At 64.3% G+C, this 57671-nt stretch carries 41 protein-coding genes and 6 tRNA genes (1 of these 47 running past the window's edge); 34 read left to right on the forward strand and 13 right to left on the reverse strand.

Annotated features, from left to right (window positions below):
* Nucleotides 1-4508, reverse strand: a 4508-nt coding sequence (locus LNV23_RS20875; RefSeq protein WP_411910609.1) for a beta strand repeat-containing protein, incomplete at its 3' end; no start/stop codon positions are given.
* A 502-nt stretch (nt 4509-5010) separates the two neighbouring features.
* Nucleotides 5011-11592: an SPM autocatalytic domain-containing protein gene (locus LNV23_RS20880; protein WP_263564762.1), complete on the reverse strand. Its 6582-nt coding sequence runs from the start codon at nt 11590-11592 to the stop codon at nt 5011-5013.
* Between the two features lie 537 nt (nt 11593-12129).
* Here LNV23_RS20880 and LNV23_RS20885 point away from each other — a divergent pair.
* Nucleotides 12130-13086 carry a glycosyltransferase family 2 protein gene (locus tag LNV23_RS20885; protein WP_263564763.1) on the forward strand — a complete coding sequence of 319 codons (957 nt, stop codon included), beginning with the start codon at nt 12130-12132 and terminating at the stop codon, nt 13084-13086.
* A 15-nt stretch (nt 13087-13101) separates the two neighbouring features.
* Nucleotides 13102-13761 (forward strand): acyltransferase, encoded by a 660-nt coding sequence (locus LNV23_RS20890; protein WP_263564764.1) that lies wholly within the window; start codon nt 13102-13104, stop codon nt 13759-13761.
* A gap of 529 nt (nt 13762-14290) precedes the next feature.
* On the opposite strand, the gene LNV23_RS20895 is transcribed toward LNV23_RS20890, so the two are convergent.
* Nucleotides 14291-15253: a class I SAM-dependent methyltransferase gene (locus LNV23_RS20895; protein WP_263564765.1), complete on the reverse strand. Its 963-nt coding sequence runs from the start codon at nt 15251-15253 to the stop codon at nt 14291-14293.
* Between the two features lie 195 nt (nt 15254-15448).
* Nucleotides 15449-16153 (reverse strand): GntR family transcriptional regulator, encoded by a 705-nt coding sequence (locus tag LNV23_RS20900; RefSeq protein ID WP_263564766.1) that lies wholly within the window; start codon nt 16151-16153, stop codon nt 15449-15451.
* 95 nt (nt 16154-16248) lie between these two features.
* On the opposite strand from LNV23_RS20900, the gene scpA reads away from it, so the two are divergent.
* The 8 genes from scpA (at nt 16249) to LNV23_RS20940 (ending at nt 26315) form a co-directional block, all read left to right on the forward strand.
* Nucleotides 16249-18426, forward strand: coding sequence for a methylmalonyl-CoA mutase (gene scpA, locus LNV23_RS20905; protein WP_263564767.1), 2178 nt, complete (start codon nt 16249-16251; stop codon nt 18424-18426).
* Nucleotides 18427-18445: 19 nt separating this feature from the next.
* Nucleotides 18446-18985, forward strand: coding sequence for a GNAT family N-acetyltransferase (locus LNV23_RS20910; RefSeq protein ID WP_263564768.1), 540 nt, complete (start codon nt 18446-18448; stop codon nt 18983-18985).
* The gene (gene meaB / locus LNV23_RS20915) at nt 18982-20022 is read left to right on the forward strand and encodes a methylmalonyl Co-A mutase-associated GTPase MeaB (protein ID WP_263564769.1); all 1041 of its coding nucleotides are present in this window, start codon (nt 18982-18984) and stop codon (nt 20020-20022) included. The genes LNV23_RS20910 and meaB overlap by 4 nt, the downstream gene beginning before the upstream one ends.
* 78 nt (nt 20023-20100) lie before the next feature.
* Nucleotides 20101-21633 carry an acyl-CoA carboxylase subunit beta gene (locus LNV23_RS20920; RefSeq protein ID WP_263564770.1) on the forward strand — a complete coding sequence of 511 codons (1533 nt, stop codon included), beginning with the start codon at nt 20101-20103 and terminating at the stop codon, nt 21631-21633.
* A gap of 20 nt (nt 21634-21653) precedes the next feature.
* A complete protein-coding gene (locus LNV23_RS20925) occupies nt 21654-22130 on the forward strand; it encodes a hypothetical protein (protein WP_263564771.1) in 477 nt (158 codons plus the stop codon).
* 38 nt (nt 22131-22168) lie between these two features.
* Entirely contained in the window at nt 22169-24259 is a 2091-nt protein-coding gene (locus LNV23_RS20930) for an acetyl-CoA carboxylase biotin carboxylase subunit (RefSeq protein ID WP_263564772.1), read from the forward strand.
* Between the two features lie 181 nt (nt 24260-24440).
* Nucleotides 24441-24899 (forward strand): VOC family protein, encoded by a 459-nt coding sequence (locus tag LNV23_RS20935; RefSeq protein WP_263520080.1) that lies wholly within the window; start codon nt 24441-24443, stop codon nt 24897-24899.
* Nucleotides 24900-24920: 21 nt separating this feature from the next.
* On the forward strand, nt 24921-26315 hold the full coding sequence (locus LNV23_RS20940; RefSeq protein ID WP_263564773.1) for a 3-oxoacyl-ACP reductase: 1395 nt from the start codon (nt 24921-24923) through the stop codon (nt 26313-26315).
* 17 nt (nt 26316-26332) lie between these two features.
* On the opposite strand, the gene LNV23_RS20945 is transcribed toward LNV23_RS20940, so the two are convergent.
* The 6 genes from LNV23_RS20945 to LNV23_RS20970 all read right to left on the reverse strand — a co-directional run bounded on the left by LNV23_RS20945 (nt 26333) and on the right by LNV23_RS20970 (nt 32930).
* The gene (locus LNV23_RS20945) at nt 26333-26917 is read right to left on the reverse strand and encodes a PqiC family protein (protein ID WP_263564774.1); all 585 of its coding nucleotides are present in this window, start codon (nt 26915-26917) and stop codon (nt 26333-26335) included.
* A gap of 17 nt (nt 26918-26934) precedes the next feature.
* Nucleotides 26935-27945, reverse strand: a complete 1011-nt coding sequence (locus tag LNV23_RS20950; RefSeq protein WP_263520083.1) for an MlaD family protein — start codon at nt 27943-27945, stop codon at nt 26935-26937.
* On the reverse strand, nt 27942-28718 hold the full coding sequence (locus LNV23_RS20955; protein WP_263564775.1) for an ABC transporter ATP-binding protein: 777 nt from the start codon (nt 28716-28718) through the stop codon (nt 27942-27944). Before LNV23_RS20955 ends, LNV23_RS20950 begins: the two co-directional genes overlap by 4 nt.
* A complete protein-coding gene (locus tag LNV23_RS20960) occupies nt 28718-29851 on the reverse strand; it encodes an MlaE family ABC transporter permease (RefSeq protein ID WP_263564776.1) in 1134 nt (377 codons plus the stop codon). Before LNV23_RS20960 ends, LNV23_RS20955 begins: the two co-directional genes overlap by 1 nt.
* An 87-nt stretch (nt 29852-29938) precedes the next feature.
* Entirely contained in the window at nt 29939-30742 is an 804-nt protein-coding gene (locus tag LNV23_RS20965; protein WP_263564777.1) for a substrate-binding periplasmic protein, read from the reverse strand.
* 172 nt (nt 30743-30914) lie between these two features.
* The gene (locus LNV23_RS20970) at nt 30915-32930 is read right to left on the reverse strand and encodes a M13 family metallopeptidase (RefSeq protein WP_263564778.1); all 2016 of its coding nucleotides are present in this window, start codon (nt 32928-32930) and stop codon (nt 30915-30917) included.
* Between the two features lie 564 nt (nt 32931-33494).
* On the opposite strand from LNV23_RS20970, the gene LNV23_RS20975 reads away from it, so the two are divergent.
* From LNV23_RS20975 to LNV23_RS21085, 23 genes are all read left to right on the forward strand, one after another.
* Entirely contained in the window at nt 33495-34391 is an 897-nt protein-coding gene (locus LNV23_RS20975; RefSeq protein ID WP_263564779.1) for a LysR family transcriptional regulator, read from the forward strand.
* A 54-nt stretch (nt 34392-34445) separates the two neighbouring features.
* Complete coding sequence (gene leuC, locus LNV23_RS20980) at nt 34446-35858, forward strand: 3-isopropylmalate dehydratase large subunit (RefSeq protein WP_263564780.1); 1413 nt, start codon at nt 34446-34448, stop codon at nt 35856-35858.
* A gap of 33 nt (nt 35859-35891) precedes the next feature.
* Nucleotides 35892-36542 (forward strand): 3-isopropylmalate dehydratase small subunit, encoded by a 651-nt coding sequence (leuD, locus tag LNV23_RS20985; RefSeq protein ID WP_263564781.1) that lies wholly within the window; start codon nt 35892-35894, stop codon nt 36540-36542.
* 29 nt (nt 36543-36571) lie between these two features.
* A complete protein-coding gene (leuB, locus tag LNV23_RS20990; protein WP_263564782.1) occupies nt 36572-37663 on the forward strand; it encodes a 3-isopropylmalate dehydrogenase in 1092 nt (363 codons plus the stop codon).
* Between the two features lie 102 nt (nt 37664-37765).
* Nucleotides 37766-38896, forward strand: coding sequence for an aspartate-semialdehyde dehydrogenase (gene asd, locus LNV23_RS20995; protein ID WP_263564783.1), 1131 nt, complete (start codon nt 37766-37768; stop codon nt 38894-38896).
* Nucleotides 38897-39231: 335 nt separating this feature from the next.
* Nucleotides 39232-41859 carry a FimV/HubP family polar landmark protein gene (locus LNV23_RS21000; RefSeq protein ID WP_263564784.1) on the forward strand — a complete coding sequence of 876 codons (2628 nt, stop codon included), beginning with the start codon at nt 39232-39234 and terminating at the stop codon, nt 41857-41859.
* 70 nt (nt 41860-41929) lie between these two features.
* A complete protein-coding gene (gene truA, locus LNV23_RS21005) occupies nt 41930-42769 on the forward strand; it encodes a tRNA pseudouridine(38-40) synthase TruA (protein WP_263564857.1) in 840 nt (279 codons plus the stop codon).
* 39 nt (nt 42770-42808) lie between these two features.
* Nucleotides 42809-43456, forward strand: a complete 648-nt coding sequence (locus tag LNV23_RS21010; protein WP_263564785.1) for a phosphoribosylanthranilate isomerase — start codon at nt 42809-42811, stop codon at nt 43454-43456.
* An 18-nt stretch (nt 43457-43474) separates the two neighbouring features.
* Complete coding sequence (trpB, locus tag LNV23_RS21015; RefSeq protein ID WP_263564786.1) at nt 43475-44770, forward strand: tryptophan synthase subunit beta; 1296 nt, start codon at nt 43475-43477, stop codon at nt 44768-44770.
* On the forward strand, nt 44770-45567 hold the full coding sequence (trpA, locus tag LNV23_RS21020) for a tryptophan synthase subunit alpha (RefSeq protein WP_263564787.1): 798 nt from the start codon (nt 44770-44772) through the stop codon (nt 45565-45567). Before trpB ends, trpA begins: the two co-directional genes overlap by 1 nt.
* A 34-nt stretch (nt 45568-45601) precedes the next feature.
* On the forward strand, nt 45602-46474 hold the full coding sequence (accD, locus tag LNV23_RS21025) for an acetyl-CoA carboxylase, carboxyltransferase subunit beta (RefSeq protein WP_102766892.1): 873 nt from the start codon (nt 45602-45604) through the stop codon (nt 46472-46474).
* A gap of 118 nt (nt 46475-46592) precedes the next feature.
* Nucleotides 46593-47945 (forward strand): bifunctional tetrahydrofolate synthase/dihydrofolate synthase, encoded by a 1353-nt coding sequence (folC, locus tag LNV23_RS21030; protein WP_263564788.1) that lies wholly within the window; start codon nt 46593-46595, stop codon nt 47943-47945.
* 130 nt (nt 47946-48075) lie between these two features.
* The gene (locus tag LNV23_RS21035) at nt 48076-48924 is read left to right on the forward strand and encodes an SPOR domain-containing protein (RefSeq protein WP_263564789.1); all 849 of its coding nucleotides are present in this window, start codon (nt 48076-48078) and stop codon (nt 48922-48924) included.
* Between the two features lie 58 nt (nt 48925-48982).
* Nucleotides 48983-49471 (forward strand): CvpA family protein, encoded by a 489-nt coding sequence (locus LNV23_RS21040; protein WP_263564790.1) that lies wholly within the window; start codon nt 48983-48985, stop codon nt 49469-49471.
* A gap of 90 nt (nt 49472-49561) precedes the next feature.
* The gene (gene purF / locus LNV23_RS21045) at nt 49562-51076 is read left to right on the forward strand and encodes an amidophosphoribosyltransferase (protein WP_263564791.1); all 1515 of its coding nucleotides are present in this window, start codon (nt 49562-49564) and stop codon (nt 51074-51076) included.
* 23 nt (nt 51077-51099) lie between these two features.
* On the forward strand, nt 51100-52317 hold the full coding sequence (locus LNV23_RS21050; protein WP_263564792.1) for an O-succinylhomoserine sulfhydrylase: 1218 nt from the start codon (nt 51100-51102) through the stop codon (nt 52315-52317).
* Entirely contained in the window at nt 52314-53747 is a 1434-nt protein-coding gene (gltX, locus tag LNV23_RS21055; protein WP_263564793.1) for a glutamate--tRNA ligase, read from the forward strand. The genes LNV23_RS21050 and gltX overlap by 4 nt, the downstream gene beginning before the upstream one ends.
* Nucleotides 53748-53870: 123 nt before the next feature.
* Nucleotides 53871-53946 (forward strand) — tRNA-Ala (locus LNV23_RS21060).
* Between the two features lie 120 nt (nt 53947-54066).
* Nucleotides 54067-54142: transfer RNA gene (locus LNV23_RS21065), tRNA-Glu, on the forward strand.
* Between the two features lie 88 nt (nt 54143-54230).
* A tRNA-Asp gene (locus tag LNV23_RS21070) sits at nt 54231-54307 on the forward strand.
* Between the two features lie 156 nt (nt 54308-54463).
* Nucleotides 54464-54539 (forward strand) — tRNA-Ala (locus tag LNV23_RS21075).
* A 57-nt stretch (nt 54540-54596) separates the two neighbouring features.
* Nucleotides 54597-54672: transfer RNA gene (locus tag LNV23_RS21080), tRNA-Glu, on the forward strand.
* 88 nt (nt 54673-54760) lie between these two features.
* Nucleotides 54761-54837, forward strand: a tRNA-Asp gene (locus LNV23_RS21085).
* A gap of 394 nt (nt 54838-55231) precedes the next feature.
* On the opposite strand, the gene lexA is transcribed toward LNV23_RS21085, so the two are convergent.
* Nucleotides 55232-55996: a transcriptional repressor LexA gene (lexA, locus tag LNV23_RS21090; RefSeq protein WP_411910610.1), complete on the reverse strand. Its 765-nt coding sequence runs from the start codon at nt 55994-55996 to the stop codon at nt 55232-55234.
* A 116-nt stretch (nt 55997-56112) separates the two neighbouring features.
* Here lexA and LNV23_RS21095 point away from each other — a divergent pair, with 116 nt between their 5' ends.
* Nucleotides 56113-57063: an asparaginase gene (locus LNV23_RS21095; RefSeq protein WP_263564795.1), complete on the forward strand. Its 951-nt coding sequence runs from the start codon at nt 56113-56115 to the stop codon at nt 57061-57063.
* Nucleotides 57064-57084: 21 nt separating this feature from the next.
* Here LNV23_RS21095 and LNV23_RS21100 read toward each other — a convergent pair whose 3' ends face one another.
* Nucleotides 57085-57510: an organic hydroperoxide resistance protein gene (locus LNV23_RS21100; RefSeq protein ID WP_263564796.1), complete on the reverse strand. Its 426-nt coding sequence runs from the start codon at nt 57508-57510 to the stop codon at nt 57085-57087.
* 16 nt (nt 57511-57526) lie between these two features.
* On the reverse strand, nt 57527-57671 hold the end of the coding sequence (locus tag LNV23_RS21105) for a MarR family winged helix-turn-helix transcriptional regulator (protein WP_263564797.1). 362 nt of this gene lie beyond the right edge of the window; the window shows 145 of its 507 coding nt (coding positions 363-507); the start codon falls outside the window, past its right edge; the stop codon is at nt 57527-57529.

The following is a 57671-nucleotide window of genomic DNA, read 5'->3' on the forward strand; positions in this document are numbered from 1 at the left end:
GCCTTGACCTGGTCGGTCGTGAAGGCGGCGACTTGGCCAGAGCTGATGGCCTTGAACTGGTCCGACGTCAGGGCGTTGAGGTCTTCGGTGCTCCAGTTCTGGATCTGGGCGCTGGTGAGGGCATTGACCTGAGCGGTCGTCAGCGATGCGATCTGGTCGGAGGTCAGGGCCCCCAGTTGCTCGGAGTTCAGCGCACGCAGTGCGCCGGTGTTGATGGCTCGGAGGTCGTCTGTGGCCAGATTGGCGACTTGCTCACTGGTCAGGCCCGCCACCTGGGCGCTGTTCAAGGAAGCGGCTTGTGCCGTGGTCAAGGCGACGATTTGCTCTGTGGTCAGCACGCCGACCTGGGTCGAGCTCAGACCACGCAGACCGGCCGTGCCGATGGCAGAGAAGTCTTCCGTGGTCAGGGCCTTGACCTGGTCGGTCGTGAAGGCGCCGACCTGGCCGGAGCTGATGGCCCGGAATTGGGTGCTGGTCAGGGCATTGAGATCCTCGGTGCTGAGGCTTTGGATCTGCGCGCTGGTCAAGGCATTGACCTGGGCCGTGGTCAACTCGGCGAGCTGGTCGGAGGTCAGGGCGCCGAGCTGTTCGGAGTTCAGGGCACGCAAGGCACCGGTGTTGATGGCCTTGAGGTCATCGGTGGCCAGGACGGCCATCTGCTCGGTGCTCAGGCCGGTGACCTGAGCGCTGTTCAGTGAGGCTGTCTGGGCGGTGGTCAAGGCCACCACTTGTTCAGTGGTCAGCACGCCGACCTGGGCGGAATTCAAACCGCGCAGCCCACCCGTGCCAATGGCGGCAAAGTCTTCGGTGCTCAGGGCCTTGACCTGGTCGGTCGTGAAGGCGCCGACCTGGCCCGAGCTGATGGCCTTGAACTGCGTGCTGGTCAGGGCGTTGAGGTCCTCCGTGCTCCAGTTTTGGATCTGGGTGCTGGTCAGGGCATTGACCTGGGCGGTGCTCAATGAGGCGATCTGATCCGAAGTCAGTGCGCCCAATTGCTCGGAATTGAAGGCTCGCAGCGCCGCGGTGTTGATGGCCTTGAGGTCATCGGTCGCGAGGATGGCGACCTGCTCACTGGTCAGTCCGGCCACCTGGGCGCTGTTCAGCGAGGCGGCTTGTGCCGTGGTCATGGCGACAACCTGCTCGGTCGTCAGCACCCCCACCTGAGTCGAGCTCAGGCCGCGCAAGCCACCCGTGCCGATGGAGGAGAAGTCGTCTGTGGTCAGCGCCTTGACTTGGTCGGTGGTCAGGGCTGCCACCTGTCCCGAGCTGATGGCCTTGAATTGCTCCGAAGTCAGGGCGTTCAGGTCCTCGGTGCTCCAGCTCTGGATTTGAGCGCTGGTCAGGGCATTGACCTGAGCGGTGGTCAGCGAGGCAATCTGGTCCGAGGTCAAGGCACCGAGTTGCTCGGAGTTGAGCGCACGCAGTGCGCCCGTGTTGATGGCCCGGAGGTCATCGGTGGCCAGATTGGCAATTTGCTCGCTGGTCAGCCCCGCGACTTGGGCGCTGTTCAAGGAAGCGGCCTGTGCCGTGGTCAGTGCGACGACTTGCTCCGTGGTCAGCACGCCGACCTGGGTCGAGCTCAGGCCACGCAAGCCGCCCGTGCCGATGGCCGAGAAGTCCTCGGTGGTCAGTGCCTTGACTTGATCGGTCGTGAAGGCGCCGACCTGGCCGGAGCTGATGGCCCGGAACTGGGTGCTGGTCAAGGCATTCAAATCCTCGGTGCTGAGGGTCTGAATTTGGCTGCTGGTCAGCGCATTGACTTGGGCGGTGGTCAGTGAGGCGAACTGATCCGAGGTCAAGGCACCGAGTTGCTCGGAGCTCATTGCGCGCAAGGCCGCGGTATTGAGTGATTTGAGATCGTCAGTGGCCAGAATCGGAGCTTGGTCGCTCGTCAAGCCACCGACCTGGCTGCTGTTCAGGGCCGCCGCTTGGGCGGTGGTCAATGCGACCACTTGCTCCGTGGTGAGCACGCCCAGCTGGGTCGAGCTCAGGCCACGCAGGCCACCGGTGCCGATGGAGGAGAAATCATCCGTGGTCAGGGCCTTGATCTGGTCGGTGGTCATCGCTGCGACTTGGGTCGAGCTGATGGCCTTGAACTGATCCGAGGTCAGCGCGTTCAGGTCTTCGGTGCTGAGATTCTGAATCTGGGTGCTGGTCAGGGCGTTGACCTGAGCCGTGGTCAGTGCCGCGATCTGATCGGAGGTCAGGGAACCGAGCTGCTCCGAGTTCAAGGCGCGGAGGGCCCCGGTGTTGATGGCCTTCAGGTCATCGGTAGCCAAGATGGCGATCTGATCGCTGCTGAGTCCAGCCACCTGCGAACTGTTCAGCGAGGCGGTTTGGGCGGTGGTCAGGGCGACGATCTGCTCGGTCGTCAGCGCACCGATTTGAACCGAACTGAGGCCACGCAAGCCACCCGTGCCGATCGCTGCAAAGTCCTCGGTGGTCAGTGCCTTGACTTGGTCTGTGGTCAATGCCGCGACCTGGGCCGAACTCATGGCCCGGAACTGGGTGCTGGTCAGCGCGTTGAGGTCCTCGGTGCTCAGGTTTTGAATCTGAGTGCTGGTCAGCGCATTGACTTGTGCGGTCGTCAGGCTGGCGATCTGGTCAGAACTCAGAGCCCCCAGCTGTTCCGAATTCAGGGCGCGCAAGGCCCCGGTGTTCATCACCTTCAAGTCATCCGTGGCCAGATTGGCGATCTGCTCGCTGCTCAAACCGGCCACTTGCGCACTGTTCAGCGAAGCCGTCTGAGCGGTGGTGAGTGCAACCACCTGCTCGGTGGTCAGGACACCCACTTGGGTGGAGGTCAGGCCACGCAGGCCACCGGTGCCGATGGCGGCGAAGTCGTCGGTACCCAGGGCTTTGACCTGGTCGGTCGTGAAGGCCGCGACTTGGCCCGAGCTGATGGCCTTGAATTGGTCCGAGGTCAGGGCATTGAGGTCCTCGGTGCTGAGGTTCTGGATCTGGGTGCTGGTCAGGGCATTGACTTGCGCCGTGCTCAGGCTGGCCATCTGATCCGAGGTCAGCGCTCCGAGTTGCTCGGAGTTCAGGGCGCGCAGCGCGCCTGTATTGATGGCCTTGAGGTCATCGGTGGCGAGGATGGCCATCTGCTCGCTGGTCAAACCGGCGACTTGCGCACTGTTGAGCGAGGCGGCCTGCGCGGTCGTCAGCGCGACCACCTGTTCCGTGGTCAGGACCGCGACCTGGCTGGAGTTCATGCCGCGCATGCCCGCCGTGCCGATGGACGACAGGTCTTCTGTGCTCAGGGCCTTGATCTGGTCGGTCGTCATGGCCCCCACTTGGGCCGAGCTGATGGCCTTGAACTGGGTGCTGGTCAGGGCGTTGAGATCTTCGGTGCTGAGGTTCTGAATCTGCGTGCTGGTCAAGGCATTGACCTGCGCTGTCGTCAGGGTGGCGATCTGATCCGAGCTCAGCGCTCCGAGCTGCTCGGAACTCAGCGCGCGCAGGGCGCCCGAGTTGATGACCTTGAGGTCATCGGTGGCCATATTGGCGATTTGTTCACTCGTCAGGCCGGTCACTTGGCTGCTGTTCAGCGATGCGGCCTGGGCCGTGGTCAAGGCCACGATCTGTTCGGTGGTCAGGACGCCGACCTGGACGGAGTTCAGGCCACGCAAACCTCCGGTGCCGATGGAAGCGAAGTCATCGGTGGTCAGGGCTTTGACCTGATCCGTGGTCATGGCCGCAACCTGGCCCGAGCTGATGGCCTTGAACTGGTCCGAGCTCAGAGCGTTCAAGTCCTCGGTGCTGAGAGTCTGAATCTGGCTGCTGGTCAGTGCATTGACCTGGGCCGTGGTCAGGGTGGCGATCTGATCCGACGTCAGTGCACCCAATTGTTCCGAGTTCAAAGCGCGCAAGGCGCCCGTGTTGAGCGCCCGCAGGTCGTCGGTGGCCAGGACGGCGATCTGGTCGCTGCTCAGCCCGGTCACCTGTGCGGTGGTCAGTGAGGCGGTCTGCGCCGTGGTCAGGGCGACGATTTGCTCGGTCGTCAATACGCCGAGCTGGCTCGAAGCCAAGCCTCGCAGGCCGGCCGTACCGATGGCTGCGAAGTCTTCACTGTTCAGGGCTTTGACCTGATCGGTCGACAGCGCATTCATCTGGGCCGAGCTGATGGCCTTGAACTGCGCCGTTGTGAAGGCGTTCAGGTCTTCGGTGCTCAGATTGCGGATCTGCGAGCTGGTCAGGAAGTTGACCTGTGCCGTGGTCAGCGATCCCAGCTGGTCGGAAGTCAGGTTGCCCAGCTTGGCATCGTCCAGCGCGCGAATCGCCGCGCTGCTCAAGGCGCGCAGGTCCTCGGTCTGGATGAAGACCACCTGATCGCTGCTCAGCGAGCTCATGGCGAAAGTACCAAGCGAGGCGAACTGCTTGGTCGTCAGCGCCATGATCTGGTCGCTGCTGAAGGCCGCCCAGTCCTCGGACGTGAAGCGCGACAGAGTGCGGGTAGACAGGCCAGAGATCTGTTCTGTCGAGTAGCCGGGGATGAGTGTCGTCATGGTGAGCTCACTTGGTTTGTTCCAGGAGCAGCGAACCTTGAGAGTTCACTGCTGCTTTGTATTTCGCATCTCTCGAACGGCGACCGTTCTAACTGGCGGGGTGCCTGCCCCGCAGGGACTGCGAAGCGCTGGCGGGCTGAAGTGATCGCGCTTCCAAGTTGCGAGAACACAGGACTTTTCTGACTCGGTGGGAAGGGTGGCTATCGAAGCTCTTGGATCGCTCCGAATCCCTTCCGGCTTCTGTTGGATTTCGACGCCATGAGGACAAACTTGAGAAGGCAAGGCGGTCTCGCACAGGGCGATTCCGCCCGCCGGTCTTACAAACTGGCAGCAGCTTCATGCTTGTACCTCCCGCATCTGGGGGGGATGGAGTGGCTTCGCGTACAAAGCGTTACTAGTTGGCGGGCGCTCGTGTCCTGCCACTTCTTCGCTCAGGCCCAATCGCCGGCGCGGCCGGGGGATGGCGGTGTAAGGGGTGAAAGCGTCGGTCATGGGGTTCACCTCAAATCAGGCCCGTCAAGGCCATATCGTCGTCGTCGAGTTCGCGCTTCAAAGCCTGCAAATGCAGGCTCAGGCCACCTGATTTCGTGTGGGCCCCTGCGGGCAGCTGTGGCTCACTGGCGCTGCTGTCGCCCAAGAGGCGATCGCTCGGGCTGCTCAGCAAGTCGGCCAACTGGGGGAGTGCGCCGCTGGAGGCGGCAGCGCTGGCCGTATCGCTGGCCTTGGCAAACCAGACATCGGCCATATCGTGGCTGCGGCCATCGCTGCTTTCATAGCTGGACACCAGGCCGAGCAAATTGCCCTGGTCCACGACCGTGCCGTTCTGTGACTGCAGATTCAAGGCCGTGATGCCCAGTTCATCCAGGGTTTTGAGTTCGCCGGCGTCGCTGCGCCCGTCGCTGTTGCCGTCGATCCAGATGCGCAGGTCCTTGAAGGCGGCGTCCTGCTTGTCCAGGCGCTGGTCAAAATTCAAGTCCAGCTCGCGCATGGCAGTGAAGCCGTTGGCGGCACGGCTGCCGTCGGCCAGCAGGGTGCCGGAACCGAACAACTCGCGGCCGTTGTTGATCTGGCCGTCGCCATTGCGGTCCATGACCAGCAAGCCGTCCTGAGGCGCCGCCCACGCCCATTGCGCGCTCTTGCCGGTGCCAAAGAGGTCGAAATGAACGCCGTCGGCCGCAGCCACGGTGTGTACGCCGTCGCCGTTCAGATCCAACACGATAGGGGTGGCGGACTGCAAAGCGTCAAGCTGCTCGGCCGAAAAGCTGGCCAGTGCCGCATCGGAGAAGGACAGGATCTGCCCCATATTCAGCTGCGCAAGGTCCTCCGGGTCAAAGCCGATCACCTGGTCGGTGGTGAAGCTGTGGATCTGCTCGGTGGTCAGCCCGGCCATCTGAGCCGTGGTGAAGGCCTTGATGTCATCGCTATGGAAATGATCGAGCTGCTCGGTCGACAAGCTGCCAAGCTGGTTGGAGCTCAGGGCCGCGATCTGCTGAGTACCCAGAGCCTCGATGTCCTCGCTGCCCAAGGTCGCCAACTGATCGGTCGTCATGGCCCGAACAATGGCGGTGCTGAGCACCGAGATCTGTTCACTGCTCAGCGCTGCGAACTGGTCGGTGCTCCAGCCCATCAGGGCCTGGCTGCTCAGCGCGCGAATGTCTTCGCTCTGAATGGCCGCGATATCGGCTGCTTCTATGCCCTGCATCTGAACCGAACTCAGCACGGCGAACTGCGCACTGCTCAAGGCTGCGATCTGCTCGGAGCTGAAGGCCGCAAGGTCCTCCGATGCCAGGCCGCGCACCGCACTGCTGCCCAGCGCCGCGATCTCGTCGCTGGCAAAGGTCACCAGCTGCTGGGTGCCAAAGGCCGCCACCTGGCTGGAACTCAGGCCGCTGATTTGATCGCTGTCCAGGGCCTTGACGTCGTCGGTGGCCCAGCTCTGAATCTGGCTGGTCGTCAGCGAACTGACCTGCACACGGCTCAATGCGCCCACATGTTCGGTGTCCAAGGCATTGAGCTGCTGGCTGTTGAAGCCGCGCAGGGCGAAGATGCTCAGAGCTGCCACGTTCTCGGTGCTCAGATGGGCCACCATCTCGGTGCTGAAGCCCTGCAGCTGCACGGAGGTGAAGCCGCGGATCTGCTCGGTGCTGAAGGCGTTGAGTTCGTCGGTGCTGATGGTGGCCACCTGGGCCGAAGTCATGGCGGCAAACTGGCTGTTGGTCAGCACCTTCAATTGCTCCGAGGTCAAGGCCCGGAACTGTTCGGTGCTGAGCGCCTGGACGGCAGCGGTCGAGAGCTGGCGCAGGTCTTCGGTCTGCAAGCGTGCGAGCTGGTCGGTGCCTATGCCCTGAACCTGGGCCGAGGTCATGGCCGCCGACTGGTCGCTGCTCATGGCAATGATCTGGTCGCTGCCCAAAGAGCGGATCTGGGTCGAACTCAGGCCGCGCCAGGCGGCTGTGCTGATGGCTGCAAAGTCTTCCGTCGTCAGCGTGCGGATCTGCTCGGTGCTCAGCGCGGCGATCTGGGCCGAGCCCAGGGCATTGAACTGGCTGCTGCTCAAGGCATTGAGGTCATCGCTGCCCAGGCCCTGGATCTGGGCCGTGGTCAGTGAACTGACCTGGTTGCTGCTGAGCGCCTGAATCTGGTCCGAGCCCAGTGCCGCCAACTGGCTGCTGCTCAATGCGCGCAGGGCGCTGCTGTTGAGGGCGCGCAGGTCCTCGGTTTGCAGGAAAGCCAGTTGTTCGGTGCTCAGGCCCACGACCTGGCCGCTGTTCAGGGATGCGCTCTGCGTGGTGCTGAGGGCCTTGATCTGTTCGCTGCCCAGCTGGCTGATCTGCAGCGAACTCAGGCCGCGCAGACCGGCGGTGCCGATGGCTGCGAAGTCGTCGGTGGCGAGCAGTTTGAGCTGATCGCTGCTCAGCGTGGCGACTTGGCTGGAGGCCAGGGCCTGGTACTGTGTGGTCGTCAGCGCGCGCAAGTCTTCGCTGGTCAGGCCCATGAACTGGGTGCTGGTCAAGGCGTTGATCTGTGCGGTGCCGAGCTGGGCCAGCTGATCGGACGACAAGGCCGCGATCTGCTCCGTGCTGAGCGCGCGCAGGCCGGCGCTGGACAGGGACTGCAGGTCGTCGCTGCCCAGTTTGCTGATCTGCTCGGTGCTGAATCCGGGTGTCTGTGCGCTGCCCAGCGAGGCGATCTGGTCCGTGCTCAGGGCCAGGATCTGTTCGGTGCCCAGGGCGCCCAGCTGGCTGGAGCTCAAGCCGCGCAGACCGCCTGTGCCAATGGCGGCCAGGTCCTCGCTGTTCAGGCTGCGCAGCTGCTCGGTGCCCAGTGCCGCGATTTGGCTGGAGGCGATGGCGGCAAACTGCTCGCTGCTCAGAGCATTGAGGTCCTCGCTGTTCAGTCCGCGGATTTGCGTGCTGGTCAGGGCATTGATCTGGTTCGTGCTCAGGGCCGCCAGCTGCTCCGAGCGGAGCGCGGCGATCTGGTCCGTGCCCAGATTGCGCAGCGCATTGCTGCTCAGCGCGCGCAGATCGTCGGTGGCGAAGGCCGCGATCTGGTCGCTGCTGAAGCCCTTCATCTGGCTGCTGGTCAGGGTGGCGGCCTGGGCCGTGGTCAGGGCGCGGATTTCGTCCGTGCTGAGGCTGCCGAGCTGGTTGTGCGGTGAGGTCACCAGGGCCGCCACCTGGGCGGTGGTGAGCGCGCTGATCTGATCGCTGTTCAGCGCCGCAAACTGATCGCTGCTGAGCACGCGGATCGTGCCCGTGCTGAGTGCGCGCAGGTCATCGGTCTGCAGGCGGGAGATCTGCTCCGTGCTCAGGCCCAAGACTTGCACGCTGCTCAGCGAGGCCGCCTGGGCGGTGCTCAAGGCGATGATCTGATCGCTGCTCAGGGCGCCAATCTGCGTCGAGCTCAGGCCGCGCAGGCCGGCGGTGCCGATGGCCGCAAAGTCCTCGCTGCTCAGGCTGCGCAATTGATCGCTGCTCAGCGCAGCCATCTGGGCCGAGTTGATGGCCGCGAACTGCTGCGAAGTCAGGGCGTTCAGGTCCTCGCTGCGCAAGCCCTGAACCTGGGTGCTGGTCAGGGCATTGACCTGAGCGGTGCTCAAGGCTGCGATCTGATCCGAGCCCAAGGCCGCGAGCTGATCGGTGCTCAGGGCACGCAGGGCGGCGCTGTTCAAGGCGCGCAGGTCATCGCTGGCCAGCTTGGCCATCTGATCGGTGCTGAATCCTGCCACCTGGGCGCTGCTCAGGGTGCTGGCCTGTGCGGTGCTCAGGGCGATGATCTGGTCACTGCTCAGCACGGCCAGCTGGGTCGAGCTCAGGCCGCGCAGGCCGCCCGTGCCGATGGCGGCAAAGTCTTCCGTGCCCAAGGTGCGCAGCTGCTCGGTCGTCAGCGCTGCGATCAGGCTGGAGCTGATCTGGCGCAGTTGTTCGCTGCTCAGCGCATTGAGGTCATCGCTGGCCAAGCTGCGGATCTGGTCCGTGCGCAGGGCATTGATCTGGGCCGTCCCCAAATTGCGCCATTGCTCGCTGCTGAGCACTGCCAACTGGTCGCTGGAGAGCGCTCTCAGGGCGGCCGAGTTCAGGGCCATCAGGTCGTCCGTGGCCAGCTTGCTGAGCTGCTCGGTGCTCAGGCCCGGCATTTGGGCGGAGGTCAGCGAAGCGGCCTGAGCTGTCGTCAAAGCAATGATCTGATCGCTGCCGAGCGCCGCCAGCTGGATCGAGCTCAGGCCGCGCAAGCCGGCCGTACCGATGGCGGCGAAGTCCTCGGTGCTCAGGGCGCGCAGCTGTTCGGTCAACAGAGCGGCGACCTGGGCGGAATTGATGGCCTTGAACTGGCTGGATGTGAAGGCGTTGAGGTCATCGCTGGCCAGCGACTGCACTTGTGTGCTGGTCAGTGCGTTGACCTGAGTCGTGGTCAAGGCGGCCAGCTGCTCGGTGCTCAGGGCGGCCAGCTGGTCGGTGCCGAGGGCGCGCAGGGCTGCTGTCTTCAGGGCCCGCAGGTCCTCGGTGGCCAGGGCGGCGATCTGCTCGGTGCTCAAGCCACGCACCTGGGCACTGGTGAAGGCGGCCACCTGGGCGCTGCTGAGCGCCCGGATCTCGTCGCTGCTGAAGCTGGCCAGTTGATTGATGGGTGCGCTGCCCAGCGCGGCGATCTGTGCCGTGCTGAGGCTGGCCACCTGGTCCGAGCCCAAGGCTTGCAGTTGTTCACTGCTCAGTGATTTGATGACCGCGCTGCTCAGGGCGCGGAGATCATCGGTCTGGATCTTGGCCAGCTGCTCGGTGCTCAAGCCTTGCGTCTGTACGCTGTTCAAGGCGGCGGCTTGGGCCGTGCTCAGGGCGACGATCTGCTCCGTGCTCAGCGCGGCAATCTGCACCGAGCTGAAGCCTTTCAGGCCGGCACTGCTGATGGCCGCAAAGTCTTCGCTGCGCAGGCCATGGACTTGTTCTGTGGTGAAGGCCGCAGCCTGGGCTGAGCTCAGCGCGCGAAACTGGGCCGTGGTCAAGGCGTTCAGGTCTTCGCTGCTCCAGGTCCTGATTTGCTCGCTCGTCAAGGCGTTGACCTGGGCCGTGCCCAGGGCCGCGATCTGCTCCGATCCCAGGGCGCCCAGCTGTTCGCTGCGCAGGGCGCGCAGGGCGGCGCTGCTGAGTGCGGCCACATCCTCGCTGGCCATCTTGGCAATTTGATCGCTGCTGAGGCCGGCCACCTGGGCGCTGGTCAGCGAGGCAGCTTGCGCCGTGCTCAAGGCCTTGATCTGATCGCTGGACAACCAGCCCAGCTGGGTCGAACTCAGACCACGCAGGCCGCCGGTGCCGATGGCTGCGAAATCGTCGGTGGCCAGGCTGGCCAGCTGCTCGCTGCTCAAGGCCGCCACCTGGGCCGAGCTGAGCGCGCGGAACTGGGCCGTGCTCAGGGCGCCCAGGTCTTCGCTGCGCAGGCTTTGGAATTGGCTGCTGCTCAGGCCATTGACCTGTGCCGTGCTCAGTGCCGTGATTTGGTCGGAGCCGAGTGCCGCCAGCTGATCGCTGCTGAATGCGCGCAGGGCGCTGCTGCTGATGGCACGCAGGTCATCGCTGGCCAGCTTGCTGATTTGTTCGGTCGTGAGGCCGGCCACCTGAGCGCTGTTCAGCGAGGCGGCCTGAGCCGTGGTCAGCGCGACGATCTGGTCGCTGCTCAGCACGGCCAGCTGGATTGAGCTCAGACCCTTGAAGCCGACCGTGCCGATGGCGGCGAAGTCTTCGGTGTTGAGGCTGCGCAGCTGGTCGGTGCCCAGGGCAGCCACTTGCGCCGAGCTGATGGCGCGGAACTGGGTGGTCGTCAGGGCATTGAAGTCTTCCGTGCCGAGGCTGCGCAGCTGGGTCGTGCTCAGGGCATTGACCTGCGCGGTGGTGAGCGCGCCGAACTGGTCCGAGCCCAGGGCTGCGAGCTGTTCGCTGCTCAGCGCACGCAAGGCGCCGGTGTTCAGAGCTTTGAGGTCGTCGGTGGCCAGCTTGCTGATCTGCTCGGTCGAGAAGCCGGCCACTTGGGCGCTGTTCAGCGAGGCGGCCTGGGCCGTGGTCAGTGCGACGACTTGATCGCTGCTGAGTGCGGCCAGCTGGGTGGAGTTCAGGCCCCGGAGGCCAGCGGTGCCGATGGCGGCGAAGTCTTCGGTGCTCAGGGCGCGCAGCTGCTCGGTCAGCAGGGCAGCGACCTGGGCGGAATTGATGGCCTTGAATTGGTTGGAGCTGAGCGCATTCAAGTCCTCGGTCGCGAGGCCTTGAATCTGTGTGCTGCTCAGTGCATTGACTTGGGCCGTGCCCAAGGCAGCGAACTGGTCCGAACTCCAGACCCCGAGCTGATCGGTGCCCAGGGCGCGCAAGGCACTGCTGCTCAGTGCGCGCAGGTCTTCGGTCTGGAAGTGACGCACCTGCTCGCTGCTGAGCGAACGAATGGCAAAGCTGCTCAGCGAGGCGAACTGCTGGCTGGTCAGCGCCTGGATCTGTTCGCTGGAGAAGGCCGCCCAATCTTCACTTGAAAAGCGAGCGAGCGTGCGCGTCCCCAGACCGGCGATCTGGGCCGTCGTCAGATGCGTGACCAGAGTTGTCATGGTTGGCTCACCGGCTGCGTTGCCATGGCGCTGCGCCCGCGAATTGCGCTCCGGGCGGCGGCGTGAAAGGCCTGGGTCTGGCTGGAGTTCCTGCTCGTCATTGCGCTCGCACTCGGCTGCGCCCACCCCGGCCCAGGGGCATGACGACTGGCCTGCACAGGCGTTTGCACGCGGCGCATCGGGCGAGTGCTGCGTTCAGCAGCTCCCGTTCGCGGCGCGGCAAATTCCACAAAAGAGCAGACAAACAAGGTCTTTTCCAAGCACCGTTCGGCTGCCCGCGTGCTAGCGATTTCGGCGCTGGTCCAGAGGACTTGAGCGCTCGAATTCGCCAGGGCGGCGGTTTGACACAGGGCGGCGGTGTTCATGAAAAGTTTTTTCTCAAGTTTTTTCCAGGTTTGCCGATGCTAGAGATGGACGCCCTGCGCGAAGGCCCCATAAACGGGGCCATTACTCGCCTGTTCGCGTCCTATGGCGTGGGGGTGTGCGGTTGTAATGTGCAGACCGCAAGCTGCGGTGAGCCCGAGCGCGCCCTGAGCCATGCACATCACCACCTTGATCCCGGCCTACAAGACCAAGTACCTGCAGGAGCTGCTGGCCGGCCTGCTCACGCAGACGCACAAATCGGACCGCATCATCGTGTCCGACGACAGCCCCAACGGCGAGTTCAGCGAGGCCCTGCGTTCACCGCGTTATGCCCAGTGGGTGGCGGCCTTGCCGTTGGAGATCCACCGCGGGCCCCGTGCCGGCGCGTATGAGAACTTCAAGCATCTGGTCAAACTCTGGGGTGGCAGCGGCGAGCTCTTTCACATCCTGCTCGACGACGATGTGATCTTTCCTGACTTCTACACCCAGCATCTGGCGGCGCACGCCATGGCCGAGGTGTCGTGCAGCATCAGCGCGCGCTGGACCGCCAACGAGCGCGGTCAGCCCATCGAAGGCATGCCGATTCCCGAGGCCATCTTCAGCTCCAACAACCGCATGCTCTCGGTCGGGCCGAACGCCTTGTTCAGCAGCACCGTGCCCCTGTGCCAGAACTGGCTGGGCGAGTTTTCCAACTGTGTCGTGAGTGCGCGTTGCGCCGAGCTCCTGGCGCAGCCGGCGTTTGGCGAGGTGTCGTATGCCGGCCTGTGGGACCTGGGCTTCTTCCTGGCGGCCAGCCTGCAAGCGCCGGTGGCCTATATCCAGGACCGGCTGGGCTATTTCCGCGCCGGTGGCGAGGGGCACTCAGCCCAGTTCAATGGCCCCCATATGAAGGGCGCGCATCTTGGCTTTGTCGCCCTGGCGATTGGTGGCCTGCGGCTGGGCAAGCTCAGCGAAGCGCAAGCCCGGCTTTGCTACCGTGGCATTGGCAATGCGCTGATCAAGGGCTATGCCGAACAGGCCGATATGCAGGGTTTCGCCCAGCTGCTGCCGCGCATGGCCGCCGGTGAGCCCGGCAGCGAGGCCGAGTTCCTGCTGGCCTGGCGCCAGTTCCTCGACACCCACGGCTTCTGAGCCCGGCCCAACGACATGAGCATGCAAAACCGTCTGGAACGCTGGCGTGGTTTGATCTCACGCAGCCCGCCCTTCGAGCTCGAGACCTGGGTGCGCGCGCTGCTGGTGCACTACTTCTTTCATGTCTCCGACAAGGGCCGGATCGAGATCAGCGGTGCCGGCTCGCGCAATCTCAACTTCCTCACTCCTACAGTGCTCAAGGGGGCAGGGCGGATTCGCCTGGCCACCAGCACGGTTTTCGGTGTACCGCGTTCACCGGGCAGCTATGCCTGCAGCTACGTCGAGGCTCGCACGCCCGACTCACTGATTGAAGTCGGCCCCGGCACGGTGTTCAACAACCGCTTGAACTTGATTTCGGAAGGCTCTGCCATCCGTTTCGGTGCCAACTGCTTGGTTGGCGCCGAGCTTCAGGTCATGGACAGCAATCTGCACGACCTGCGCCTGGACCACCGCCGCGAGCCCGACCCGCAGCCGGCCGAAGTCGTCATTGGCGACGAGGTCTTCATCGGCTCCCGTGTGACCATACTCAAGGGTGTGCGCATCGGTCGCGGTTGCGTGATCGCGGCCGGATCGGTGCTGTCTCCGCATTTCCAGGCGCCCGAGCTGTCCATCGTGGCGGGCAATCCGGCGCGGGTGGTGGGGCAGGTGGACGAGAGGCCGGACGGAAGCGCCTGAGTTCAAGGAACGAGGCTCGCGGAGCCTCTCAACTCGCGCAGTGCCGCTGCTTGCGAAGCATCTGCTGTGCTGTCAGGGGAGGCTTGCGGCACGGAGCAACCTTTCGATTGGGCGGAGATCGGGCCGACTGGGCGCTCTGCTCCGTTCATGTCCCCCGGCCCCAGCCTGTGGCTGGCGCCTCCTCCTTAACTTCACTTCGCAGAGCACCCAGCCGTCCCAATCCAGCACAGCCTTGCCCCTTCGACGAAGACGCTGACCGGTTGAACTCACAAGAGGTGTCGGGTGAGTGGTGAAGCGAAGTTAAGGAGGAGGGCCGCGCGCAGCGCGGACCGGGGGACTGAGCCCGGACTCAAACAGTCCTGAGGACTGTTTGAGCCAGGCGAAGGGCTGGGCCGCTGGCCCAGACATGAGCGGAAGCACTTGCCCGGCGACCCTTGGCAACAGCCCAACCGGAGCTCCTGCTATGTGCCGGCTCAGGACATTGAGCTTAGAAGTTCAATGCAATGCCCTCAAGCGAGGGCCGCCCCCATCAGGACTCGTCGCCCAAGCGCAGCAAGTAGGTGTCTTCCACGCGCTTGGCCCGCTCGACGCGGCGGCCGAGTTCGTTCACGGCCAGGTGCAGGTCGATGGAGCCGTTGCGCGCCATCATGTCCTTCAATGCGTCAGGAATGTCGTAGCCGATGCTGGAGGGCACTTCGGCCGGGTCGTGCTTTTGTGGCGACAGGCCGGTGTATTCCCAGGAGCCCAGCATCGAGCGTTTGGCCCAGTGGTCGCTGGCGGCGACGGCTGCACCCCGGTCGACGGCACGGCAGACGATGGAGATGAAACCGCACTCCTTGCCCGGCACATGCAGTGGGCTGTTCGAGGGGTGGCGGCTGTAGAGACAGTCGATGGGTGCGAAGTTGAAGTAACGCAGCATGTACTCGAGCAGTGGAATGCTCGGGTACCAGAAGGTGTTGGGCTCGGTCTGCAGCTCGCCGGCGGTGTTGAAGTGCATCAGGTCCGACTGCTCGTTCACCACATTGGTGGACAGCATGAAGAGGCCGTTCTTCTTGACCAGCGGCCGGGCGCTGGCCAGGGTGTGCATGGGCGAGAACACGTGGTACAGCACGCCTGAGAGATTGACATAGTCAAACGTGCCATCGGCCGCCAGCTTTTGCGACAAGTCGTACATCAGGCCGACTTCGCGGAAGTCCCAGCTGGCGCCGTAGACTTTTTGCAGCAAGTCCATCTTCTCGGCGCAGTGCGGCACGGCGTCGGCGGCAATGATGCGTTTGGCACCCTTGCGATGCATCAGCACCGGGATCACGCCTTCCATGCTGCCCAGGTCCAGGCAGTCCTGGCCTTGCAGATGGGCGTTGCGCATCAACATGCGCGGCATATAGGGGAAGTCGGCGGGGTAAGTGCCCTGGGCCACCAGATCGGGGGCCAGTTGCACGGTGTAGTACCACCATTCCTTGACGGACTTTTCCAGTGCCTCGCGTGTGACCATGATCGCGGCTCTCCTTGCTCGCCTGTTCGGCTGGTTCCAGGGGAGGTCCATCGGACGGCTCGCTGGCATGCAAGAGCATCAGCGGTCACCATTCCGAGGACCCGAATGCCGTGCAGTTTGCACGCCATGCCAGGGCGCGAAGAGGCAGTGGAGCGGGGCGCTAGCGGCCCAATTCAGGGCTTTGGCCGGCTTGGCTCAGGCCTGCGTCGCGGCGGCCAGCCCGTTGTCGAAGTGGGCCCGCATCAGTCGGGCGGCTTCGTCGGCGTGCCGCTCACGCAGGGCTTTCATCAGCATGCGGTGCTCTTTGAGGGAGTCTTGCAGCCGGCCTTGTTTGAACAGCGAGTGGTGCCGGTTCAGTTTCATGACGCGCCGCAGGTCGGTGACGATCTGCTGGCGCCAGCGGTTGGCTTCGATCTCCAGCAGGCGCAGATGAAAGCGCTCGTTGGCGGCGAAAAAGGCGTCGCGCTCGTCCACCTGGCGTTCCAGGTCCTCATGCAGGGCCTCCAGCTCGGCCAACTCGGCGTCGCTGCCCTGGGCGGCCACGAGGGCGGCGGCGTCGCTCTCCAGCAGGGCCAGCAGCTGGTAGGCCTCGCGCACATCGCGCTCGCTCATCTCGGTGACGTAGGCGCCGCGGCGCAGCTTCATGGTCACCAGGCCTTCGACCGCCAGCACCTTGAGCGCTTCCCGCATGGGTGTACGGCTGATGCCCAGCTCGCCGCAGAGTTTGAGTTCGTCGATCCAGGCGCCGGGTTCCAGCTGCCGACTGAAGATTTGTTGGCGCAGATGTTCCGCCACCTCTTGATAGAGAGCGCGGTGGGCCAGTGCGTGGGCAAGCGGGAGCGCCGGAGTGGCCGTTCCGAGTGCCGGGCTGGGCTTGATCGAGCGAGGTTCGGCAGGCATGGTGGGGGTGCGTCGCCGTCAGTGTAGCGTCAATTCTGAATTTATAATTATGAATGATGGTCGCGCTATGATGGGGCGTCCGCAGGAGCCAAGAGATGTCTGAATCCAAGAAGCAAGCGTTCGAATTCCCGCAAGCCACGCTGGCGCAGTGGGAAAAAGCCGCCGCCAAATCCGCCCCCGGGGGCGATGTCTCGGCCCTGAACTGGCACACGCCCGAGGGCCTGACGGTCAAGCCGCTCTACACCGCGGCCGACACGGCGGGCCTGCCTTACGCCGACACCTTGCCCGGCTTCGAACCCTTTCTGCGCGGCCCGCAGGCCACCATGTATGCGGTGCGGCCCTGGACCATCCGCCAGTACGCGGGCTTCTCCACCGCCGAGGAAAGCAACGCCTTCTACCGCAAGGCCCTGGCGGCCGGCGGGCAGGGCGTGTCGGTGGCCTTTGACCTGGCCACCCACCGCGGCTACGACAGCGACCATCCGCGCGTGACCGGCGATGTCGGCAAGGCCGGCGTGGCGATCGACTCGGTCGAGGACATGAAGATCCTCTTCAACGAGATCCCACTCGACAAGGTGTCCGTCTCCATGACCATGAACGGCGCCGTGCTGCCGGTGCTGGCGGGCTATGTGGTGGCGGCGGAAGAGCAGGGCGTTTCGCAGGACAAGTTGAGCGGCACCATCCAGAACGACATCCTCAAGGAGTTCATGGTCCGCAACACCTACATCTACCCGCCCGAACCCTCGATGAAGATCATCGGCGACATCATCGAGTACACGGCGCAGAAGATGCCCAAGTTCAACTCGATTTCGATCTCGGGTTACCACATGCAAGAAGCCGGCGCCAACCAGGCGCTGGAGCTGGCCTTCACCCTGGCCGACGGCAAGGAGTATGTGAAGACCGCCCTGGCCAAGGGCCTGGATGTCGATGACTTCGCGCCGCGCCTGTCCTTCTTCTGGGCGGTGGGTATGAACTTCTATCTGGAGATTGCCAAGATGCGGGCCGCGCGCCTGCTCTGGTGCCGGATCATGAAGGGCTTCGAGGCCAAGAACCCGAAGAGCCTGATGCTGCGCACGCACAGCCAGACCTCGGGCTGGTCGCTGACCGAGCAGGACCCTTACAACAATGTGGTGCGCACCACCATCGAGGCCATGGCCGCCGTCTTCGGCGGCACGCAAAGCCTGCACACCAATTCGCTGGACGAGGCGATTGCCCTGCCCACCGAGTTTTCATCGCGCATCGCCCGCAACACCCAGCTCATCATCCAGGAAGAGACCCACATCACCAGCGTGATCGACCCCTGGGCCGGCAGCTACATGATGGAGTCTCTGACCCAGGACATGGCCGACAAGGCTTGGTCCATCATCGAAGAGGTCGAGGCCATGGGCGGCATGGTCAAGGCGGTGGACAGCGGCTGGGCCAAGCTCAAGATCGAGGCCAGTGCGGCCGAAAAGCAGGCGGCCATCGACTCTGGCCGTGATGTCATCGTCGGCGTCAACAAATACAAACTGGCCAAGGAAGACAAGATCGAGATCCTCGATGTCGACAATGTCCGTGTGCGTGACGGCCAAATTGAGCGGCTCAAGGCCATCAAGTCCAGCCGCGACAACGCCGCTGTTCAGGTGGCACTGAACGCGCTGACCGAAGCCGCCAAGTCGGGCCAGGGCAATCTGCTGGACTTGAGCATCCGGGCCGTGCGCCTGCGGGCCACGGTGGGCGAGATCAGCGACGCCTTGGAGGCGGTCTATGGCCGTCACCGCGCCGACACGCAAAAGGTCACAGGCGTCTATGCCGCGGCTTATGACTCTGCCGAGGGCTGGGCCAAGCTGCAGGAAGAGATCAAGGCTTTTGCCGATGAAAACGGCCGCCGCCCGCGCGTGATGGTGGCCAAGCTGGGGCAGGACGGCCACGACCGTGGCGCCAAGGTGGTGGCCACGGCCTATGCCGACCTGGGCTTCGATGTGGACATCGGCCCGCTGTTCCAGACCCCCGAGGAATGCGCCCGCCAAGCGATTGAAAACGACGTCCATGCGGTCGGCATCTCGACCCTGGCCGCCGGTCACAAGACCCTGGTGCCGGCCATCATCGCCGCTCTGAAGGAACAAGGTGCGGACGACATCATCGTCTTCGTCGGCGGCGTGATTCCGGCGCAGGACTACGACATGCTTTATGAGGCCGGCGTCAAGGGCATCTACGGCCCCGGCACCCCGATCCCGGCCAGTGCCAAGGATGTGCTGGAGCAGATCCGCAAGTCGCTGACGGCCGCTGCGGCGTGACCGGCACACGGAGCCGCGCATGAGTGCTTATCAGCTGCAGCCGGTGGCGGCCGAAGATCTGGACGCGCTGTTCCAGCTGCGCATGGAGGCCTTGCGCCCGAGTCTGGAGCGTCTCGGCCGCTATGACCTGGCGCGCAGCCGTGAGCGATTCCAGACCTTGTTCGACCCGGCGACCATGCGCCATATTTGCCGCGGCAGCGAGCGTGTGGGATTTCTGATGTTGCACACGCCGCCAACGGAGCCGGCGGTCCTGCGCCTGGAGCAGCTGTATCTGCAGCCCGCGGCGCAAAGCCAGGGCATCGGGGCCTGGGTGCTCAGCTGGGCCAAAGATCAGGCGCGGCGTGCGGGGCGCGATCTCAGCCTCTCGGCCCTCAAGCTCAGCGATGCCAACCGCTTCTATCTGCGCCACGGCTTCAAAGCGGTGGGGGAGAGCGAGTTCGACATCGACTACCTCTGGCGCCTGCCCGTCGTTGGTGAGGAGGCCCGCCTGGCCCAGGTGCCGGACGGTATTGCACCGGTGTGGTCGGGCGTGCAGGGTAAGAGGACGGGGCGCGAATGAGCGCAGCGTCGCCCAGCACCAGCCTGGCGCCGGCCCTGCTGGCCGGCGACGGCCCGCAGCAGCGCCGGGCCATGGCCAAGGCCATCACCTTGCTGGAGTCGACGCGCCGCGATCACCGCGTCCAAGCCGATGCCTTGCTGACCGAGCTGCTGCCGCACACAGGCAAGAGCTTTCGCCTCGGCATCTCGGGCGTGCCCGGCGTGGGCAAGAGCACCTTCATCGAGGCCCTGGGCCTGTTTCTGATCGCACGCGGCCACCGCGTCGCTGTGTTGGCCGTGGACCCGAGCAGCAGCGTCTCGGGCGGCTCCATCCTCGGCGACAAGACCCGCATGGAGCGCCTGTCCATGGACGAGCGCGCCTACATCCGCCCCAGCCCCAGCAGCGGAACCCTGGGCGGCGTGGCCGAGAAAACGCGTGAGGCCATGCTGGTCTGCGAAGCGGCTGGCTTCGATGTGGTCATCGTCGAGACCGTCGGTGTGGGCCAGAGCGAAACCGCCGTGGCCGGCATGACGGACATGTATGTGCTGCTGCAGCTGCCCAATGCCGGCGATGATTTGCAGGCCATCAAGAAGGGCGTGATGGAGCTGGCCGATCTGGTCGTCATCAACAAGGCCGATCTCGATTGGGCGGCCGCCACCCGCGCCCAGGCGCAGATCGGCTCCAGCCTGCGGATCTACGGCTTCCATGGCCACAGCCACACGGACCACGCCACGGCAGGCAAGACCTGGCACCCGCAGGTGATGCAGCTCAGCGCGCTCAAGCCCGAGCAGGGCGAAGGCCTGGAGCGCTTCTGGGCCCAGGTGACGGCTTACCGCGAATTGCAGCAGACCCATGGCCACTGGCTGGCCAAACGCCAGCAACAGGCGCAGAGTTGGATGTGGGAGCGCATCCATGCCGGCTTGCGCCAGCAGTTTGCCGGCTCGCCGGCCGTGAGTGCCCAACTGCCTCAGATCACCGAAGATGTGCTGCAAGGCCGACTGGCGCCTTCGACCGCAGCACGCCAACTGTTGAATTTCTTCTCCGGAGACGAGAAATGAACCCCCCACGCCCAATGAATGGGCTGCCCCCCGAGGGGGCGCGTCCTTCCTTGGGACGGCCCGACGAAAGGACTTCCCATGCATGACATCCAACAACGACTGGAAGAAAAACGTGCCCAGGCCCGTCTGGGCGGCGGCGAAAAGCGCATCGCCGCCCAGCACAAAAAGGGCAAGCTGACGGCGCGCGAGCGCCTGGAGCTGCTGTTCGACGAAGGCACCTTCGAAGAATGGGACATGTTTGTCGAGCACCGCTGCGTGGATTTCGGCATGGCCGAGAGCAAGATTCCCGGTGACGGCGTGGTCACCGGCTACGGCATGATCAACGGCCGCTTGGCCTTCAGCTTCAGCCAGGACTTCACCGTTTTCGGCGGCGCCTTGTCCGAGGCGCATGCCGAGAAGATTTGCAAGGTCATGGATCAGGCCATGAAGGTCGGGGCCCCGGTGATCGGCCTCAATGACTCGGGCGGCGCGCGCATCCAGGAAGGCGTGGCCTCCCTGGGCGGCTATGCCGATGTGTTCCAGAAGAATGTGCTGGCCTCGGGCGTGATCCCGCAAATCAGCATGATCATGGGCCCGTGCGCCGGCGACGCGGTCTATTCGCCGGCCATGACCGACTTCATCTTCATGGTCAAGGACTCGAGCTATATGTTCGTGACCGGGCCCGAGGTGGTGAAGACGGTGACGCACGAGGAAGTGACGGCCGAAGAGCTCGGCGGCGCCGGCACCCACACCAGCAAGAGCGGCGTGGCCGACCTCAGCTTCGAGAATGATGTCGAAGCGATTCTGATGCTGCGCCGTTTCTTCAACTACCTGCCGCTGAACAACCGCGAGAAGGCGCCGACCCGGCCCAGCGGTGACCCCGGCAACCGTCTCGATCATTCGCTCGACACCCTGGTGCCGGACAACCCGAACAAGCCCTATGACATGAAGGAGCTGATCCAGAAGACGGTCGACGATGGCGACTTCTTCGAGTTGCAGCCTGACTACGCCAAGAACATCCTGACCGGCTTTGCCCGCATGGAAGGCCAAACGGTGGGCATCGTCGCCAACCAGCCGCTCGTGCTGGCCGGCTGCCTGGACATCAAGAGCTCCATCAAGGCCGCGCGTTTTGTGCGCTTCTGCGATGCCTTCAACATCCCGGTGATCACCTTCGTCGATGTGCCCGGCTTCATGCCCGGCACCAGCCAGGAGTACGGCGGCATCATCAAGCATGGCGCCAAGCTGCTGTATGCCTATGCCGAGTGCACGGTGCCCAAGGTGACCGTGATCACACGCAAGGCCTACGGCGGCGCCTACGATGTGATGGCCTCCAAGCATCTGCGTGGCGACGTCAACTTCGCCTGGCCTAACGCCGAAATCGCGGTGATGGGCGCCAAGGGCGCGGTGGAGATCATCTTCCGCGAAGACAAGGGCGACCCGGAGAAGCTGGCCGCCAAGGAAGCCGAATACAAGGCCCGCTTCGCCAACCCCTTTGTCGCTGGCGCGCGCGGCTTCATCGACGATGTGATCCAACCGCATGAGACCCGCAAGCGCATCTGCCGCTCCCTGGTCATGCTCAAGGACAAGAAGCTGGACAACCCCTGGCGCAAGCACGGGAACATTCCGCTGTGAGAGCTGCGAAGGCGCTGCTGATGTCGGGCTTGCTGCTGAGCGGCAATGTGCGCGTGAACGCCGCTGTGCCAGCGGCGGACTGCGTGGCCGCCCATGCCCGGGCTCATGCGTCTTCAGTGCCCGCCGAGGACTCGGCCGCGTCGGCGCCGGAAAGCGCCTCGGCGCAGCAGTTGTTCGCCGAATGCGCCTTGCACCGCTACGGCGTATCGGCAGCCAGCCGCGTGGAGGCCTGCGGCAACGATCTGGCCAGCCTGCCGGTGATCCTGCTCTACCGAGTCGATGGCCTGTCGCGCAGCCAGGCCCTGGCCGATCTGCAGCGCGAAGGCGCGCTCAGCGATGGCAGCGAGTACGCGCAGCGCGCTCCCGCCATGCTGAGCTTTGCCTACCAGGGCGCCGCAGCTGGCAAGGGACAGGGCGCCGCCTGGATCGAGCGCCGCGTCGTCGAATGGACCGATCTCTGCTTGGCCGGGCGCCTGCGTTTCTCGAACCAGCGCTGAAGCTGACCGAACAAATTTACTGATGGGGACAAGACATCATGTTTGACAAGATTCTGATTGCGAACCGGGGTGAGATTGCTTGCCGAGTTATCAAGACTGCGCGCAAGATGGGCATCAAGACCGTGGCCGTCTACTCCGAGGCCGACAAGGACGCCCGCCATGTGGAGCTGGCCGATGAGGCCGTGCTGCTGGGTCCGGCGCCCAGCCGTGAGTCTTATCTGGTGGCCGAGAAGATCATTGCGGCGGCCAAGCAGACCGGCGCTCAGGCCATCCACCCCGGCTACGGCTTTCTGAGCGAGAACGAAGAGTTCGCGCGCCGGGTCGAGGAAGAGGGTATCGCCTTCATCGGCCCCAAGCATGGCTCCATCGCCGCCATGGGCGACAAAATCGCCTCCAAGAAGCTGGCCAATGCGGCCCAGGTCAACACCATCCCGGGCCATAACGAGCCCATCCTTTCGCCCGAAGAGGCGGTCAAGATCGCCCAAGGCATCGGCTACCCGGTGATGATCAAAGCCAGCGCCGGCGGTGGTGGCAAGGGCTTGCGCGTCGCCTTCAACGACAAGGAATGTTTCGAGGGCTTCAGCAGCTGCCGCAATGAGGCGCGCAACAGCTTTGGCGACGACCGCGTCTTCATGGAGAAGTTCGTCGACGAGCCGCGCCACATCGAGATCCAGGTGCTGGGCGACAGCCAGGGCAACACGCTCTATCTGTGGGAGCGTGAATGCTCCATCCAGCGCCGCCATCAGAAGGTGATCGAAGAGGCGCCGTCGCCTTTCATCAGCGAAGCCACCCGCAAGGCCATGGGTGAGCAGGCCGTGGCCTTGGCCAAGGCGGTGAACTACCAAAGCGCCGGCACGGTGGAGTTCGTGGTCGGCAAGGACCAGAGCTTTTACTTCCTGGAGATGAACACCCGCCTGCAGGTGGAGCACCCGGTGACCGAGTGCATCACCGGCCTGGACCTGGTCGAGCAGATGATCCGTGTGGCCGCCGGTGAGCCGCTGAGCCTCAAGCAAGAGGACGTCAAGCGCGAAGGCTGGGCGATTGAGTGCCGCATCAATGCCGAAGACCCCTTCCGCAACTTCCTGCCTTCCACCGGCCGCTTGGTCAAGTACCAGCCGCCGCAAGCCAATCTGGAGCAGGGCACGCTGACCCTGCAGGGTGAGAGTTATGCCGCTGAAAATTTTGGCGGAGTCCGGGTCGATACCGGCGTCTACGAAGGCGGCGAGATCCCGATGTTCTACGACTCGATGATCGCCAAGCTCATCGTCCACGGACGCGACCGGGCCGACGCCATCGCCAAGATGCGCGAAGCCTTGAATGGCTTTGTCATCCGCGGCATCTCCAGCAACATCCCCTTTCAGTCGGCCCTGCTGGCGCACGAGGACTTCAAGTCCGGCAACTTCAACACCGGCTTCATCGCCCAGCATTACGGCGGCGGCTTCCGTGCCGAAGATGTGCCGCACAGCGATCCGCTGTTCCTGGTCGCCCTGGCCGGCTTCATCCGCCGCAAGGCGCGCGAGCGCGAGGCCGGCATCAGCGGCCAGCTGCCGGGCCACGAGGTGCGCATCGAGCACGACTACGTGGCCCTGGTGTCCGAGGGCACGGCCGGTCAACAAGCCCGCCACGCCCTGCACATCTCCGAGTTCGTGGGCCATTTGGGCGAGGCGCTGGTGCGCGTCGGTCAAGGCGCCGAGGCCAAGAGCTACCGCATCGTCTGCAACTCGCGCCTGAACGACATCCGCCTGACCGGCACCGTCAACGGCCAACCCTTTGTGGCCCAGGCCGAGCGCGGCACGGCCAAGCAGCCGCTGGCCTACCGCCTGCAGCACAACGGCTACGCCATCCTCGTCAATGTGCTCTCGCCGCGCGCCGCCGAGCTGCAGGCCTTGATGCCTTTCAAGGCCCCGCCGGACACCAGCAAGTTCTTGCTCTCGCCCATGCCCGGTCTGTTGGTGCAGATCGCCGCGCAATCAGGCCAGACCGTGCAAGCCGGCGAACGCCTGGCCGTGATCGAGGCCATGAAGATGGAGAACATCTTGATCGCCGAGCGTGACGTCAAGGTGGCCGAGGTGCTGGCCAAAGTGGGCGAGAGCCTGTCGGTGGATCAGCTGATTTTGAGGTTTGAGTGAGGTTGATGGGTGAACAGGTGAACAGGTGAACAGGTGAACAGGTGAACAGGTGAACAGGTGAACAGGTGAACAGGTGAATGGTTCACCAGGCGCGCAGCGCCGCTCACCTGTTCACACGTTCACTTCCTCTCCCCTTGTTCAGCAAACCGACTGCAGCAGCATCAACTACGGTGTACCAAACATGAAGCCCTACAAGATCCTCGGCATTCAGCAGATCGCCATCGGCGGCCCCGACAAACAGGCCTTGCGCAAGCTCTGGGTCGATGTGCTGGGTCTGCAGGTCACCGGCAACTTCGTCTCCGAGCGCGAGAACGTTGACGAAGACATCTGCGCCATCGGCCAGGGCCCACACAAGGTCGAGGTCGATCTGATGCAGCCGCTCGATCCCGAGAAGAAGCCGGCCGTGCACACCACGCCGCTCAACCATGTGGGCCTCTGGGTGGATGACCTGCCCAAGGCCGTCGAGTGGATGACGGCGAACGGTGTGCGTTTCGCGCCGGGCGGCATCCGCAAAGGCGCGGCCGGCTACGACATTTGCTTCATACATCCCAAGTCCAGCGCCGAGTTTCCGATCGGTGGCGAAGGGGTCTTGATCGAGCTGGTGCAGGCGCCGGCCGAGGTCATCGCAGCCCTGGGCTGATCGGGCCCTTCGCGGACAGCTATGGCTTCGACCTCAGATCCTTTGATCGGCCTGGCCGCTGGCCGCTTGACGGGCCCGCTGGTGCGTGCGCTCGGCCTGCCGCGCCCACGCGCCTTGCGCCGCGAGACCGGCCCCTATCGCGGCGACGAACTGCGTGGACGCCGCCTGGTGTTGGCGGCCATGCCGGGTGGGCATGCTGGCGAATCTGCTCGAGGCTTACTCCAAGCTTTGGGTGCCAGCCTGGTGCTGGAGACGGAGCCGGCCTCCGATGCGACGGCTCGCGTCGACATCGCCGTGTTTGATGCCACCGGCTGCCGTGAGGTCGCGTCCCTGGCCCAGTTGCGTACCTTCTTTGCGCCGCTGCTGCGCCGCCTGGCGCCCTGCGCCAAGCTCTTGTTGCTGGCGCCCTGTCCGCTGCACGCCGCTCGCACCTCACCCGAGGCCGCGGCGGCCGCCCAAGGCATCGAAGGCTTTGTGCGCAGCCTGGCCAAGGAGCTGGGCCGTAGCCACGCAGCCACCGTCAATGCGCTGCAAGTGCCGGCTGCGACTTTGGGCGGCTTGCTGGGGCCATTGCGCTTCTTTTGCTCCTCGCGCAGCGCCTACGTGTCCGGTCGGATCCTGCGTTTGGACGCCGGTCTGGGGGCACCTGCGGCTCTTGAAGTCCCCATGGTCCCGGGGCGCTTGCGTGAGCACTTGGCCGTGGTCACCGGCGCCGCGCGTGGCCTAGGTGCCGCCACCGCCGAGCGCCTGGCCGAGGAGGGCGCCCGCGTGCTGTGCATCGATGTGCCCTCGGCTGAGCCGCATTTGCGCGAACTGGCGCGGCGCATCCAGGGCGACGCACTGAGCTTGGACATCACCCGTGCCGCCGCGCCCACTTTGCTTTGCGACTGGCTGCGCCAGCATCCCGGCATGGCTGTCGATGTGCTGGTGCACAACGCCGGCATCACGCGCGACCGCAGCCTGTTCAAGATGAGCGAGGCCGAGTGGAGCCAGGTCATGGCTGTCAATCTGCAGGCCATCCTGGCCATCGATGGCGCGCTCGATCAGGCCGACCTGCTGGCGCCCGGCGCGCGAGAAATTTGCTTGTCTTCCATCAGCGGCATCGCCGGCAATGCCGGTCAAACGAATTACGCGGCCAGCAAGTCCGCCTTGATTGGCTACGTCGCCGCGCGCAGCACTCTGTTGGCCAGTCGCGGCGCCACCATCAACGCCGTGGCACCGGGCTTCATTGAGACAGACATGACCCGCCAGATCCCTTGGTTCATTCGCGAAGCCGGCCGCCGCCTCAACGCACTGTCTCAAGGTGGCCAGCCCCGCGATGTGGCTGAGGCCGTCGCCTTCTTGGCTTTGCCCGAGTCAGGCGCCGTGAGGGGGCAGACCTTGCGGGTGTGTGGTCAGGCCTTGATGGGAGCTTGAGGCCTGCGGTTGTGGCCCTAGTTCGCTGTGATGGCTTTCGCCAGCGCCCACAGTGCCGCCCGATGGGCTGCCACCAGTGCATCCGTGCTGCCGTCTCCGGCCGGCACTTCAATGCGCTGCTCTCGCACCTGAGGCGGCTGACGGCCACTGGGGTCGACCCAAGTCCAGCGCGCTTGCAGTACGAGCAGCGGGCGTAGGCCGGTATCAGCGTCCAGTCTTTGGATGTCCACGCGCAGCTGCCGCTCGGCCGTGAGTCCCGGCGGCAGGGGCAGGCGCCAGATGCGGGCGCTGCCGAGCAGGCGCGCCAGATCTTGTTGCAGCAGGCGAGGGATGGCGTCGCGCAGAGGCTCGGCCCAGCGCTCCGTGGGCTGGACATTCAGCGTGGCCAAGCCACTGGGCCGGACGATGGCGTCGCGGTCCAGGTATTCGGGAATTTGGACCGGGCCCAGGGCCCAGATGCCTGTTGGCGATGCCGGCGCCACCAAGGCTCCTGCTTCCACGCTCGGTGGCAGCTCAGCGCGCAGCTGAAAGTACTGCACCTTGGGTGAACTGCCACAGGCGGCCAGCAGGCTGAGCCCGATCAGGACGGGGATCGTCTTCATGCGGCTGATGAATGTGCTCATTTGGCGCGGCCCTTGAGTACGGCTTCGGGTTGCTGGTCCAAGGTGTCCGCCAGTTCGCGCAGGGCGCGGGCGGCCTGGGCGATGTCCTTGAGTGCACGTTGCAAGTTCTGGTTCAGCGGCGCTTCATCCTGCGCCACATCGGCCACGGCTGCTGCCGCCCGGGCCAGCTCGGTCGAGACCCGGCGCAGGTCTTGCACCACGGCGCCCTCGGGGTTGAAGGTCTTGCCGACGCGCTCGGCCGAGTCGTTGACCGTCACGGCCGCGCGGCTCATGCGTTCCATGGCCTGCTGGGTGGCGGCCAAGGCGCCCAGGGCCGCATCACCCATGGGCCCGGCGCGGCGGTCCAGCTGGGTGCTGAGGCGGCGCAGATTGGCACTCACAGCCTCAATGTCCTGCAAGGCCCGGCTGAGCTCCGGGCCCTCGATCAGGCGTCGGCCGGTGCTGGCGATGGCCGAGAGGTCGCCGACCAGGCGCTTGATGTCCAAGCCGTCCACCTGGTTGCGCAGGTCCTGGAATGGCGTGGCCACGGTGGGGATCTGCACATAGCGGCTGGTCTCGACGGTGGCCCCAGTGGTAGTTTTGTCCGGCCGAAAGTCCAGGTCCACATAGAGCTGGCCCGTCAGCAGGCTTTGCAGGCCCAGCTGAGCGCGCAGGCCGCGATCGACCAAGGCCTTGAGCGAGGTGGCGCCGCTGCCAGGCAGGCGCTCGCCGCTGAGATTTCCGAGCATGTCTCGCTCCAGTTCGGCTTCGACCGGAATGGACACGGCATTGCTGGCATTGTTGTAGGCCACGCCGATGGCGCTGACATTGCCCAGGTGCACGCCGCGGAACACCACGGGCGCGCCGATTTGCAGGCCGTAAATGGAGCCGTGGAAATACATCACCACGCGCTCCTTGCCGCCCAGCAGCTTGCCGCCGGCGATCACAAAAACAGCGATGAAAAGCAGGATCAGGGCCGTGACAACAAACAAGCCCAGCAGGGCAGGGTGACCGTGACGCTTTCTCATGCACGTGCTCCTGCTGCTTCATCGAGGCCGCGACGCAGGAACAGGCGCACCGTCTCGGGGCCTGACTCCAGCAGGCGGCGCGGGGCATCGAGCGCGGTCATGGTCTTCTCCTTGGCGTCGAGAAAGAGGGCGCGGTCGGCCACCGCGAAGATGCTGCTCAGTTCATGCGTCACCAGCACGATGCTGGTGCCGAGATGATCGCGCAAATTGAGGATCAGCTCATCAAGACTGGCGGAGCTGATCGGATCCAAGCCGGCCGAGGGTTCGTCCAGAAACAGCAGGGGTGGGTCCAGGGCCATGGCGCGCGCGATGGCGGCCCGCTTTTTCATGCCACCGCTGAGGGCGCTGGGTAGTTCGTCGAAGGCACCTTCCATGCCGACCAGGGCCAGTTTGAAGCGGGCCATCTGCTCGGCCGCGTCCTCGTCCAGTTCGCTGAACTCGGTGAGCGGCAGCATGACGTTTTCGCCCACTGTCATTGAGCTCCAGAGTGCTCCGCCTTGGAACATCACGCCGAACTGGCGGCGCAGGCGGGCCAGTTCCTCCACGTCGGCATCGGCCAGATCCCGCTCCCCGAAGATGACGCGGCCTAGGGCCGGCTCCTGCAGGCCGATCAGATGGCGCATCAGCGTGCTCTTGCCGCAGCCACTGCCGCCCATCAGCACCAGGATCTCGCCGCGCTGCAGCTCGAAGCTGAGGTTCTCCATCAGCAAGCGGCCGGCCACGGCCAGGCTCAAACCTTCGGCACACAGCAGCGGGCTCGCGGCTTGCTTCATCACCAGCCCAGCCTCTGGAAAGCAATCGTCAGCGCCGAGGCGGCAATGACGATCCAGATGATGGCCTGCACCACGGCGGCGGTGGTGGCCTCGCCCACGGCCTGGGCGCTGCGACCGGCATGCAAGCCCTGGCGGCAGCCGGCCATGGCGACCAGCACGCCGTAAACCGTGCCCTTGAGCAGGCCGATGCCGGCGTGCGCCAGGGTGATGGCCTTGGAGCTGCGGTAGAGGTAGTCCAGGAGTTCGACATGGAAGATGCCCACCGCCACCAGCAGGCCGGCCAACATGCCCACCACGGCCGCAAACGTGGTCAGCAAGGGGGCCATCAAGGCCATGGCCAGGACCCTCGGCAGCACCAGGTGCTCGACTGGGTTCAGGCCCAGGGCGCGCAAAGCATCGATCTCCTCATTGGCCTGCATGCTGCCGAGCTGTGCGGCGAAGGCGGCACCGACACGTCCGGCCAGCATGATGCCGGTCATCAGGGCAGCGATTTCGCGCACCACGCCAATGGTCACCAGGTCGGCCATGAAGGCCTGGGCGCCGAGACGCTGCAGCTGGGCCGCGCCCATATAGGCAATGATCAGCCCGACCAGAAAGCTGATTAGGGTGACGATGGGCAAGGTGGCTGGGCCGGTGGCGTGCAACTGCTGGGCCAGGTCTTCGCCGCGCATGGCGGTGCTGCCGCGCATGGCCCGGTAGACGGCGATCAGCAAATCGCCGGTGAAAGCCAAGGTGTCGCGCGTGCGGCGATAGCGAGCCTGCCAGGCCAGGCCGACGCGGGTCAGCCAGCGCGGGCGGCGGCGGCCGCCGGGCGCGTCGCCGGCGCTCTGTCGGGCGGCCAGATCCAGCATGCCGCTCAAGGCCGGCGGTAGCTCACGCGTGTCCAGCGGCGCCCGGGCGCTGCGGCTCAGGGCCCAAAGGGCTGCGGCCAGGCTGCTGTCAAAGGCTTCCAGCGCGCGGCCATCAATTCGCAGTGGCAGCGTTGCTGTGGCGGAGGCCGTGGTGTCTGGACGGGCCGGCAGGCGGCTCTTGCCGCGCCAGTCGCCGCTCAGGCGCAGCAGCGGCCCCTGCTCGTCGTGGGTCCAGAGCGCTTGTGCTTCGTTCGCTTTGGCGCTGTCCGCGGTATCGCCCAAACCTGCTCCTGTTCAGCCAGGGACGAGGTTAACAGCTGGCTGGCTTAGCCTCACCCCGAGCGGGTGAAGCTAGGCAGCATTTCATACTCAGTCCACCGACTTCATCAGATGCGAGACCTGGGCCTTGAACTCGGGCGACTCGCGCATCTTGCCTTGCAGGCGCCAGACTTCACGAGCGGTCTGCCCATGCTTGGCAAAAAAGGGCTTGGAGAAGATGGTGTAGTAGGCCTTGTCCACAAGCGGGGGATTCACCCGCTCGACCTTGCCTTGCAGGGCTGGCAAAGCGGCCAGAGAGTTGTCGGCTTCGGTGGTCTGCAGCGCGGCCGCGAGGTAGCGACCCGAGGCCACGCGGTTGAGCAGTTCGTCGGCCGTCGGCGCGTTGTCCTCAACCTTGGCGCCCAGCTGCTTGAGCTGCGCGACGATGGAAAAACCTGCTTGCGCGCCGATGGTGCCGGCTGCAGTCAACGCCTTGCCGTCCCAGCCGACGGCGGCCGCCTTGCCTTTGTAGAGCGCATAGGTGGCGCGGTACATGCGCTTGGTGGCGTCGGCCTCGCCGTCGAGCTTGAGCGGGTAATGGGCAAACTCGGCGCGCTCGGCGTTGAAGCTGGCATTCATGGCCGCGTCGACCTTGCCGCTCTTCAGCTCGGCCAGGCATTGCTTCCAAGGCATGGGCATGAGCTTGATCGGCGTGCCCAGCTGCTTTTCCAGCTGCGCCATCATGATCTGGCTGTAGCCGGGTTTGTCCTTGAGCAGCCAGGGGAAAGCGTCTTCGTTTTCGTGGCAGATGTGCAGGCTTTCGGGCGCCGCGTCGGCGGCCTGAACCAGAGCGTGGGGGGCGAGCAGCAGGGCGAAAAGAGCCAGGCCGTTCACGGCAGGGATGAGCTTGGGCATGAGCGAGGGTCTTTCACAAAACAGGGGCTGAGTGAGACCGGTAGCCGAATGGCTGCACCGTGTCTGTGCATCCTAGGCTCAAGCCGGGTCGCTCAGGCCCAGGAATATGGGCATTCCTGGGCCTAATCCTGTTCTGTGCTGAGTTTCACGGCCCATGCCGGGCCTCTTGCGCTTACCAGATGCGAATGCGCTCTGCGCTGCCCTTGAACATCTTGTCGCCAGCCTTGGTGCCGAAGGCCTGGTGGAAGCCGTCGTGATTGACGGCTGCGCCATTGGCCCGGAACTCGGCGGGCGAGTGCGGGTCCATGGTGACCTGCATCAGCGTCGCCTCTTCGCGCATCTTGGTCCGCCAGGCCTGCGACCAGCCCAGGAAGAAGCGCTGCTCACCGCTGAAGCCCCCGATCACCGGGCTGGGCTTGCCGCCCAGGGAGCGCTGGTAGGCCTTGTATGCCACTTGCAGGCCGGACAGATCGGCGATGTTCTCGCCCAGGGTCAGCTCGCCATTGACATGCTTGCCCTGGATGGCCTCGTAGCCGCTGTACTGGGCCACCAGCTTGGCTGCGACGGCCTCGAAGGCCTTGCGGTCGGCCGGTGTCCACCAGTTGCGGAGCTTGCCGTCGCCGTCGAACTGGCTGCCTTGGTCGTCAAAGCCGTGGCTGATCTCGTGGCCGATCACGGCACCGATGGCCCCGTAGTTGGCGGCGTCATCGGCCGTGGCATCGAAGAAGGGCGGCTGCAGGATGGCTGCGGGGAAGAGGATCTCGTTGGTCGTGGGGTCGTAGAAGGCATTGACCAGCTGCGGGTTGATGCCCCACTCCTTGCGATCCACCGGGCGGCCGGCTTTGGCGGCCAGCACCTGCCATTCGAAATCGGCCGATCGCAGGCGGTTGCCCAGCGCGTCGCCGGCGCGCACCTCCAGGGCGCTGAAATCGCGCCATTGGTCGGGGTAGCCGATCTTGACGGTGAACTTGTTGAGCTTGTCGCGCGCCTGCAGCTTCGTCTGCGGCGACATCCAGCTCAGGGCTTCCAGCGAATCCCCGAAAGCGGCCATCAAATTGCTCACCAGCTCCTGCATGCGGGCCTTGTGGCCAGCCGGGAAATGGCGCTCGACGTAGAGCTTGCCCAGAGCGTCGCCCAGGGCCGCGTTGACTTGCGTCATGCCTTGCTGCCAGCGTGCCTGCTCGCTGCTCGCGCCGGACAAGGCCTTGCCGCGGAAGGCAAAGCGGGCTTGGCGGAAGGCCTGGGGCAGGGTCGCCGCATGGGCGTCCAACAGGTGCAGCTTGGCATAGAGCTTCCAGTCGGCCAGTGGCAGCTTGGCATGCAGGCGGCCCAGTGCAATGGCCATGCTGGGTTGGGCCACGACCAGACGGTCGACCTGGCCCAGGCGCGCGGCTGCCAGGAAAGCAGCCCAATCGAAGCCGGGCGCCTTGCGTGCTAGCTCGGCCGGGCTCATGGGGTTGTAGGCCTTGACCGGGTCGCGGTTGGCCACCGGGTCCCAGTGGGCCTTGGCGATAGCGGTCTCCAAGGCCAGCACGCGGGCAGCGGCGCGGGCGGGTTGGGCTTCGCCGGCCAGTTCCGCGAGGGTTTGCAGGTACTGCAGATAGGCGGCGCGTGCCTTGAGCATGCGCGGCTCTTTCTTCAGGTAGTAATCGCGGCCGGGCAGGCCCAGGCCGCCTTGGCTGGCCGCCGCCAGATTCAGGCTGGGGTTCTTGAAGTCGGGCCCGACCGAGAGTTCCACGGGCGTCGACAGATGGCCTTGCATGCGGCCCAGCCACTGCGCCAGTTCTCGCGGGCTCTTCAGTGCGTCGATCTCAGCCAGTTGGGGCTGCAGCGGGGCCAGGCCGGCTTGGTCGATGGCCGTCGTGTCCATGAAGGCGGTGTAAAACGCGGCGAGTTTGTGCTCGACGCTGCCGGCGGTCTGTGGCTGACGGGCCAGTTCTTCGATGATGGCGCGCACCTGTTGGTCGGACAGGTCGCGCAGCACGGCAAAGCTGCCAAAGCTGGCCTTGTCGGCCGGGATCTCGGTGCTCTTGAGCCAGCCGCCGTTGGCGGCGCGGAACAGATCGTCCTGCACGCGCACGCTGGCGTCGAAGCCGGGCAGGTCCAGGCCGATGGAGTTTTCCACAGCGTGGGCGGCGCTGCCCAGTTGCAGCAATACAGCGAGAAGGGTCAGACGGGGCAGTTTCATGGCGATTTCACAGACATGGTGTGGAGCCGGGCGCAGGTGTTTGCGTCGGCGCGAAGCGGGTGATTGTCGCGGCAGCGGAATTGCTGGCTCGGGCAGGCCGAAACTTGTCGGCTACCGACGCGAATGCAGCACCTTAGGAAGATGGCCTGGCGCTGTCGAAAGTCAGGCGCTGGAATGCGCGAGATTTGCGGGTTTGTCTCGACCCCTGTTTGCGGGGCGCCGCGGTGGGCCTGGGTGCGTTGTTGCGCCGAAGCTGCATGTGTCACGTCAGCCGCGTGTTCGCTCGTGCTGCGCCAGCCCGCGCGCGCTGCCCGGCCTCAGGCGCCGCAACAAAGGGGTGGCTGCTTGGTTTAGACTTCGTGAACTGCGAAGATGCAATTGTTAATATCGGTGTGCGCATGTTGTTGGCGAAAGCTAAATTCCATCCCCAGAGTATTGGCTGCTGACATTAGGGCCAATCTGGATTTGAACTGAGCCTGGCCTCGTCGCGCTTTCGACCTTCTTTCCGACCTGAAACATTGCTTCTTCGTCCATCGGCCCTGAATCCAGACCACGGACACAACCATGCGCCTTGACCTGACCACCCTCAACCTCGTGCTGGCCATTGAGCAGACGCGCTCCATCACGCGCGGGGCGCAGCAGGAGCACCTGGCCCTGGCCGCGGCCAGCAAACGGGTGTCCGACCTAGAGGCCCGCCTGGGCGTGCAGCTGTTCGAGCGCCGCTCGCGCGGGGTTGAGCCCACCGAGGCCTGCCGCGCCCTGGTGCGCCACATTCGCTCCCTCCATGCCTCTTTGCATGCGCTCGAGAGCGAGGTGGTGGAGTTCGCCCGCGGCATCAAAGGTCATCTGCGCATTGCCGCCAACAGCGGCGCGATTGCCGAATGCCTGCCGGCCGATCTGGTGGCCTTCAGCCAAGGCCACCCGCAGATCCGCATCAGCCTGGAAGACCTGACCAGCGCCGAGGTGCAGGCGGCCGTGGCCGAGGGCCGGGCCGATGCCGGCGTGTTCACCGCGCCCTTGCTGGACAGCCGCCTGCAGACCTGGTCCTACGCCCGTGGCCGCCTAGCCGTGCTGGTGCCCAAGCGCCATGCGCTGGCGGAGCAGGACCGCGTGCGTTTTGCCGACCTGCTTGACTACGACCTGATCGGCCTGCATGCCGGTGCCTCGGCCCAGGAAATGATGCGCCAGCAGGCCCAGGCCCTGGGCCGCACGCTCAATGCCCGCATCCAGGTGCGCGGCTTTGATGCGATTGCCCAGCTGGTCGAGGCCGGCCTGGGCGTGGCCGTGCTGCCAGGCGGGCCGGCCGAGCGCTTTTCGCGCGTGTTCGACGTCAAGCTGCTGGCTCTGGATGAAGACTGGGCCGTGCGCGAGTATTGCCTGGGCGTGCTGCGCCAGGAGCGCCTGCCGGCCGTGCTGCAGCGCTTTGTCGACAGCCTCTGCCCACCGGCGCCCAAGGCTTGATGGCCCCTCAAGCCGCCCGAACTCATCGATTGCATTGAAGGAAAGAAGACTGTCATGACTGCTCGCACGCTCTACGACAAGCTCTGGGATGAGCATGTCGTCCATACCGAAGACGACGGCACGGCCGTGCTCTACATCGACCGCCATCTGCTGCATGAGGTGACCAGCCCCCAGGCCTTTGAAGGCCTGGATTTGGCTTCGCGCAAGGTCTGGCGTCTGTCGGCCAATCTGGCGGTCAGCGACCACAATGTGCCCACCACCGACCGCAGCGGCGGCATCGCCGACCCGATCTCCAAGCTGCAGGTCGACACCCTGGACCAGAACTGCGACCGCCACGGCGTGACCCAGTTCAAGATGAACGACAAACGCCAGGGCATCGTCCATGTGATCGGCCCGGAGCAGGGCGCCACGCTGCCCGGCATGACTGTTGTCTGCGGCGACAGCCACACGTCCACCCATGGGGCCTTTGGCGCGCTGGCGCATGGCATCGGCACCTCCGAGGTCGAGCATGTGCTGGCCACGCAGACTCTCTTGGCCAAGAAGGCCAAGAACATGCTGATCCGCGTCGAGGGTCAGGTCGTGCCCGGCGTGGGCGCCAAGGACATCGTGCTGGCCATCATCGGCAAGATCGGCACGGCTGGTGGCACCGGCTACACCCTCGAGTTCGGCGGCTCGGCCATTCGCGCGTTGTCCATGGAAGGCCGCATGACGGTTTGCAATATGGCCATCGAAGCCGGCGCCCGCGCCGGCCTGATCGCCGTGGACGAGACCACGCTGAACTACGTCAAGGGCCGGCCCTTCACGCCGACCGGCGTCGAATGGGATCTGGCCGTGCAGTACTGGCGGGGTTTGCACTCGGATGCCGGCGCGCATTTCGACGCGGTGGTGGAGCTGGACGCCAGCCAGATCCGCCCGCAGGTCACCTGGGGCACCTCGCCCGAGATGGTGCTGGACGTGAACGCCCGCGTGCCCGACCCGGACAAGGAAAAGGACGCGGTCAAGCGTGGCGCCATCGAACGCGCCCTGCAGTACATGAACCTGGAGCCCAACAAGGCGATTGCCGACATCCATGTGGACAAGGTTTTCATCGGCTCCTGCACCAACAGCCGCATCGAGGACATGCGCGAGGCCGCTGCCGTGGTGCGCCGCATCGGTGGCCGTCTGGCCTCGAATGTGAAGCTGGCCCTGGTCGTGCCGGGTTCGGGCCTGGTCAAGGCGCAGGCCGAGGCAGAGGGCCTGGATCAGGTCTTCAAGGCCGCAGGTTTCGAGTGGCGCGAGCCCGGCTGCTCCATGTGCCTGGCCATGAATGCCGACCGCCTGGAGCCCGGTGAGCGCTGCGCCTCCACCAGCAACCGCAATTTCGAAGGGCGCCAGGGCGCCGGCGGCCGCACCCATCTGGTCAGCCCGGCCATGGCCGCCGCGGCCGCCATGCGCGGCCATTTCGTCGACGTCAGCCACTTGAGCTGAGCCCGCCGGCGAACACAAGGAGTTAGTTCAGACATGGAAAAGTTCAACCTGCACCAGGGCCTCGTTGCCCCCATGGACCGCGAGAACGTCGACACCGACGCCATCATCCCCAAGCAATTCCTCAAGTCCATCAAGCGCAGCGGCTTCGGCCCTAACTTGTTCGATGAGTGGCGTTATCTGGACGCCGGCGAGCCCGGCCAGGACCCGGCCAGCCGCCGACCCAACCCCGATTTCGTACTCAACCAAGCGCGCTACGCCGGTGCATCCGTGCTGCTGGCACGCGCCAACTTCGGCTGTGGCTCCAGCCGCGAACATGCGCCCTGGGCGCTGGAGCAGTACGGCTTTCGCGCCCTGATCGCGCCCAGCTTCGCGGACATCTTCTTCAACAACTGCTTCAAGAACGGCATCCTGCCCATCGTCTTGCCCGAGTCGCAAGTGGCGCGGCTCTTCGACGAAGTGCATGCCTTCCCCGGCTACCAGCTGAGCATCGATCTGCCGCGCCAGGTGGTGATCAAGCCGGACGGCACGGAGCTGCCCTTCGAGGTGCAGGCCTTCCGCAAGTTCTGCCTGCTGGGCGGTTTTGATGACATCGGCCTGACCCTGCGCCACGCCGACAAGATCAAGGCCTTCGAGGCCGAGCGCCTGGCCGCCAAGCCCTGGCTCAAGCACCAGCTGTCGGCCTGAGCGCCGTTTGATTCCATTCAAGGACAGATATGAAGATCGCAATTCTCCCCGGTGACGGCATCGGCACCGAAATCGTCGCCGAAGCCGTCAAGGTGCTGAAGGTCCTGGACCTGCCGCTGGAGATGGAAACCGCACCGGTGGGCGGCGCCGCTTTTGAGGCCGCCGGCCATCCGCTGCCGGACTCCACCCTGCAGCTGGCCAAAGACGCCGACGCCATCCTGTTCGGCGCCGTCGGCGACTGGAAGTACGACAAGCTGGACCGCCCTCTGCGCCCCGAGCAAGCCATTCTGGGCCTGCGCAAACACCTGGGCCTGTTCGCCAACTTCCGCCCGGCCATCTGCTACGAGCAGCTGACGCACGCATCGAGCTTGAAACCCGAGTTGGTGGCCGGACTGGACATCCTCATCATCCGTGAGCTGACCGGCGACATCTATTTCGGCCAGCCGCGCGGCCGCCGCACCGCGGTGGACGGGCATTTCCCAGGCAGCGAAGAAGCTTTCGACACCATGCGCTACTCGCGCCCGGAGATCGAGCGCATCGCCCATGTCGCCTTCCAAGCCGCACGCAAGCGCAACAAGCGCGTCACCTCGGTGGACAAGGCCAATGTGCTGGAGACCTTCCAGTTCTGGAAGGACGTGATGATCGAAGTCAGCGCCGAGTACCCCGATGTGGAACTCGACCATATGTACGTGGACAACGCCGCCATGCAGCTGGTCAAGGCGCCCAAGCGCTTCGACGTGGTCGTGACCGGCAATATGTTCGGCGACATCCTCTCGGACGAGGCGGCCATGCTGACCGGCTCCATCGGCATGCTGCCCTCGGCCTCCTTGGACAAGAACAACAAGGGCTTGTACGAGCCCAGCCATGGCAGCGCGCCGGACATCGCCGGCAAGGGAATCGCCAATCCTCTGGCTACAATCCTGTCCGCTGCCATGATGCTCAAGTTCTCCCTCAACCAACCCGAAGCTGCTGCTCGTATCGAAGCCGCAGTGGGCTCGGTGTTGTCCCAAGGTCTGCGTACCGCAGACATTTGGAGCGAGGGCACCCAGAAGGTGGGCACGCGCGAGATGGGTGACGCTGTAGTTGCAGCGATTACCACGACCAAAACCATGAAGGGCTAGTTCAGCTCCGGTTCGTCTCGCCCCTACACCCCCGGCGACACGAGCCGGGGGAGAAGAAGTCCAGAGGCTTTTTTCTTTTTTAGGGCGATAGAGGTAACAGCGATGACGACACTTGTTGGATTGGTAGGCTGGCGCGGCATGGTGGGTTCGGTCCTGATGGACCGGATGAGCGCAGAAAAAGACTTTGACCTGATCGAGCCGCTGTTCTTCAGCACCTCGAACGCCGGCGGCGCCGCCCCGGCCCAGGCCAAGAACGAAACCAAGCTCCAGAACGCTTTTGACATCGAGCAGCTCAAGCGCTGCGAGATCATCATCACCGCCCAGGGCGGCGACTACACCAGCGAAGTTTTTCCCAAGCTGCGCGCCGCCGGTTGGAACGGCCACTGGATCGACGCGGCTTCGACGCTGCGCATGGAATCCGACGCCGTCATCATCCTGGACCCGGTCAATCTGCCGGTCATCAAGGATGCCCTGGCCAAGGGCGGCAAGAACTGGGTCGGCGGCAACTGCACCGTGTCCTGCATGCTGATGGGCGTGGGCGCGCTCTACAAGGCCGGTCTGGTCGAGTGGATGAGCACCCAGACCTACCAGGCCGCCAGCGGTGGCGGTGCCCAGCACATGCGCGAGCTGCTGACGCAGTACGGCACGCTGAACGCGTCCGTGCGCGCCTTGCTGGACGACCCCAAGAGCGCCATCCTCGAGATCGATCGCCAGCTCGTCGCCACCCAGCGCGGTTTGAGCGCCGCCGAGACCACCAACTTCGGCGTGCCGCTTGGCGGCTCGCTGATCCCCTGGATCGACAAGGACCTGGGCAACGGCCAATCCAAGGAAGAGTGGAAGGGCATGGCCGAGACCAACAAGATCCTCGGCATCGGCGAGGGCTTCGGCTCCAGTGCCATTCCCGTAGACGGTTTCTGCGTGCGTGTGGGCGCCATGCGCTGCCACAGCCAGGCCCTGACCTTCAAGCTCAAGGGCGACGTGCCCCTGGCCGACATCGAGGCCATGATCGCCGCCGACAACGAGTGGGTGAAGGTGGTGCCCAACACGCGTGAAGCCACGATCAAGGATCTGACCCCGGTGGCCGTGACCGGCACCATGACGATCCCCGTCGGCCGCCTGCGCAAGCTGGCCATGGGCCCTGAGTATCTGGGCGCTTTCACCATCGGTGACCAGCTGCTCTGGGGTGCGGCCGAACCGCTGCGCCGCATGCTGCGCATCCTGCTGGACCGCTGATCCATCGAGCGGACCGGGCGGCGCCTTCCCAAGTTTTGGGTGAGGCCCGCCCTCCGTGATATCCCTCACACGCGTTGTCCTCAAGCGACAAGCGGTGCCTTGACGGAGAAGCCCTACTGCTTCAAAAGAGCTTTTCAGCCATTGCCTGAGCTTCTTAGCGTATATGCTTGCCGCTGTTGAGTTTTCCGGTTCGCGTACCGACTGCAAGAGGATGGCATCGTGAGCGCTGTTGAGCGGAGAATACTGATCGTCGAAACAGGCGGACACCCGTTGGTGCCCGCCTTGTTGCTTTGGGGGATGCCTTGAAACTACACAAAAGCGCCTTGGGTAGCGCAATGAGCCGCACATGGGGCCGTTTTTCGCTGACCCATATGGCGGCTGCTCTGTTGGCTGCAGCCAGCAGCGGAGCCTGGGGTCTGGGTCTGGGCAAGCTGACGGTGCAATCTGCACTCGGCGAAACGCTCAAGGCCGAGATCGACATCACCAGCATCAGCGCCGAAGAGGCCGGTACCCTGAAGGTGCGCGTCGCTCCTCCTGAGTCTTATCGAGCCACCGGTGTCGAGTACAACGCCGTGCTGACGGGCACGCAGGTGCAGGTCTTGCGCCGCGATGGCCGCAATGTGCTGCGTGTGAGCAGCGACCGCGCGGTTCAGGAGCCCTTTGTCGATGTGATTCTTGAGCTCACCTGGGCCAGTGGCCGTTTGGTGCGCGAGTACACCCTGCTGTTCGATCCGCCGGCCAGCCCCAAGCCTGCCAACGCAGCGCCCGCCGTAGCCGCGGCCCCGGTGATTTCCTCCGCTCCGGCCGAAGCCACGCCGCTGCCGGCCAGCAGCCGTCCACGCCTGGATCCACGTCCTGCTGCACCCGCGCCCGTGCCTGCGCCCGCTGTGGCCGAAGCCCGCCCGCGCACCGAAGCGCCGGCACGCCCGGCCAGGAGCAATGAGGCGCCTGCCTCCGAATATGTGGTCAAGCCCGGCGACAGCCTGTCGCGCATCGCCGGCAAGACGCAGCCGGCCGGTGTTTCGCTGGACCAGATGCTGGTGGGCCTCTATCGCAACAACGAAGACGCCTTCATCAACGGCAATATGAATCGTTTGAAGGCCGGCAGCGTGCTGCAAGTGCCTTCCGCCGATAGCGTGTCCTCGCTGAGCACGGCCGAGGCGCGCCAGGTGATTCGCGCACAGAGCGCCGACTTCAATGCCTACCGCCAGCGACTCAGCGGTGCCGCCCCAACGATCAAGCAAGACGAAAGCGATCGCCAGGCCAAGGGCCAGGTTCAGGCTGCGGTGGAAGATCGCAAACAAGCCGCTGCGCCGACGCCTGACAAGCTGACTTTGAGCAAGGCCGCTGCGGCCGATGCGAAGCTTGCCAAGGTGTCCAAGGACACCGAGAAGAAAGACTCGGCGGCTCGCGTGGCCGAGTTGACTCGCAATGTGGAGGAGCTGAAGAAGCTGTCCAGCGCGGCCAAGCCGGCCCCAGCGCCTGCGCCAGTGGCGGCTCCCGCTACCGCGCCAGTTCAGGCACCGGCACCGGCCCCAGCACCCGTCCCAGCACCTGCGCCCGTGGTGGCTGCGCCTGTGCCGGCACCCGTGCCGGCTCCTGCCCCGCTGCCGGCGCCCGTGGCCTCCAAGCCCTTGCCCAGTACCGTGGCTCCGGCCGCGTCCAAGCCGGCCAGTGCGGTCATGCCGGCGGCGCCCGAAGTCGCTCAGCCCGGTATCTTGGAACAGCTGTTGGACAACCCCTTGCTGCCCCTGACGGGGCTGCTGTTGCTCGCGGCCGGCGGATTTGGTTTCTACCGCTTCCGCAATCAGAAGGCCCAGGCCAAGTCCGACACGGGTTTCCAGGAAAGCCGTCTACAGCCGGATTCCTTCTTCGGCGCCACCGGTGGCCAGCGCGTGGACACGCGCGATGCGGCCAACGGTGCCTCGTCGATGAACTATTCGCTGAGTCAGCTGGACGCCATCGGCGATGTCGATCCCGTGGCCGAGGCCGATGTCTACCTGGCCTATGGCCGGGATCTGCAGGCAGAGGAAATCCTCAAGGAAGCCTTGCGTGCCAACCCCGAGCGCATGGCCATCCGGCTCAAGCTGCTCGAGGTCTATGCCAAACGCCGCGACACCAAGGGCTTTGAGCAACTGGCCATCCAGCTTTACGCGGAAACGCAAGGTCGCGGTGATGACTGGGCCAAGGCCCAAGAACTCGGCCGCCAGATCGACCCTGAGAACCCGCTCTACCAGCCGGGTGGTGCGCCGAGTTTGCCGGCCAGCGGGCGCGAGGTTCATCCCGAGCCCATGGACGCCAGCACCATGCCTCACACGGTGACCGCGGGCGGTCATCTGGCCACCGAGCCTCTGGGTCGCAATGCACCGGACACAGGGCCGACCAGCGTGTTCGACCTGGACTTGGATCTCGACCTGGATTCACCGCCGGCCGCGCCAGCGCCGTCGCCGATTTCCATGGAAGCCACCCAGGCCCTGCCGACCACAGTCGATCAGGCGCCCATGGCCATGGACTTCGACCTGTCGCCGCCGGCGACGCCGACCCAAGCGGGTGGAACCGATCTGGAATTTGATCTGGACGATCTCGACGACGATCGCCCGGCCACGGTTACACCGGAAGCGGCCGGCGGCGCGCTGGACTTTGATCTGTCGTCCATCGACCTCGACCTGCCGGCCACGCCCGCCATTCCGTCCGCCGAGTCTTCGGCCCTGGAAGGCGATCTCGCGGCCGAGTTCGATGCCTTGATGAAAGAGGCTCCGGCCACTGCAGCTCCGGCCATCCCTGACATCGCTGACTTGGGCCTGGACGATGGCGACCCGCTGCTGCGTCAGCTGGAGTTGGCCGATGAGTTCCGCCAGATTGGTGACACCGAGGGCGCGCGCGAAGTGCTGCAGGAGCTGATCTCCAAGACCAGCGGCGGTCTGCGCGACAAGGCTCAAGCCATGCTCAACGAACTGCGCTGAGGCCTGTGGCATGCTTCGAGGCGCTCGGCCTGGCCGAGCGCCTTTTTCATTGGGGAGTGCTTTGATGTCGATGGTGTCCGGGGTGGAGCAGGGCCAAGGCCTGCAGACGGGGCAGGCGGAAGCTCTGCAGCGCGTCGCCCTGGGCGTCAGCTACCGAGGCCAGGCCTACCACGGCTGGCAGAGCCAGAACGACCGCCAGACCGTGCAGGACGTGCTGGAGGCAGCGCTCAGCCAATTCGCCGATCGCGAGGTTCGCACCATCTGTGCCGGGCGTACCGACACTGGCGTGCATGGGCTCAACCAGGTGGTTCATTTCGACACCACGGTGCGGCGCGAACCGGCCTCCTGGGTGCGGGGCACGAATCGTTACTTGCCGGCTGATGTGGCCATCCAATGGTGTGTGTTTCCGCCGGACGACTTCCATGCCCGTTTTGCGGCGCGAGGCCGACGCTACAGTTTTCTTTTGCTGGAATCGGTGGTGCGGCCGGCGATTGAGGCTGGCGCCGTGGGCTGGGTGTTCCGCCCGCTGGACATGGCCTCCATGCAAGCCGCCGCGGCGCTGCTGCTTGGCGAGCATGACTTCAGCAGCTTCCGCTCCTCGCAATGCCAAGCGAAGTCACCGATCAAGACCTTGCGTGCGATCGAGATCACGCGACGCGGCGCCTACTGGCGTTTCGACTTCGATGCCTCGGCCTTTCTTCACCACATGGTGCGCAATCTGATGGGTTGTCTGATCGCGGTGGGCAATGGCAGCCGGCCACCGGCCTGGGTGGGCGAGGTGCTGGCGGCACGCGAGCGCAGCGTTGCAGCACCGACCTTTCCGCCGGACGGGCTCTACTTCAAAGGCCCGTACTACGATGCGGAGCTGCAGATTCCGACCCACACCGCAGCCATGGACTGGTTGCCTTGAGCGTGTTGCCAACCCCTATTCTTTGAAGCCAGAGCGCCCATGAGCCGTACCCGAATCAAGATCTGCGGTCTGACCCGCGAGGCCGATGTGCTCGCTGCTGTCGCCGCCGGTGCCGATGCTATTGGCTTTGTCTTCTATGCCAAGAGCCCACGTTTCGTGAGCCCGACTCGTGCGGCTGAACTTGCTCGCGCGTTGCCGCCCTTCGTGACACCGGTGGGCTTGTTCGTCAATGCCAGCGAAGCCGAGGTCCGAGAGGCTTTGGCGGCGCTGCCGAACATGCTGCTGCAGTTCCACGGCGATGAGAGCGCGGCCGACTGCGAGCGCTACGGCCGGTCCTATCTTCGCGCTGCGCGCATGGAGCCAGGCTTTGATTTGTTAGACTTCGCCCAACAGTTTTCAACAGCACAAGCCATCCTGCTCGACGCCCATGTCGAAGGCTATGGCGGTGGTGGAAAGGTTTTCGATTGGTCACTCATTCCAAGAAACGTGCCCTCTCCAGTCGTTTTGTCTGGTGGGTTGCATGCCGGAAATGTGCTGACTGGCGTGCTTCAGGTCCGGCCCACGGCCGTTGATGTGAGTTCCGGCGTCGAGCAGGCCAAGGGCCTGAAAGACGCCACCCTGATCCAGCAGTTCTGCGCCGCTGTGCGCGAGGCCGATGCCCAAGTGGCCGGTCTGGACTGCGCCTGAAGAAAAGCGCTCCACACCATGCAAGATTACGCACAGCCCGATGCCCAGGGGCATTTCGGCCCCATCCATGGCCAAACTTATGGCGGCAGCTTTGTCGCCGAGACCCTGGTTCACGCCCTCGACGAGCTGAAAGAGGCCTATGCCCACTACAGCAAGGACCCGGAGTTCATCAAAGAGTTCAAGCGCGAGTTGGCCCATTTTGTCGGCCGCCCCAGCCCGATCTATCACGCCGATCGCCTGAGTCGTGAGCTCGGCGGTGCCCAGGTTTATCTCAAGCGAGAGGATCTGAATCACACCGGCGCGCACAAGATCAACAACACCATCGGCCAGGCCCTGCTCGCCAAGCGCATGGGCAAGAAGCGCATCATTGCCGAGACCGGCGCCGGCCAGCACGGCGTGGCGACGGCCACCATCTGCGCCCGCTATGGCATGGAATGCGTGGTCTATATGGGTAGCGAGGACGTCAAGCGCCAGAGCCCCAATGTCTACCGCATGCATTTGCTGGGCGCCCGCGTGGTGCCGGTGGAGTCGGGCTCCAAGACGTTGAAAGACGCGCTCAACGAGGCCATGCGCGACTGGGTCACCAACGTCGAATCGACCTTCTACATCATCGGCACCGTGGCCGGCCCGCACCCGTATCCGATGCTGGTGCGCGACTTCCAGCGCGTGATCGGTGACGAGTGCCTGACGCAGATGCCCGAGATGATCGGCCGCCAGCCCGATGCTGTGATCGCCTGTGTGGGCGGCGGCAGCAATGCCATGGGCATCTTCTACCCCTACATCCCCCATGCCGGCACGCGCCTGATTGGCGTGGAGGCAGCCGGGGAGGGCATGAACAGCGGCAAGCATGCGGCCACGCTGAGCGCCGGCAGCCCGGGTGTGCTGCATGGCAACCGCACCTACCTGCTGCAAGACGACAACGGCCAGATCATCGAGACCCATTCGATCTCGGCCGGCCTGGATTACCCTGGCGTTGGCCCCGAGCATGCCTACCTCAAGGACATCGGCCGCGCCGAGTATGTGGGCGTGACCGATGCGGAAGCGCTGGCCGCCTTCCACCACCTGTGCCGCACCGAGGGCATCATCCCGGCGCTGGAGTCCAGCCATGCGGTGGCCCATGCCATGAAGCTGGCGCCGACGATGCGGCCCGATCAGCACCTGCTGGTCAATCTGTCCGGCCGTGGCGACAAGGACATCGGCACCGTGGCCGATCTGTCCAAGGCCGAGTTCTACTGCCGGCCGTCCTGCAAGGGGCAGTCGGTCAAGGGCGGCGAGCAGCCGGTCCATGTGCTGAGCTCGAAAGGAGGCCTGTGATGAGCCGCATCCAAGCCACCTTCGCCCGTCTGGCCGCGCAAGGCCGCAAGGCCTTGATCCCCTTCGTCCACACCGGTGACCCTTACCCCGAAACCACGGTGCCGTTGATGCGTGCCATGGCCGAAGCTGGCGCCGACGTGATCGAGCTCGGCGTGCCCTTTTCTGACCCCATGGCCGACGGCCCGGTCATCCAGCGTGCGGCCGAGCGGGCCTTGCTAAAGGGCATCGGTCTGGCCCGCGTGCTGGCCGATGTGCGCGAATTCCGCCAGGCCGACGATGTCACCCCGGTGGTGCTGATGGGTTACGCCAACCCGATCGAGCGCTACGGCATTGCCCGTTTTGTCGACGATGCGGCGGCGGCCGGTGTCGACGGCGTGCTGGTGGTGGACTATCCGCCGGAGGAATGTGAAACCTTTGCTGCTCTGCTGCAGGCGCGTGGTTTGGACCCGATCTTCCTGCTGGCGCCGACCTCGACCGAGGCGCGCATGGCCCGCATCGGCAAGATCGCCAGCGGCTATGTCTACTACGTCTCGCTCAAGGGCGTGACCGGCGCGGGCCACCTGAACACCGCGGCCGTGGCCGAAATGATCCCGCGCATCCGCCAGCATGTCAGCGTGCCGGTGGGCGTGGGTTTCGGCATCCGTGACGCCGCCACCGCCCGCGCTGTGGCCGATGTTTCGGACGCGGTGGTGATCGGTTCTCGCCTGGTCGAGCTGCTGGAGACGCAGACACGCGATAATGTCGCTTTCACGGGTGCCCAGTTCATCCGCGAGATCCGCGCTGCGCTCGACGCGTAGCCTGACCTGAGAACCAGAACAAAGGAGTCTGCTTGTGAGTTGGCTTGAGAAACTGTTGCCGCCCAAGATGCAGCAAACCGACCCGACCGAGCGCCGCATGGTGCCGGAAGGTTTGTGGATCAAGTGCCCGTCCTGCGAGACGGTGCTCTACAAGACCGATCTGGAAAAGAACGTCAATGTCTGCCCCAAGTGCAGCCACCATCACCGCATCGGTGCCCGGGCTCGCCTGGACGCCTTCCTCGACGGCGAAGGCCGTTACGAGATCGGCCAGGAAGTGCTGCCGGTGGACGCGCTGAAGTTCAAGGACAGCAAGAAGTACCCCGATCGCCTGAAGGAAGCGCTGGAGCACACCGGCGAGACTGACGCGCTGATCGTCATGGGCGGCGCCGTGATGACGCTGCCGGTGGTGGTGGCCTGCTTCGAGTTCAATTTCATGGGCGGCTCCATGGGTTCGGTGGTCGGTGAGCGCTTTGTGCGTGGCGTGGAAACCGCCATCGAACAAAAGACGCCGTTCATTTGCTACACCGCGACCGGCGGTGCCCGCATGCAGGAGGGCCTCTTGAGCCTGATGCAGATGGCCAAGACCAACGCGGCCCTGACCCGCTTGGCCAAAGCTAAGCTGCCTTACATCAGCGTGCTGACCGACCCGACCATGGGCGGCGTGTCGGCCTCCTTTGCCTTTGTCGGTGATGTGGTGATCGCCGAGCCCAAGGCGCTGATCGGCTTTGCCGGCCCGCGCGTGATCGAGAACACCGTGCGCGAGAAGCTGCCCGCTGGCTTCCAGCGCGCCGAGTTCCTGATGGAAAAGGGTGCCGTGGACATGATCGTGGACCGCCGCGAACTGCGCGAGACCATCGCCCGCTCGCTGGCCATGCTGCAGCGCCAGAGCTCGGACGCCGTGGCCTGAGCTGCCTTGGCAGCCGCTGTCTGAACTCTCGCTCCTCACCCCACACGGCCAGGCCCACAAGGTCTGGCCGTCTTTCTTTGCTGGAAGCGTTTTCCTCGCCATGACCTCTCAGAACCTCATGCCCGTGCCTGCCACTCTGGACGACTGGCTGGCCCATTGCGAACGTCTGCATCCCAAGACCATCGACATGACCCTGGAACGGGTCACCACCTTACGCGAGCGCCTCGGCTTGAACTTCGAGCCGCCGGTGGTGGTGGTGGCGGGCACCAATGGCAAGGGCTCGACCTGCGCCATGCTGGAGTCCATCGCCTTGCAGGCGGGCTACCGCGTGGGCCTCTACATCAAGCCGCACCTGGTCCATTTCCAGGAGCGCTGCCGGGTGGGCGGCGCGCCGGTGGACGCAGAGAGCTTGCTGCCGCATTTCGCGGCCGTGGAGGCGGCGCGCGGCGAGATGACCCTGAGCTATTTCGAGTTCACGACCCTGGCCATCATGCGCCGCCTGGCGGCCGAGCCCCTGGATCTGGTGATCCTCGAGGTGGGCCTGGGTGGGCGCCTGGATGCTGTCAACTGCATCGACGGCGACTGCGCCGTCATCACCAGCATCGATCTGGATCACACCGAGTACCTGGGGCCGGACCGTGAGTCGGTGGGCCGCGAGAAAGCCGGCATCATGCGCGCCGGCCGCACCGTGATCGTCAGCGACCCCATGCCGCCGGACAGCCTGGCGGCACGCGCCGCCGAGATCGGCGCCGATCTGCGCCAGCTGGGGGTTGATTTCAGCTACAGCGGCGATCGCCAGCAGTGGCAATGGTCGGGCCGCGAGCGCCGCTTCAGCGGCCTGGCCTATCCGGCGCTGCGCGGCGTCAATCAGCTGCTCAATGCGGCGGGCGTGCTGGCGGTGTTCGAGGCTTTGTACGAGCGCCTGCCGATCAGCGCGCAAGCGGTTCGCACCGGCCTGGCCTTGGTGGAGTTGCCCGGGCGCTTCCAGGTCGTGGCCGGCCAGCCGGCCCTGGTGCTGGACGTGGCGCACAACCCGCATGCCGTGGCGGCCCTGGCCCAGAATCTGGACCAGATGGGCTTCTACCCGCGCACCCATGCTGTCTTTGGCGCCATGGCCGACAAAGACCTGGCCAACATCTTCCAGCGCATGGCCCCTTTGGTCGACGTCTGGCATTTCTGCAATTTGGAGCTGCCCCGCGCCGCCAGCGCCACCGATTTGCAGGCTCAGTTCGCAGCCCTGCAGGCCGAAGGGCGCCTGAAGGCACCGCCGCAGGTGCAGCTGCACACCCATGCGCAGCCGCTCGACGCCCTGGCGGCCGCGGCGGCCGAGGCGGACCCCGCTGATAGAATTCTGGTCTTCGGTTCCTTCTACACCGTGGGTGGCGTGCTCAAGAACGGTGTGCCTCGTTTGCAGGCCAAGCAAGCATCGACGGACGCACTGCCTCCCGCGAATTTCCCCACCGTCGGATGAGACCGGGCGACCGGTTTTGCCAGGCTTTAGAACTCAGCGCTTCGGCGCTGGCCTGAGGCGACCGGCGCTCACTTTGTTCCAGCTTTCGTCAACGCTGTCCTTCACCTCGGCGCAGGCCGGATTTTTTGCCATGGGTTTGCTGTCCTTTTTCAAGCGCGACAAGACCGGACCGGCTGCCAAGCGGGTGGCCGATTCGGCCGATGCCGTCCAGCAACTGCGCCTGCGGGCGCGCCATCGCCTGATCGGCGCGGCCGTCTTGGTCGGTGTCGGTGTGATCGGTTTCCCTCTGGTGTTCGAGACGCAACCGCGACCGATTCCGGTCGATTTACCCATCGATATTCCCAGCAAGGACGCTGCTGCGCCCTTGGCGATTCCGCAGCCTCGGCCTGTGCAGCCCAGCCTGCCGCCTTTGGCTGCGGCCGAAGAGAAAGAGCTCGCGACGCCTGCCGCCAGTTCTAACCGTGTGAGCGAAGGCAAGGTGGCTCTTGCGCCCGCGCCGCTTGCGGTACCGGCCCAAGCTGCCGACAAGCCGATCGAGAAGTTGCCCGAAAAACCAGCCGAGAAAGTTGCTGAGAAGAGCTTGGACAAGGCGGTCACCAAGCCAGCCGAGAAGTTAAGCGAAAAGCCAAGTGAGAAAACGGTCGATAAGCGCAACGCCAGCGGCAGCAGCCCCGAGGCCGCTCGTGTGCAAGCCTTGCTTGAAGGCCGAGCCGGCACGTCAGTCGGCAAGCCAGCGGACGCCGTGCCCAGCACGCGACACATTTTGCAAGTGGGCGCCTTTGCCGATAGCAAATCAGCCCATGAGGTGCGCATGAAAGTGGAGCATCTGGGACTCAAGACCTACACCCAGGCCGTAGACACCGCGGCCGGCAAGCGCATCCGCGTGCGCCTTGGACCCTATGCCAACCGCGAGGAAGCCGACAAGGCGGCGGCCAAGCTCAAGGCGGCCGGCCTGTCGGCGGCCGTGTTGACGCTTTGATGCGGCGCGGCCAAGTTTCTTTCGCGACCGAGCCTTGCGCATACCGAGGTGACTTGGCATGAGCTGGGTAGACCTGACGCTGCTGGCTTTGCTGGTACTGTCTGTGCTGGTCGGTGTCTGGCGCGGCCTGGTGTTCGAGTTGCTGTCTTTGGCCGGTTGGTTGGTCGCTTATCTGGCGGCGCCACATGTGGCGCCATGGCTGCAGACTTTTTTGCCGCAGCAGCGCCTCGGGGCCAGTCTGAGCGCGGGCCTGGCGCTGGTCTTGAGCTTTGCCTTGGTCTTGTTGCTCTGGGGCCTGGCTGCGAAACTGTTGCGCGCCTTGATTCAGGCCTCACCGTTGAGTGTGCTGGACCGTTTGGCGGGTGCCGGATTTGGCGCGGTGCGGGGCCTGCTCCTGGCTTTGTTCTTGGTGGTGCTGGTGCAGATGACGCCGGCGGCCCAGTGGCCGGCCTGGCAAGAGTCGCTCCTGGCGCCGCAGCTGCATCAGGTCTTGGGCACCTTGCGGCCCTTGTTGCCGGAAGTGGTAGCGAGTCGATTGCCTGCCTGAGCCACAAGCTCGGGCAGCTAGGAAGTTGAACGGCGCTTGGCTGGGCCGTTAGGTATTTGGACAAAAGTCTCATCCAGAGAAGGAAAAGCCATGTGCGGCATCGTTGGCGTGATCTCCCGTTCCCCTGTCAATCAGCTGATTTATGACGCTTTGCTGCTGCTGCAGCACCGCGGTCAGGATGCTGCGGGCATCGTCACGATGCAGGGCAACAAATGCTTCATGCACAAGGCCCGCGGCATGGTGCGTGATGTCTTCCGCACCCGCAATATGCGCGCGCTGCCCGGCTCTATCGGCCTGGGCCAGGTGCGTTACCCGACCGCCGGCAATGCCTACAACGAAGAAGAGGCTCAGCCTTTCTACGTCAATGCGCCCTTCGGCCTGGTGCTGGTGCACAACGGCAACCTGACCAATGCGCAAGGGCTGAAGACCGAGCTGTTCGACATTGATCGCCGCCACATCAACACCGAGAGCGACTCGGAAGTTTTGCTCAACGTGTTGGCGCATGAGCTGGAACAGGTCGCTCGCGATCTGCCGCTGACACCCGACGGTGTGTTCAAGGCGGTGCGAGCCGTGCACAAGCGCATCAAGGGCTCTTATGCCGTGATCGCTTTGATCGCAGGTCATGGTCTGCTGGCCTTCCGCGATCCTTATGGCATTCGCCCACTGTGCTTTGGGCAAGCGGCCGATGGCGAGTACATGGTGGCGAGCGAAAGCGTGGCCTTGGAAGGCAATGGTTTCCAGCTGGCCCGCGACGTGGCGCCCGGCGAGGCTCTCTTCGTGGACATGAACGGCACGCTGCACACCCAGCAATGCGCCGAGAACCCGACGCTGAACCCCTGCATGTTCGAGTTCGTCTACCTGGCTCGTCCGGATTCGGTGATGGACGGCATCTCCGTCTACCAGGCACGCCTGAACATGGGTGAGACCCTGGCCCAGCGTCTGATCTCGACCATGCCGCCCAGCGACATCGATGTGGTGATCCCGATTCCTGAATCGAGCCGCCCCTCGGCCATGCAGCTGGCCCATCGCATCGGCAAGCCCTACCGCGAAGGCTTTGTGAAGAACCGCTACGTTGGTCGCACCTTCATCATGCCGGGGCAGGGCGCGCGCAAGAAGTCGGTGCGCCAGAAGCTCAACGCCATCGGCCTAGAGTTCAAGGGCCGCAATGTGCTGCTGGTCGATGACTCTATCGTGCGCGGTACCACCTCCAAGGAAATCGTGCAGATGGCCCGCGAGGCAGGCGCACGCAAGGTCTATCTGGCCTCGGCCGCGCCACCGGTGCGCTTCCGCAATGTCTACGGCATCGACATGCCGACCAGCGAAGAGCTGGTGGCGCACAACCGAAGCATTGAAGAGATTCGAGAGTTCATCGGCGCCGACGCGCTGATTTACCAGGATGTGGACGCGATGAAGCGTGTGGTCGCGGCCCTGCAGCCCAACTTGCAAGGCTTCGAGGCCTCCTGTTTCGATGGGCGCTACATCACCGGTGATGTGACCGCCGAAGACTTCGCCAAGCTCGAGGCCCAACGCCGCAGCCAGGGTGATGAAGAGGAGGGCCCGGCGCGAAGCCGCTTGGCGCTGCAAAGCGGGGGTGATGGCCAATGAGTTTGAGCGATGAAGCCCGCCGCATGGCCCGCGCGTCGCTGCCCGAAGGCCTGCGCCCGGAAACCCTGGCGGTGCGCACGGCGCTGCCGCCCAGCCAGCACGGCGAAAACTCCGAGGGTCTGTTTCTGACCAGCGCCTATGTCCAGCCGGACGCGGCCACCTCAGCCCAGCGTTTCGCCGACTCGGAAGATTTCACCTACTCGCGCACCAGCAACCCGACGGTGCGCAGCTTGGAGGCACGTCTGGCCGCGATGGAGGGCACCGAAGCTGCCATCGCCACGTCCACCGGCATGAGTGCCATCCTGCTGCTGTGCATGGGCTTGCTCAAGGCGGGCGACCATGTGCTGTGCTCGCGCTCGGTGTTTGGTACCACCATCAATCTGTTTGCCAAGGAGTTCGGCAAGTTCGGTGTCGAAACGACCTTCGTTTCGCAGACCGACCTCGCGGAATGGCGCGCGGCCCTGCGCCCCAACACGCGGCTGCTGTTCGCCGAGACGCCGACCAACCCGCTGACCGAAGTCTGCGATATTCGTGCCTTGGCTGACATCGCTCATGGCGCCGGCGCGCTGCTGGTGGTGGACAACACCTATTCCACACCTGCGCTGCAGCAGCCCACGCGCTTCGGCGCCGATCTGGTCATGCATTCGGCAACCAAGTACATGGACGGGCAAGGCCGGGTCATGGGCGGTGCACTTTGTGGCCCCAATCGCTTGATCAAGGATGTGTTCGGCCCGGTCATGCGCACGGCCGGCATGGTGCTCTCGCCCTTCAATGCCTGGGTGATCCTGAAGGGTCTGGAGACCTTGAGCCTGCGCATGAAGGCGCAGAGCGAACAAGCCTTGGCCGTGGCCCGATGGCTCGAAGCCCGGCCCGAGGTGGCGCGTGTCTATTGCCCGTCTTTGCCCTCGCATCCCCAACATGAGTTGGCCATGCGCCAGCAGTCGGGGCAGGGCGGGGCGGTGCTGTCGTTTGAGTTGCGCGCCGACACGCCCGAAGCTGCGCGTGCTGCCGCATTCCATGTGATCAATAGCACCCGCGTGCTCAGCATCGCTACGAATCTGGGCGACACCAAGTCCATCATCACCCATCCCGCCACCACCTCGCATGGTCGACTCAGCGAGGCTCAGCGTCAGGCCGCCGGCATCAGCCAAGGCCTGATCCGCCTGGCTGTCGGGCTAGAGCATGTCGATGACATCACCGACGACCTGAACCGTGGCCTCTCCACTTTGAACAGCTTATGAGCCAACACGCCAACATTCCCGTGCGCACCCGCATTGCGCCGTCGCCGACCGGTTTCCTGCATCTGGGCACGGCCCGAACGGCTCTGTATTCCTGGGCATACGCGCGCCATTACGGCGGCAAGTTCGTGCTGCGCATCGAAGACACCGATGTGGCTCGCTCGACGCAGGATTCGGTGGAGCAGATCCTGGCATCGATGAAGTGGCTGGGCCTCGATTACGACGAGGGCCCGATCTACCAGATGCAGCGTCTCGATCGCTACCAGGCTGTTGCCGAACAGCTGATTGCTGAAGGCAAGGCCTACCGCTGCTACTGCACGCCGGCCGAGCTGGACGAGACTCGCGAAGCTCAACGGGCACGCGGTGAAAAGACCCGTTACGACGGCCGCTGGCGTCCGGAGCCCGGCAAGGTCTTGCCGCCGGTGCCGGCCGGCATCGCGCCCGTGGTGCGCTTCAAGAATCCACTGGACGGCGACGTCACCTGGGACGATCTGGTCAAGGGCCCCATCACCATCAACAACCGTGAGATCGATGACTTGATCATCGTGCGCCCAGCGGCCGCAGATGCGCAGGCAGGTAGCCTGGGGGTGCCGACCTACAACTTCGCTGTGGTGGTGGATGACTGGGACATGCAGATCAGCCACGTCTTCCGCGGCGACGAGCATGTCAACAACACGCCTTGGCAGATCAATATCTTCCGTGCTCTCGGTGCGCCGCTGCCTGCGTTTGGCCATGTTCCGGTGATTCTGGGTGACGATGGCCAGAAGCTGTCCAAGCGCCGCGGCGCCGTCAGCGTCACGGCCTACGAAGAAGGCGGCTATCTACCGGAAGCCATGCTGAATTACCTCTCGCGCCTAGGCTGGAGCCATGGCGACGACGAACTGTTCAGCCGCGAGCAGCTGGTGTCATGGTTCGATGGCAGCCATCTGAACAAGAGCCCCGCGCAATGGGATCCGGCCAAGCTGGAGTGGGTCAACAGCCAATACATCAAGCAGGCCGATGACGGTCGCTTGTCTGTTCTTGTGGCCGCTCAGCTGGCGTCACGTGGCATGCAGGCAGATGCTGCCAAGCTTGCACCGATGTGCGCCCTGTTCAAGGACCGTTGTTCCACGACTGTGGCGCTGGCCGATTGGCTGGCCATGTATTTCGGCCCGGTCAGCCCTTCGGCCGAGGACTTGGCTGCTCATGTCACTGACGCAGTGAAGCCAGCCTTGGGTACGCTCGCTGACAAGCTGCACGCATTGGCTGAGTGGAGCAAGCCCGCCATTGCTGCGGCCATCAAGGAAACCATCGCAGCTCACGGTCTGAAGATGCCTCAATTGGCCATGCCGGTGCGTGCTTTGGTGTGCGGCCGCGTGCAAACTCCCAGCGTCGATGCGGTGCTGGAACTGTTCGATCAAGAAATTGTTGTGAAACGCTTGCGCTCCTTGTGAAAAACATCCTATACTCTACGTCTTGCTTGAACAGCGCGAAACTTTAGATGTCTCGCGGTGCTTAGGGGAGTTGAAAGGTCTGTAGAGACTGCTTGACTGTCTGAAGTGCTGAAAAGAATCGTCGGGGGTATAGCTCAGCTGGGAGAGCGCTTGCATGGCATGCAAGAGGTCAGCGGTTCGATCCCGCTTACCTCCACCAAATTCAATATGGAGTTTGTGTGGCGCGCGGTTCAGGTGCAAAAGTTTTGCGATATACTGCAGAGCTTGAATATATAGAGTTGATTGCTGTATACTTTGCGGCAGTTAATAAGAAGGTTTAGTCCCCTTCGTCTAGAGGCCTAGGACACCACCCTTTCACGGTGACTACAGGGGTTCGAATCCCCTAGGGGACGCCAAGTTTGACAAGGCTTGGTAGTTATTGAAAAATAGCTACAAACTTGTTTGATGTGAGTTGGATTATGTATATAATCTGATTCGTCATCTGGAGTGGTAGTTCAGTTGGTTAGAATACCGGCCTGTCACGCCGGGGGTCGCGGGTTCGAGTCCCGTCCACTCCGCCAGCTTTTAAGCAAAGAATGTAGGTTCTTTGTTTGCGTTGAAGAAATTCGGTAAAACGAGTTTCAAAGGCGGCCAAGAAATTGGCCGCAGTTATTTGTAAGATTGTTTTGAAGTTTGACACGCTTGAATGGCGCGGCAACCGAGGTTCGCAAGGATCTGGGGGTATAGCTCAGCTGGGAGAGCGCTTGCATGGCATGCAAGAGGTCAGCGGTTCGATCCCGCTTACCTCCACCACCAAACGCTGTTTGGAAGTGGCGCGCGATTCAGGACGTGATCAGGCAAGAAGGATCAGTCCCCTTCGTCTAGAGGCCTAGGACACCACCCTTTCACGGTGACTACAGGGGTTCGAATCCCCTAGGGGACGCCAAGTTTGACAAGGCTTGGCAGTGCTTGAAACAGCGCTGCGTAACTTGTTCGGTGCAGCGCAATATCGGTTTCGGTGTTGTAGCTCATCTGGAGTGGTAGTTCAGTTGGTTAGAATACCGGCCTGTCACGCCGGGGGTCGCGGGTTCGAGTCCCGTCCACTCCGCCAACATAAAGATAAACCCCGCACACGAGAGTTTGCGGGGTTTTTTCTTGTCTGAACGATACTCGCTTCACAGTTTCGGCGATTTGCTGTTTGATATCAGTTGCGTACTGTGCAATATCCATGCGTGCAAGTGAATAGTGATGATGAGTCCACGCTTGAGCGTTGAAGGATAGCTACTGAGTTAAAACTTCAGACGAATTCGCGACGCCCGAATGTTTAGCACCAATGACCGAATTTATTCTGAAGTCGCCTCAAGCGTGTCGCACCCAATAACAAGAGCTCCCGCTAGGAGCTCTTTGCTTATGCAGACTAAGGTTTGCAGCTTCAAAGTGTCGCCCGCGGCTCGGTTGAATCGAGCGGGCGGAACTCAGCTTGCTTCAGTTCCCGAATCTGAGTCTCAACTGAACATTTGATTGCGAATCAAGCCCACAGCCAGACCCTCGATGGCGAAGCTTTCGTCGTCCGCAGCCACCTGGATGGATTCGAACTCTGTGTTCTCCGGCAGCAGTTCGATGCCGCTGCGACCGCGCTTGAAGCGTTTGACGGTCACTTCATCACCAATCCGGGCCACCACGATCTGACCGTTCTTGGCTTCTGATGCCTTTTGCACGGCCAAAAGGTCGCCATCCATGATGCCGATGTCTTTCATGCTCATGCCTTTCACTTTGAGCAAGAAATCGGGCTTCTTGGAGAACATGCTTGCCTCGACGGCGTAGCTTTGTTCGATATGTTCTTGCGCGAGGATGGGGTGACCCGCTGCAACACGCCCAACCAAGGGGAGGTTCAGTTGTGCGAGGCTGGCCAGCGGCAGGTCAAATTGTTGATGTTCACTGCCGCGTGGCGCGGCTCGGCCGCGCGCATATCCGGCCTGAAACTCGCGTGCTTCTTGTGATTCGCGGGCATCGCGTGCCGAGTTGAGCGCTCTCAATGTGTCAGACTTCAGGCGAATGCCACGCGAAGTGCCGCCAACCAGTTCGATGGCGCCTTTGCGAGCCAGCGCTTGCAGGTGTTCTTCGGCCGCATTGGCGGAGCGGAAGCCAAGTTCGGCGGCGATTTCGGCCCGGGTGGGTGGAGCGCCGGTGCGTTCGATGGCGGCTCGCACCAGATCGAGGATCTGCTGTTGGCGCGCGGTGAGTTTCGGGCTGTCTTCCACGGTGGTCATCCTCTGCTTGGAACTTGAGTGCCTGAATATTTATCCAGTGACTGTATTTTCATCCAGGAAATCTAAAATTGCAAAGCAAGCAAGACTCAAATGCAGTGAATGAGCCAGTTTCAGCAGTGAATTCAGGCTTGGTGGTGATTCTCGGGACCGGTGGAACCATTGCCGGTACGGCCAGCGATGCCTCGGACAATGTCGGTTACCAGGCCGCACAGCTCGGCGTAGGCCAGTTGATTGCCGCAATTCCTCCTCTCGCGCAGCGCCTTTTGGAGGCTGAGCAAGTGGCGCAGCTGGACAGCAAGGATATGGATTTCGCCACCTGGCAGTTGTTGGCCGAACGGGTGGCGGCCCATCTGGCCCGGCCCGAGGTGGCAGGGATTGTGATCACTCATGGCACGGACACGCTGGAGGAGACGGCTTATTTCCTGCAGCGCGTATTGGCGCCGGGCAAGCCGGTGGTGATCACGGCAGCGATGCGGCCGGCCACGGCCTTGCAAACCGATGGGCCTCAGAACTTGCTCGATGCGGTGACGCTGGCGGCTGAGGGTTCAGCGCCGGGTGTTTTTGTGGTGTTTGCCGGCAGCATTTATTCCGCCGAACAGGTGCGCAAGGTCCACAGCTACCGGGTGGATGCGTTCTCGTCCGCTGATGGGGCGCGTTTGGCTGCGGTAGAGGAGGGCGTCGTGCGCTGGTTCGCGGCCCGCCCGCAGCGCGATGCAGGCCCGGCGTTTGAGCTCGCTCTTTTGCGACGGCCAGCTTCGGCTTGGCCGCATGTGCAGATCGTGTTCAACCACGTCGGCGCCGATGGCTTGGTGGTTCGGGCCTTGTTGGCGCACGGTGTGGATGGGCTGGTGGTCGCCGGCACCGGCAATGGCAGTCTTTCTCAGTCGCTTGAGGCTGCGCTGCGGGAGGCCCAGGCACAAGGCGTGCGCGTGCTGCGGAGCACGCGCTGTGATGCCGGGCCAGTCACGGCGTCAACCGAGGCCTTGCCCAGCGCGGGCGCGCTGAGCCCGGTGAAGGCGCGGATCGCTCTGCTGCTGGACTTGATCTCAAACCCCGCGCAGCGCTGAACCGCGCCCCAAGCTTCGGACTCAGGCCAGGGTCAGCGTGACGTCGATATTGCCGCGGGTGGCGTTCGAGTATGGGCAGACCTGATGGGCTGCGTCTACCAGGTCCTGGGCCACGCTGCGGTCCACGCCGGGCACTGAGATGTTCAGTGCCACCTGGATGCCAAAACCGGCGGGGATGGGGCCGATGCCGACATCGGCTGTGATGGACACCTCGGCCGGCAGGGCGATCTTCTTCATCATGGCCACATGCTTGAGTGCGCCGATGAAGCAGGCCGAGTAGCCGGCCGCAAAGAGCTGCTCCGGGTTGGTGCCGGGGCCACCGGCGCCGCCCAGTTCCTTGGGCGTGGAGAGCTGTACGCTCAGCGCGCCATCCGAGCTCGAGGATGTGCCTTGACGGCCGCCGGTGGAGGTGGCGCGGGCGGTGTAGAGGACTTTTTCGATGGACATGATGCAGTTCTTCCTATCAAACAGAGGTGGCGGGAGGAATGTCGGCGTCCGCCAGCTGCTGGCGCAGCTCGTGCAGACGTCGGGTCAGGGAACTCAGTTCTTCCAGTGAGCAGGCGGCGGCGCAGGCCAGTTGCGGAGGGATGGCGAGGGCCCGAGCCTTG

It is taken from the genome of Kinneretia sp. DJ1R-11, assembly GCF_025717595.1.
In the GTDB taxonomy this organism is placed as follows: Bacteria; Pseudomonadota; Gammaproteobacteria; order Burkholderiales; family Burkholderiaceae_C; genus Paucibacter_A.

Excerpts from the sequence above, each read along its gene's own strand:
- LNV23_RS20880 (WP_263564762.1), bottom strand. The coding sequence starts at position 11,592 with ATGACAACTCTGGTCACGCATCTGACGACGGCCCAGATCGCCGGTCTG.
- LNV23_RS20885 (WP_263564763.1), top strand. The coding sequence starts at position 12,130 with ATGCACATCACCACCTTGATCCCGGCCTACAAGACCAAGTACCTGCAG.
- LNV23_RS20890 (WP_263564764.1), top strand. The coding sequence starts at position 13,102 with ATGAGCATGCAAAACCGTCTGGAACGCTGGCGTGGTTTGATCTCACGC.
- LNV23_RS20895 (WP_263564765.1), bottom strand. The coding sequence starts at position 15,253 with ATGGTCACACGCGAGGCACTGGAAAAGTCCGTCAAGGAATGGTGGTAC.
- LNV23_RS20900 (WP_263564766.1), bottom strand. The coding sequence starts at position 16,153 with ATGCCTGCCGAACCTCGCTCGATCAAGCCCAGCCCGGCACTCGGAACG.
- scpA (WP_263564767.1), top strand. The coding sequence starts at position 16,249 with ATGTCTGAATCCAAGAAGCAAGCGTTCGAATTCCCGCAAGCCACGCTG.
- LNV23_RS20910 (WP_263564768.1), top strand. The coding sequence starts at position 18,446 with ATGAGTGCTTATCAGCTGCAGCCGGTGGCGGCCGAAGATCTGGACGCG.
- meaB (WP_263564769.1), top strand. The coding sequence starts at position 18,982 with ATGAGCGCAGCGTCGCCCAGCACCAGCCTGGCGCCGGCCCTGCTGGCC.
- LNV23_RS20920 (WP_263564770.1), top strand. The coding sequence starts at position 20,101 with ATGCATGACATCCAACAACGACTGGAAGAAAAACGTGCCCAGGCCCGT.
- LNV23_RS20925 (WP_263564771.1), top strand. The coding sequence starts at position 21,654 with ATGTCGGGCTTGCTGCTGAGCGGCAATGTGCGCGTGAACGCCGCTGTG.
- LNV23_RS20930 (WP_263564772.1), top strand. The coding sequence starts at position 22,169 with ATGTTTGACAAGATTCTGATTGCGAACCGGGGTGAGATTGCTTGCCGA.
- LNV23_RS20935 (WP_263520080.1), top strand. The coding sequence starts at position 24,441 with ATGAAGCCCTACAAGATCCTCGGCATTCAGCAGATCGCCATCGGCGGC.
- LNV23_RS20940 (WP_263564773.1), top strand. The coding sequence starts at position 24,921 with ATGGCTTCGACCTCAGATCCTTTGATCGGCCTGGCCGCTGGCCGCTTG.
- LNV23_RS20945 (WP_263564774.1), bottom strand. The coding sequence starts at position 26,917 with ATGAAGACGATCCCCGTCCTGATCGGGCTCAGCCTGCTGGCCGCCTGT.
- LNV23_RS20950 (WP_263520083.1), bottom strand. The coding sequence starts at position 27,945 with ATGAGAAAGCGTCACGGTCACCCTGCCCTGCTGGGCTTGTTTGTTGTC.
- LNV23_RS20955 (WP_263564775.1), bottom strand. The coding sequence starts at position 28,718 with ATGAAGCAAGCCGCGAGCCCGCTGCTGTGTGCCGAAGGTTTGAGCCTG.
- LNV23_RS20965 (WP_263564777.1), bottom strand. The coding sequence starts at position 30,742 with ATGCCCAAGCTCATCCCTGCCGTGAACGGCCTGGCTCTTTTCGCCCTG.
- LNV23_RS20970 (WP_263564778.1), bottom strand. The coding sequence starts at position 32,930 with ATGAAACTGCCCCGTCTGACCCTTCTCGCTGTATTGCTGCAACTGGGC.
- LNV23_RS20975 (WP_263564779.1), top strand. The coding sequence starts at position 33,495 with ATGCGCCTTGACCTGACCACCCTCAACCTCGTGCTGGCCATTGAGCAG.
- leuC (WP_263564780.1), top strand. The coding sequence starts at position 34,446 with ATGACTGCTCGCACGCTCTACGACAAGCTCTGGGATGAGCATGTCGTC.
- leuD (WP_263564781.1), top strand. The coding sequence starts at position 35,892 with ATGGAAAAGTTCAACCTGCACCAGGGCCTCGTTGCCCCCATGGACCGC.
- leuB (WP_263564782.1), top strand. The coding sequence starts at position 36,572 with ATGAAGATCGCAATTCTCCCCGGTGACGGCATCGGCACCGAAATCGTC.
- asd (WP_263564783.1), top strand. The coding sequence starts at position 37,766 with ATGACGACACTTGTTGGATTGGTAGGCTGGCGCGGCATGGTGGGTTCG.
- LNV23_RS21000 (WP_263564784.1), top strand. The coding sequence starts at position 39,232 with ATGAGCCGCACATGGGGCCGTTTTTCGCTGACCCATATGGCGGCTGCT.
- truA (WP_263564857.1), top strand. The coding sequence starts at position 41,930 with ATGGTGTCCGGGGTGGAGCAGGGCCAAGGCCTGCAGACGGGGCAGGCG.
- LNV23_RS21010 (WP_263564785.1), top strand. The coding sequence starts at position 42,809 with ATGAGCCGTACCCGAATCAAGATCTGCGGTCTGACCCGCGAGGCCGAT.
- trpB (WP_263564786.1), top strand. The coding sequence starts at position 43,475 with ATGCAAGATTACGCACAGCCCGATGCCCAGGGGCATTTCGGCCCCATC.
- trpA (WP_263564787.1), top strand. The coding sequence starts at position 44,770 with ATGAGCCGCATCCAAGCCACCTTCGCCCGTCTGGCCGCGCAAGGCCGC.
- folC (WP_263564788.1), top strand. The coding sequence starts at position 46,593 with ATGCCCGTGCCTGCCACTCTGGACGACTGGCTGGCCCATTGCGAACGT.
- LNV23_RS21035 (WP_263564789.1), top strand. The coding sequence starts at position 48,076 with ATGGGTTTGCTGTCCTTTTTCAAGCGCGACAAGACCGGACCGGCTGCC.
- LNV23_RS21040 (WP_263564790.1), top strand. The coding sequence starts at position 48,983 with ATGAGCTGGGTAGACCTGACGCTGCTGGCTTTGCTGGTACTGTCTGTG.
- purF (WP_263564791.1), top strand. The coding sequence starts at position 49,562 with ATGTGCGGCATCGTTGGCGTGATCTCCCGTTCCCCTGTCAATCAGCTG.
- LNV23_RS21050 (WP_263564792.1), top strand. The coding sequence starts at position 51,100 with ATGGCCCGCGCGTCGCTGCCCGAAGGCCTGCGCCCGGAAACCCTGGCG.
- gltX (WP_263564793.1), top strand. The coding sequence starts at position 52,314 with ATGAGCCAACACGCCAACATTCCCGTGCGCACCCGCATTGCGCCGTCG.
- lexA (WP_411910610.1), bottom strand. The coding sequence starts at position 55,996 with ATGACCACCGTGGAAGACAGCCCGAAACTCACCGCGCGCCAACAGCAG.
- LNV23_RS21100 (WP_263564796.1), bottom strand. The coding sequence starts at position 57,510 with ATGTCCATCGAAAAAGTCCTCTACACCGCCCGCGCCACCTCCACCGGC.